Raw genomic sequence first — 57540 nt, forward strand, 5'->3', positions numbered from 1 at the left:
GGTGTTGCACTTCAATTTTAAATCGAGGAAAAGATTAAAAATTAGCCTAATTAATTAACTTTTTATCCTGATAATTCGTCACCCGTCGCTCCTCATCAATTTTGCTGAGGGAAAATTTAATTGTCCGCGCGACCGTTTCGGAAATTCCCAACGCGCGAATGTCATCGACTGAAGCATCGGAAATCTTTTTAAGCGACCCAAATTTTCGCAATAGTTTGTTGCGGGTCTTTGGCCCAACCCCGGCAATCGAGTCCAGCCGTGACCCCAACGAATTTTTCGCATGAACTTTCCGGTGAAATGTGATGGCAAACCGGTGAACTTCATCCTGAATCCGCTGCAGTAAATAAAACCCCTGACTCTTAGGATCCAAATGAAGTGGGGTATCGCTATTCCCAAATAGTAAATCGGCCGTCTGGTGATGATCGTTTTTTACCATGCCGCCAACCGGAATATGAAGATCTAACTCGTTGACCAACACATCTTTTACCGCGTTCATTTGAATTGTACCGCCATCCATTAAGATTAAATCCGGCATTTCAGCGTGTTCTTTCAATAATCGGGTATAGCGGCGCCGAATGACTTCGCGCGTGCTGGCAGCTTCGTCGGCATGATCGACCGTTTTTAACTTATACTTTCGATAAAGGTTCTTGTTAGGCTGCCCATCGACGAAAACGACCATTGCCGAAACAAGATCGGCCCCCTGAATGTGGGAGTGATCAAACGCTTCAATTTTATGACCGGCGGGAATCCCCATGGCATCTGTGAGTTCCTTCATGGCTCCGGTTGTCTTACTCTCATCGAGTTCAAGCAGCCGAAACTTCTCTTCAAGAACCAGTTTGGCATTTTTGCCCGCCATTTCCAGTAGGTCCCGCTTTTGGCCCCGCTGGGGGGTTCGAACCGGCACGTCCTCTACAACCGAACTGATCACATCAGCCGGAAGACTTTTGGGAACGAGAATTTCCTTTGGCAGGATCTGATTTTTTTGCCGGTAAAATTGCGAAATGAAACTCACCATTTCTTCTTCAGCACTATTAATAATTGGGAAAAGCCGCTTTTCGCGCTTCATTAATCGCGATTGGCGAATAAAGAAGATCTGAATTGACAGCCATCCCTTATCCATGTAGTAATTGAAGATATCCCGGGGCGTATTATCAGTTGAAATGATTTTTTGCTTCTCAACCGTGATTTCAATGTACTTGATCAAATCGCGAATTTCGGCGGCCCGTTCATATTCCATCTGCTCGGAAGCCGCCTGCATTCGTTTGGTTAATAATTGCTTCGCGTGGCCAACATTTCCATTTAAAAACGACTTAATGTGCTTAATCTGCCGATCATAGGTTTCCTTCGGGACAACTTTAAAACACGCCCCCAGGCACTGACCCATGTGGTAATACAGACACGGTCGGTTTTGAAAGCCATTGCAGCGCCGCAGCGGATAAACCTTCTGTAAAAAGTTAACCGTTTCCTCTGCTGCGTAGACGTTTGGGTACGGCCCAAAATAATAGGCGCCGTCCTTCAATAATGTATTCACGATTTTAATTTGCGGATCCCGCTCATTAGTGATCTTAATGTACGGATACCCACTGTGACCCTGTTTTAATTTAATATTAAAGTAGGGCCGATGTTTTTGAATCAACGTAATTTCAAGCAAAAAGGCTTCTTTATCGGTCGACGTAATAATCGTTTCAAAGTCAGCAATTTCCGAGACTAGCCGTGCGGTTTTGCCTTCATGACTACTTTTGAAATATGAGCGAACCCGATTCTTTAAATTTTTAGCTTTTCCAACATAAATAATCTTACCGTTGATATCCTTCATCAGATAACAACCAGGAAGTTCCGGCAACAGCGTTAATTTATGTTCCAGATACTCACTTGCCAAAAACGTTCACCCCTTTTACATATTCATCTTAAAAGTATAACTCGAATGCATGTTTGCTTCAATCAATCCGGCCTGGTTTTACCTTCAATCAATAAATTCTCAAGGTTCAGCCAAAGGTCGGTCCTTTCACTAAAACCCGGGACAAAAAAGAGGCTGGGCATTCCGCCACAACCTCTTAAAATGGATCTCTTACTTAGCCTCAATAATCTTGCCAATGAAATCCTTGGCCCGATCATTTTGGGGATTATCAAACATTTCAGCGGGTTTACTCCGCTCAAGAATGTACCCGTCAGCCATGAACCAAACTTCATCCGCCACTGACTTGGCAAAACCCATTTCGTGGGTCACCACAACCATCGTCATCCCCTCATTAGCCAGTTCCTGCATAACCTCAAGAACTTCGCCAACCATTTCGGGATCCAACGCACTGGTCGGTTCATCAAACAGCATCACTTCAGGATTCATTGCTAAGGCTCTGGCAATGGCCACCCGCTGCTGCTGGCCGCCCGAAAGACTACTTGGGTACGCGTCAGCTTTGCCGTCAAGCCCAACCCGCTTCAATAATTTCATGGCGGTCTGTTTGGCATCTTCTTCGCTCATATGCTTGACCCGGATAGGGGCAAGCATGAGATTTCTTAACACGGTCATATTCGGAAAGAGATTAAAGCTTTGAAAAACCATCCCCATCCGCTCACGAAGATCTAATAATTGCTTGCCGTCAACGTGAGTTAAATCCGTTCCTTCAAACTTCACTTCGCCTGAAGTCGGCTTTTCCAAAAGATTTAAACATCTCAAGAACGTACTTTTACCAGCCCCTGAAGGCCCAATCACACAAATAACCTGACCAGACTTAACGGTTCCGTTAATATCCTTCAAAATTTCATTTTCGCCAAATTTTTTACTTAAATGATTCACTTCAAGAATATTTTTATCCTGCATGTTTCATCTTCCCTTCGTAGTAATTCAGAAGTCTTGTGAGTAAGAATGTCATCACGAAGTACAGGACCATGGCGACGAAAATTGGGATAACGCCCCGGTAAGTATCGGCCCGAACAATGTTCAACTGGTAAATCAAATCGGTAACCCCGATAATCGACACAATTGAACTTTCCTTAATTAACGAGATAAATTCGTTACCCAACGCCGGCCAGATGTTCTTGAAGGCCTGTGGCAAAACGACATAACGCATCATGTCGCTCTTCGTCAAGCCCAAGCTTTCGGCGGCCTCAGTCTGGCCCTTTTCGACAGAATTAATGCCGCCCCGGATGATTTCAGCAACATAGGCACCACTGTTAAGCGAAACCGCGATAATCCCTGAAAGAAGCGCCGGAATGTTAATCACAACCCCGATCCCGAAGTAGACAAACATCACTTGGACCATCAAAGGTGTGCCCCGAATAAATTCCGTATAACTGATGGCTAAACCGCGCAGCCATTTTTGCTTGGTAAACCGCATCAATGCCAAGACAACGCCGATGATCACCCCAAATAACGTTGAAATCAGAGAAATCAAGATGGTGTACTCAACACCCTTTGCGAAGTAGCTCCAGTAATGCCACATCGATGTATTAACGGTGTTGACCTTCATATATTTACCAGCAGAAGCTAAGTATTTACTGGTTAAATCCTGCTTCTTAATTTGATCGATACTTTTATTGACCGCGTTGACCAAGCTGGTAGAGCCCTTCTTAAAGGCGATCGCAGCCCCAACATCATTTTTATTTAAATGATAGCCGGATGGAATCATCTTCAGAGTTGGATCATTCTTGACGTAAGCTTCGGCGCTGGGCTTTTCAATTCCTAACGCGTCAATCTTGTTGGTCTTCAATGCCAAAACCAAATCGGTTGATTTGTCCATTCCTTTAACCGTGGAATTCGGAATTCGCTTCTTAGCAAGTCCGTACTGCAAGGTCCCGGTTTGCGCCCCGATTGTCGCTCCTCGGAGGTTCTTGACGCTCTTATACTTATTGACGTCCTTGGAATTAATCAGGAAGCTCTGCCCACCTGAATAGTAGATCTTCGAAAAATCAACACTTTGGCGCCGTTCAGCGGTTGGGTTAATCCCCCCAATGGCCATGTCGGCTTTACCGGTTTGAATAGCGACCAGCAATGAGTCAAAATTCATGCTTTTAATAACCAGCTTAACGTGCAGATCCTTAGCCACCTTTTTGGCGACGTCAATATCCATCCCAACAATCTGGCTCTTGCCATTTTTATTCACTTGGAATTCATATGGCGGATAATCCGGACTCGTTGCCATAATCAACTCGCCCCGCTGCTTAACCCGTTGCAGCGACGTGTCAGCTGCCGCTGCGGAGTTGGTTTGAATAAGACCAACTGTCAGCAAAGTCACAACTAACAATATCGTTTGAATAATTGCTTTTACATTCTTCTTCATTAACTTTCCTTCTCCCACTTTGATAATACCCATTATACTAACGCAATTTGATGATTTATGCAATTAAAAAAGTAATTTAGTCAATTTTATTCATATATTCGTCTTGATTCTGTATATATGCAGTCAAGTAACCCAAAAAAAGTGACTTTAGGCGGCAATTCTGATATGATTGTTGGGTAAAGAAGTAAGGAGATGAACCGAATGTCACTTAAGGTTAACCGTCAGGACGACTTGGACGCCATGTTTGGCAAATTTGCCGAAATGAATCTCGATGATGATAAACGTGATAAGTTTTTAAAACACGACAAAAAAGACAAAAATAAGAAACGCAAGAATGAAAAACGACCTGAAAAACGTCATTAATTAAAAAGTGTTCCCCCGGATTTTCCGGGAGAGCACTTTTTTGTTAGGCATTTTTTAGTTCATTCTTTGCGTTTTTGATTTGTAGTCTAACCTGATCAAATCCGGTACCACCCAAAGAATGACGCCGTTGGACAGCCACTTCTGATTTCAAATCATGGTAAACGTCTTCATCAATCTTGGGAGACGCTTTCTTGAGGTCTTCAAGTGACATATCCTGAAGGTTTTGATGGGTTTCAATCCCCTTGAGGACTAGCTGACCCACAATCCCGTGGGCTTCCCGAAACGGCACGCCCTTAGCTGCCAAGTAATCGGCTAATTCCGTGGCATTTGAAAAGTCATTTTCAGTCGCGTGCTTCATCCGTTCAACATTGGGCTTAGCTGTCTTCAGCATGCCATTGAAGACTTTCAAGGAAGGCAGTAGCGTTTTAACCGTGTCAAAGACGCCCTCCTTGTCCTCCTGGAGATCTTTATTATAGGCCAGGGGTAATGACTTCATTGTGGCAAGCAGCCCCATTAGATGGCCATACACCCGGCCACTTTTGCCGCGGATTAATTCAGCCATATCCGGATTCTTTTTCTGCGGCATAATCGAACTGCCAGTCGTGTAAGCGTCACTAAGTTCAAGATACTTAAACTCGTGGCTCACCCACATACTGATTTCCTCACAAAAACGAGAGAGATGCAGCATCAAAATTGATGAATTACTTAAAAATTCCAGGGCAAAATCCCGGTCGGAAACCGCATCCAACGAGTTGGCATATACCTGACCAAAGCCTAATTGCTTGGCCGTATACTGACGGTCAATTGGAAACGTCGTCCCGGCAAGGGCGGCAGCCCCCAATGGCATGATGTCGGTATGGGTCATATTGAAGGTAAACCGTTCCTTATCCCGCTTTAACATCTGATAATAAGCCATTAAATAATGACCGTAGGAAATCGGTTGCGCATGCTGCAGATGGGTGTATCCCGGCATTACCGTTTCAACATTTTTCTCAGCCATCTCAACTAACGTCTTCTGCAGCGTTGTAATTTCAGCCACAATCTTTGGCAGGCGATTCTTCAGATAAAGATGAAAGTCGGTGGCAACCTGATCATTTCGTGATCGAGCAGTGTGCAATTTGCCGGCAACCGGACCAATCTTTTCTGTCAATAACGCCTCAATATTCATATGAATATCTTCATTTTCAACCGTAAATTTGAGCTTGCCTTCATGCAATTCCTGTTGGAGGGCTTCAAGGCCGGCAACAATCTGATCGACATCCGTCTGATCAAGTATTTTAGTATGCCCCAGCATTTTGACATGGGCCAGGGATCCTTCAATATCTTCATCAGCCAACTGCTGATCGAATGAAATGGATGCCCCGAATTCATCGACCCACTTAGACGCTTGTTGCTGGAACCGACCACCCCATAATTTCTTAGTACTCATTTATTTCTTAGCTCCCGTATGTGAAGAATCATGCTGCTCGACAGCGACTTTGTCCTTGGCAGTTGATTTTGTAACTGCTTTGACAAATTGTGACTGCTTATTCTTAAGCTGCACTTGTGAATAAACTTGAGTTGGTAAGCCCCAAAGCTTGATGAAGCCCTTGGCAGCTTCCTGGTCAAAGGAATCTGAAGCCGTATAGGTTGCCAAATCCTTGTCGTAAAGTGATGAAATCGACTTCCGTCCCAGAACGGTCACGTTGCCTTTGAACAATTGAACCTTGACTACCCCACTGACAACTTCTTGTGACTTGTCAATGAATGCCATTAATGCATCCATTAATGGTGAGAACCAAAGCGCGTTGTAGACCAACTCACTTAACTGCTTTTCAATCGTTGGCTTAAAGTGGGCCAGATCCCGCTCAAACGTTAAGTCTTCAAGTTCTTTATGGGCCTTAAGAAGCACCGTTGCAGCAGGAGCTTCATAGACTTCCCGGGATTTGATACCAACCAACCGATTTTCAATGTGATCGATCCGGCCAATTCCGTGTTCACCAGCAATACTGTTCAACTGTTGAATAATTTCGGAAAACTTCATTGACTGACCATTTAGCTCGGTTGGAATTCCCTTCACAAAGGTTAGCTCAACGATTGACGGCTTGTCAGGGGTTTTTTCGATTGGGTTGGTGATTGCAAACGCGTCTTCAGGAGCTGAGTGCCATGGATCTTCCAAAACACCGGCCTCATTAGCACGTCCCCAAATGTTGGCATCAATGGAATACGGTGAATCCAAGTCGATTGGCACCGGGATGTTGTGATCCTTGGCGTATTCAATTTCTTGTTCACGCGACCAGTGCCAGTCCCGAACCGGACTCAGCACGTCGAGTTGGGGATCCAGGCTGTGAATGGCAACTTCAAACCGCACCTGATCATTTCCCTTGCCAGTACATCCGTGGGCAACTGCCTGAGCATGTTCTTGATGGGCAATGTCAACCAGGGCTTTAGAAATCAGTGGGCGTGACAGGGCTGAAATAAGTGGATAAGCCCCCTCATACATTGCGTTAGCTTTCAGAGCAACCGATGCGTAGTTATCGGCGAAGTCGTCGAGCGCATCAACGTTATATGCCTGAACCGCACCGACATTCAATGCCTTTTGCTTAATGAAGTTGAGGTCCTTACCCTCCCCAACATTAATACAGCATGCGATGACATCGTAGCCCTTGTCCTTTAACCAGGGAATTGCAACTGAAGTATCAAGACCGCCTGAATATGCTAAGATTACTTTTTTATTTTCTGTCATTTTATCATTACCTCTGATTTCTTAATTATCAATGTATTGAGACTAACACGAATATTCAGTTAATGCAACCATATTTATGTTTTATTCATTATTTTGCCAAATATTATGTCGGATATACATTTTTAAAGCGTTCATCGATCCATTCAGGGGTTACAAAAAGCTCAAACCAAATCTGGTTCGTTACCAGAAAATGGTTTGAGCTTGAAAGCGATCAACGTTATACAAGTCAGCCCGATAAATTGAGCTGCGTGGAAATTACTTCTTTGTATCCGGATATCGTTGTTCCAAACGTTTAATATTGTCCGCAGCAACCTCATCGAAGGGAATATCCGCCCATTCAGCAATCTGGGAAAGATACCAAAGAACGTCACCCATTTCTTTGACTAGCTGGTCCTTATCCAAGCGGTTGCTTTGAAAGGTATATTTTCTGACAAGATCGGCTACTTCTCCGGATTCACCGGTGAGGCCCAGGGCGCAGTTGGTCAAAACCTGTTCCTTGCCCATTAATGTCCGGTTAGCTGATTTTTGATAATCGTCAAAATTCATTGATGCATTCTCCCTTCGATCCATTGCCAAACTTCAGCCTTTCCCTGTTTGGTCAGTGAGGAAAACAGGATTAGGCGTTCAGAAGCATCGAGGTTCAGCGTCTTTCGAATAATCGATTCCTGTTTATTCCACTTGCCCTTGGCAATTTTATCCATTTTGGTTGCAACCGTCAGCACTTCAATTCCGTAATACGTTAACCATTCGTGCATTGAAACGTCATCTGCCGTTGGTGCATGACGACCATCAACGAGCGCGACCACGCCCCGAAGCTGCTCACGAGAAGTCAGGTAGGTCTCAATCATCTTGCCCCATTTTTCTCGACTTACTTTTGAAGCTTTGGCATATCCGTATCCGGGAACGTCGACAAAGAATAGCTTATCCTCAATGTTATAAAAATTCAGGGTTTGGGTCTTACCGGGCTGGCTAGAAGTTCGCGCATACCCGTTACGATTAATCAACACGTTCGTCAGTGACGATTTGCCCACATTTGAACGCCCAACAAACGCAATTTCAGGAAATTGCGTGTTGGGATATTGCTTGGGATCGACGGCACTAATTGTGAGATCGACGTTGTGTACGTCCATCAAATCATCCTTTCGGTGGCAGAATTTCCTTATTTAAACAAAAAAAGAAGCCTGACCGTAAACTATCTAAAGTTTACATCAGACTTCTGGAGATTACGATGCCTTTTTTAAGATAAGTTCTGGTTCAGTGTGGTTGGTAACCGTCTCAGGGGTGATAATCACCTTTGATACATCGTTACGACTTGGTAAATCAAACATGATGTCACGCATCACGTCTTCAATAATCGAACGCAACCCCCGCGCACCGGTATTTCGGGCGATCGCCAACTGAGCCATCTTCTGGAGTGCTTCCGGTTGAAATTCAAGCTTTGCACCATCTAATTCAATCAGTTTCTCGTATTGCTTTACGAGGGCATTCTTTGGCTCCGTGAGAATCCGAACTAAATCATGTTCGTCCAGTTTATCAAGAGCGGTCAAAATTGGCAGCCGACCGATAAATTCAGGAATTAATCCAAACTTCAAGAGGTCCTCTGGAATAACCGACTGCATGATGTTTTTCGCGTCAACGTCCTTGGCTTCATCAGAGTTAGTCCCAAAGCCAATCGTCTTATCGCCCAAACGGCTCTTAACGATACCTTCAATGCCATCAAACGCGCCACCAACGATAAATAAAATGTTAGTTGTATCAATTTGAATGAACTCTTGTTGGGGATGCTTCCGGCCACCCTGAGGCGGAACATTGGCAATCGTTCCTTCAAGGATCTTCAAAAGGGCCTGTTGAACACCTTCACCGGAGACATCTCGGGTGATTGACACATTTTCGGACTTTTTAGCAATCTTATCGATTTCATCAATGTAGATAATGCCCTTTTCAGCGCGATCCACGTCGTAGTCAGCGTTCTGAAGTAACTTCAGGAGAATGTTTTCCACATCCTCACCAACATACCCAGCTTCAGTTAAGGTTGTCGCGTCGGCAATCGCAAACGGCACGTTGAGAATCTTTGCGAGCGTTTGGGCCAGGTACGTTTTCCCTGAACCAGTCGGCCCAATGATACAGATATTACTCTTTTGAAGTTCCAAGTCATCATTAGGTTCGCTAATCATTTCGTTGACCCGCTTATAGTGGTTATAAACGGCAACGGCCAACGTTCGCTTTGCGTTGTTTTGACCAATTACAAACTCATTAAGCTTGTCCAGGATTTGTGCAGGGGTCAGAACTGTCAAAAGATCGTCAGGTGTCTTTTCCGGGGCAATCTCTTCGTCAATAATTTCCTTGCATAAATCGATACATTCATTACAAATATATACGCCGGGACCCGCAACGATTTTTTTTACTTGGTCTTGAGTTTTGCCACAGAAAGAACAGGTAATTGGTCCATTTGAATCGTTATCTTCGAACAATATATTCACTCCTCCATAAGAGTTGGAAGTTAATCTTGATTAATTAGGAGATTCAAGAAGCCCATAAGCCAACTGGTTTCCCCCATCTCCAACTATACGTACTTTACCATATAATAATCAAATTGCAATTAGAAGGGTTTACTCTAAAAAAAGACCCGTCATCAGAACGGATCTTTTCCCATAAAAGCTAATTACTTGTCTGAATCAGCCTTTTCGGTTGAATCGGATTTTTCTTCTTTTGTTTCCTTAGCTTTGGCATCCTGCTTCGATGAATCAACGATCAAGTCAATTGCCTTCTTAATCCCGATATCATGTTTAAGCATATCATCAGTTAACGCGCTTCGAACGGCGTCTTCCTTCATGCCATATTGTGAAGCAAGGTCCTTAACTTCAGCCTTAACATCATCCTCAGAAGGATTGATCTTTTCAGCGTCGACGATTGCTTCAAGAACAAGGTTTGTCTTAACCCGTCGTTCGGCACCATCAGAGAACTGTTTCTTCAAGTCTTCTGGCTTTGTGCCGGTCAACTGGAAGTACATCTGCTGATTGATCCCTTGTTGTTGCATGCCAGCCAAATATTGATCCATCTGACGCTGAATATCTTCGTCCAACATTGGTTGCGGAATATCCTTAACTTCAGAATTATCAACTGCCTGGTTAATTGCAGCGTCTTCGATTGCTTCACGAGCCTCATTCTTCTTTTGAGTCTTGAGGTCTTCCTTGATCTTTTCTTTCAATTCATCAAGGGAATCAACGTCTTCGTCAACGTCCTTAGCGAAATCATCGTCTAATTTAGGCAATTCCTTAGTCTTGACTTCGTGAATGGTTGTCTTAAAAATGGCGTCCTTACCTTGGAGATCCTTAGCTTGGTAGTCATCAGGGAAAGTAACCTTAACGTCAACTTCGTCACCGGCTTTATGACCAATTAATTGATCTTCGAAGCCAGGGATAAATGAGTTAGAACCAAGTTCCAATGAATGATTCTTGGCGCTGCCGCCATCAAATGGCTTGCCGTCAACGGAACCGTCAAAGTCAATCACAACGGTGTCGCCCTTTTCAGCGGACTTACCTTCCTTAAGAACTAATTCAGCTTCGTTTTGACGCTTCTTTTCAAGTTCGGCATCAATATCCTTCTGATAAACCCGGGTATTCTGCTTTGGGACACTCAAGCCCTTGTAATTGCCAAGCTTAACTTCTGGTTTAACAGTCACATTAGCCGTGATAACCCAAGGCTTGCCCTTTTCCATTGATTTCACATCGATCTTTGGTTGATCAACTGGTTCAATCTTTGCTTCATCAACGGCTTTGGAGTATTCATCTGGCAATAGAATGTTCAAAGCATCTTCATACAACGCTTCTTCACCGTACATCTGGTTAAAGATTGCACGAGGAACTTTTCCTTTACGGAATCCAGGAACCCGAATACTATTTTTGTTTTTCTTAAATGCACGGTCTAAGCCGCTCTTGATAGAATCAGTACCAATTTCGAAGGTTAATTCACCATCGTTAGTACCCTTCTTTTCCCATTTTGCAGACATCTTATTTCCTCCGAGACGAAAAACTTATTTTTTTACAATTTCATAATTGCATAACATTGTTATTTTAACGTATTCACCGCAAAATGTAAAATGCAAAATAACAATTTTGCCAAATTAGCCCTTAAATAAAAAAGCCGCCGGGATATTCCCTAGCAGCTTTCTTAAGATATTAATCAGCGAAATTAGTCTTTAACGTCACTAACAATACCGGCACCAACAGTATGGCCACCTTCACGGATGGTGAACTTAGTACCCTTTTCAATGGCAACTGGCTTAGTTAAATCAACGTTAAATGTAACGTTATCACCAGGCATAACCATTTCTACGCCCTTTTCCAATTCGATAACACCGGTAACATCGGTAGTATGGAAGTAGAATTGTGGACGATAGTTTGAGAAGAATGGCGTATGACGGCCACCTTCTTCTTTAGTCAAGATATAAACTTGACCTTCGAACTTCTTGTGGGTTTGGATTGAACCAGGTGCTGCAAGCACTTGGCCACGAACAACTTGATCCCGATCGATACCACGAAGAAGAACACCAACGTTATCGCCGGCTTGACCTTCATCAAGTGTCTTACGGAACATTTCCAAACCAGTAACGGTTGACTTCAAAGTGTCATCGCTTAAACCAACGATTTCAACTTCGTCACCAATCTTAACAGTCCCACGATCAATACGACCGGAAGCAACAGTACCACGACCAGTGATCGTAAATACGTCTTCAACAGGCATTAAGAATGGCTTGCTGTCGTCACGTTCTGGAGTTGGAATGTATTCGTCAACGATATCCATTAAGTCAAGGATAACTTGTTCTTGTTCCTTGTCGCCTTCAAGAGCCTTGAGAGCTGATCCGCGGACAACAGGAATATCATCACCAGGATAATCGTATTCTGAAAGTAATTCACGAACTTCCATTTCAACCAAGTCAATCAATTCGTCATCGTCAACTAAGTCAGTCTTGTTTAAGAAGACAACGATGTAATCAACACCAACTTGGTGAGCAAGCAAGATATGCTCACGAGTTTGTGGCATAGGACCATCAGTTGCAGCAACAACCAAGATGGCACCATCCATTTGAGCGGCACCGGTGATCATGTTCTTGATGTAGTCAGCATGTCCTGGGGCATCAATATGCGCATAGTGACGCTTTTCAGTTTCGTACTCAACGTGCGCAGTGTTGATGGTAATACCACGTTCACGTTCTTCGGGAGCTGCATCGATATCAGCATAGTCTTCAGCCTTAGCAAGACCTTTAGAAGCCAATACCTTCGTAATTGCAGCAGTCAAAGTAGTTTTCCCATGATCAATATGGCCAATAGTACCAATGTTTACATGGGGTTTTGTTCTTTCATAATGTTCTTTTGCCATTAATGAAACCTCCTGTTGTTTTCAAGAATTACATCAATTCGCATCAATGCATTTCTAAATGATATTATACTACATCTTCTTGAAAAGACAAAGCAGTCTTATTTCGAAGAATCCTTAAGTATTATATCGGTCCTTAATTTGTTTGTAAACAGATTATTATCGTTTTTGCAAAATAAATTGCTTTATACGAATTTCATGAAGCTTTCTGCCTGGTTGATTTTTTCAATCCAAGTCAGCATCTGCCGCTGGTCGGCGGACTTCGCCGCCACCTCATCCCCAAATAAATGGCTACCAACAATCTTCACCCAAAATTTCGGATCGGTGATCACTTTATCAAAAAAAGGATAGATGTACTGCGCCTCAGTAAGAATTTGCTGTTCAATTAATTGATATTTAACCGGATCCTGACCCGCATATTGCTGGTGAAGGTCGTTTAAGGCTTCAATTAACGGCGAAACCGTTTCTAGGATCGGCAGGTCGCCAATCCGCAACTGATAGCTTTCGTTGTCCAGCCAATTAAGCGTCACTGTCTCGGTACTGCCAATCGCTTTAAGCTCGAGCAAGACCTGAGTCTTTGTCACCTGCCAGCCAAACGGATCTGACAAAACCCCTCTGGCAGCCTGCATATACTCACGCAGGGGGAGTTTCAAAGCAGAAATGAGCGTTTGGGCCTGTTGGTCAGCGGCCAACGACCCAGCATGGGCAAACGCACGCATCCGCTTCTGCAGGTCAACGGATCGATCGAATCGAAACTGATTTTCGGACTCCTCAATCGCCGTTCTAAATTGATCGGGATTATTAAACAGTGGATCATGAATGATTTCTCTAGCGAGCATAAACGCCTCATTTTTAAGGGAAATTCTCACGGCCTCGGGTAAATAACTCGGCGCGTCCGCCAAGCGATCGCAAAACGTAAGAATCATTTGGTAGGCCTCCGGATACCGTTTAAGCCCGCTTAAGCCACTCGCCAACAATAAGTGAATGGTCACGTCATCCGGATAAATGGCCATCAAGTGTTCCATTTTGTTAACGACTTGATGAAAGCGTTGATCTTTCAGATCTTCCTCGGCACTCCAGAGGATGACCTGGTCATTTTTAGTGATCTTTGTCATGAAAACTGCTCACCTCACCTTAACTATAGCAGATTCATTGGATACAAAATCAGAGGTCCTTAGACCTAACCGCGTCTAAATCGCCTCTGATAATGACTAATGATCATTTTAATTAGCAGATTTACTTGCCGTTTCAGTACTCTTTGATTCCTTCGCACTGTTCTTTGAGTGGTGTTTATTTGAACGGCGATGATGCTGATTAACTTCCATGATAACCGGTAAGATTACTGGGCGCCGTTTTGTTTGCTTATATAGATAGTCACTCAAGCTTTCCCGAACATCCTGCTTGAGGTTACTCCAATCAAATTCCTTGTGATCTAAATTATTGGTGACCGTCTTTTCAATAATCCCAGCAGCTTCCTTCATCAGATCCTTATTTGCTTTGACATAAACAAATCCGCGCGATGTTAATTTAGGATGAGACACAATCCGTTTCTTTTTACGGTCAATCGTCACAACGGCAACAAAAATCCCGTCCTCGGAAAGAACTTTGCGGTCCCGGAGAACAATGTTTCCAATGTCCCCAATCCCAATACCGTCAATCATCGTATCAGAAAGCGATGCACTGCCACTGATCCACATATTGTCATCGCCTAACGATACAATGTCACCCTTATTCGGAATGACCACTTGATCATCAGTATAGCCAATTTCTTTAGCTAATTTGGCATGTGATTCCAGCAGCCGGTATTCGCCCTGCACGGGAATTAAATACTTCGGGTGCAATAGGTTCAATAATAGCTGAAGGTCAGCCTGGCTGGCGTCACCGGATGAATTCATCTGATCCGAAATCATCTCAACTTCACCATCGGCCCGGTAAACCATATCCCGAGTTTTCGCAACGGTTGTTTCCATTGCCGTTGACGGCGTGGTCGTGATAAAGACTAGGTCGTTAGGCTCAATATTAATATCGCCCTGCTCCTTATTTGCCATCCGCTGAATAGCCTTAATCGGTTCACCCATCTTACCGGTTTGAATAATGACAACCTTATCCGGGGGCATCTTGTCTAAATCCTTAACAGAATCGATCAGCAAGTCATCTTCGGGCAGCTTCAAGGTGTTCAACCGCATCGCCGTCTTCACAATTCGTTCCAGATCGTGACCAGTCAAGTATACGCGCCGTCCCGTCGCCGCAGCCGCATTAAAGACCTGTTGCATCCGCAAAATATTGGACGCAACGCTGGCAACCACAATTCGACTATCATGGTAGTGGAAAGTTTCGGTGATATATTCACCGATTTTCTTCTCTGAAGCACTCGACGCTGGGTTCTCAGCGTTCCCAGAATCGCTTAACAGTGCCAGAACCCCCTCTTCGCCTAAACGCGTGAGAGCGGCATAGTCGGTTTGATACATCGGCGTAGCGGTTTGATCAAATTTAAAATCACCGGTGTAGACGATGGACCCATCTGACGTATGCAGGGCAATTCCCATTGACCCGGGAATTGAATGAGTCGTCTTGAAGAAAGTGACCTTAACATCGTCAAAATCAATTTCCGAACGGACACTCACCACGTGAAAATCGTCGAAACTCTTAAGCTGTTCAGAATCAGCAACGTTTAATTTTGCCAATTCAATCGTCATTTCAGACCCAAATACGGGCACGTCAAACTCACTTAAAAAGTAAGAGATGGCCCCAATTGCGTCCGCGTGACCGTGGGTTAAAAAGACCCCGACGATGCGGTCCTGGTTTTCCTTTAAGTAACTAAAATCAGGAATCACAACGTCAATTCCCAATAATTCATTTTCAGGGTATCTTAAACCACAGTCCAAGATATAAATCCCACCATTGATGTCGACCGCGTACATGTTTTTGCCATTTTCGCGGACCCCACCAATGGGCATTATCTTAATATCGTTTTTCATGTTTCACCTCAAAAAAATTTGTTTGATCTTTATTAAACGTTCGAATTCAGCTTCTTTTAGTTTACCATATTTTTTAGAATCAGCCGAATTTTTCCATTAAGTTTTTCCTAACAATCGCCGTTATCATGACGATACTGCCTGGATAACGGCCGAAAGTTCATGAAAACGATCGTGAATGTCCATCCCCATAGAAAAAGTCATGAACAAAACTTTCATCTTGTCCATGACTTTTAAAAATAATTTTTCAAAATTGAATGACGAATTAACGACGCAAACCAAGGTCTTTAATGAGATCACGGTAACGAGTAACGTCATTGTTACGTAAGTATGCAAGTAAGTTACGACGATGACCGATCTTTTTCATCAAACCACGTTGTGAATGATAATCTTTACGGTGTGATTTCATATGCTTGTTAATTTCGTTAATATCTGCGGTTAACAGTGCAATTTGAACTTCGGCTGAACCAGTGTCACCATCGTGACGACCGAACTTCTTAATTAATTCATCTTTTTGTGTTTGAATAACTGCCATGTTTGTTTCCACCTTTTCTTTATTTAATCCGACGACTGAGTCAGCGGCAGTGGTACCGGCAAACTAAGTCGAAGGTTTGTAACACACAAAAGATAGTATACCGAATTTATTCCCGAAACACAAGCAATTCTTTTGAAACGGCTACCGGTTTTGCTTGCAATAACCCCATCATTTTTGTATAATGGTGCTTGTTGAAATTTAATAATTTGACCAAGAAATCTTTCGGAGGTGAACCCAATGCCAATTATCAAGTCAGCTATCGAACGAGTAAAAACGAACGAAAAAGCTCAACGCCGTAACGCAGCTCAATTGAGTACTTATAGAACCGCAGTTAAGAAGTTTGAAAAAGCTCAACTTAACGGTTCCGACGACGTAAAGGACCTTTACATCAATGCCATTAGTGCAATTGACCGCGCTAAGTCAAAGGGACTAATCAAAGCTAATAAAGCAGCCCGTGACAAGTCACGTTTGACAACCAAATTAGCTAAATAGTGTTACCCAAAGGGCTCACCGACGTCATCGTTCGCTGGTCCTTTTATTAATACTAATAACAATTTTCCTAATAAACAAAAAGTCTGTTTTCCATTCACTGAGTCATCAGCAAATGGAAAACAGGCTTTTATTTTTTAAGCAACATCCGGCCGCATAAATTTTAATAAGAACAGTTCAAAAAGTAATTCTGGTGACCGGTTAGTGGACTTCATTTCGCGTTCGGTATCGACCAACCCAATATATGCATCCCGTAATTGTTGATAATTAAAATGCCGAACCGTTTGAAGAGCCAGCTTGACGCGATAAGGATGAACCTTCAGGCTGGAAGCTAAATTTCCTTGAGAATAACCGTGCTTTTGCAGAATCATCACCTGGAGCAATAAGCGAAACTGTTGAATGAGGACGGCATTAATCCCGATTGGCTCATTACTCTCTAAGATGAGGTTCTGGTAGATGTCCATTGATTCCTTGGCATTTCTTTTGAGAACACTATTAACCAGATCAAAGACACTCTGCTCAATGGAAGGACTCACAAGCCCATTCACTGATTCCAGCGTAATCGTCTTAGTGGCTTCGTTATAGAGTAAAAGTTTTGGTAAATCATTCATCATTGGCGTTAGTTTGCCGCCAGTCAACTGCATCATCCGCTCCAAGGCTTCGGGATCAATTTGATATCCCTTATCCGTAATCGCCCGCTTAACAGTCGATTTGATTTCGCTCTCACGGAGTTTGCCAATCTCAACGGTTGTGGCAACCTTTTTGAGCATTTTAGTGACTTTCTTTCGCGCGTCCAATTTTTCATAGGGCGCAAAAATGACCATAATCGTTGACTGTTCCGGATGCTGCAAGTAATCCAAAAAATCATCGACGTGGTGCTCAACTTTGGACTTTACCCGTAAACCAGTCAAAAAATATGGCCGATTAACCAGCACTAACCGGCGTTCACCGAAAAACGGCACTGAAATAGCGTCTTCAACGGCCGCGGAAATCGGGGTTTCCTCCATGTCATAGTTGCCGATATTCATTGACCGTTCAGCGTCGGGAATAAGACCGATAAAGGCCTGTTTAATTTGGTCAGAGAGGTATTCCTGATCACCAAGAATTAGATAAACAGAGTCCACCTGCTTATTTCTGACTTGTTTTAGTAGTTGTGAAAAGTTCATTGCATTTTCCCTTCATTTCGATCAAGAACGGGCTCAAAATGCCCACTATTTTGACGATACATATATCTTACCATACCAGAATCTTGGGTATTCCAAACAGCCACATGGGCCTTCTTCAAGGTTACCAGGGTTTCCTGATTCGGATGATTATAACGATTGTTGCGTCCAGCTGAAATTAAGGCAATCTTTGGATGAATCTGAGAAATAAATTGCGGATCTGAAGCCGTTCGGCTGCCATGGTGCCCAACCTTAATCACGTCGGTTTTAAGGCCCGGATGCCGGCCAAGCGTATCCATTTCCCCTTGCCGGTCAAGGTCGCCCGTAAACAACCAACTAAGGCCACCAAAGCGGCCTCCCAGAACTTCTGAATCGTGGTTCTCCCCCTTACCGGGCTCATAGGGATGATAAATGGTTAGGGGCAAGCCGGAAACCACATTTCGATCACTGACGGAAATGACAGAAGTTGTCTTTGCCCGCATTTCAATCCGTTTCATAAAGCTGGGGTTCTTATCCATCCCCAAAGGAATCACCAGCCGCCCCACCTGCATTTCGGTTAAGAATGCCGGCAAATCACCACAGTGATCGGCATCCTGATGACTAACACAGATGGTATCAATCTTCGAGATACCGATGCTTTTGAGATAGTTGATTGACAAGCGGCTTGCTTGGTAGGTTTTGATGCCGCGCTGCCAAGGCTGTTGATCAAACACAACCTTGCCACCGGTATCAATTAAGGTAACCGAGCGATTAAGGGGCGTTCGAATCAAAAAACTATCTCCCTGGCCAATATCAAACATCGTCACCTCACCATTAAGTGGAAAATGAATCCAAATAAACGTCAACCCATACGTTACCAATACAACCCAGGGAACCAGACGCATTCGCCGACCGCCATGATGAACGATCATGATAAATGTCAGAAACAGCAGCGCCCAAACAACCACCAGTGCCGGTTTGCCGAACGTCACCATTCCTGGCAACGCCCCCACAACATTCAATAGGTGATTAAATTCATGCAGACAGGCATCTATCAGCAGGACTAACGGGTGGCTGACAACCCCGACGAGTAGCCCGCCGATGACGAGTGGAAAAATTAGACGCCCAAATAACGGGAGTACCAGCAAATTGACAGCCAGGCTCAATAAATGCCATTGATACAAGTGAAACAGTAAAATTGGCAATGACAGAAGGTTTAATAAGACCGTCTGCCGAAAATACGTCATCCTACTGGTCGCAATGAGCCCCAAAGCCAACCCATAGCTGAGTTGAACCCCCATCAAAAAGAGCGCCTCCGGTAACATGAAGAGGTTCATGATGAGCGTCAAACTCAGCGTGGCCAGTTGCGATAGTGGTATCCCAACCATTCGGCTGCTGATAGCGAGACCGGCCATCAAAACTGCTCGTAACAAGCCCGGTGAGCCGCCAGAAAAAATAAAGTAGCCGCCTAAACAAACCAGTTTGACGGTTCCCTTCAATCGCCCAGAAAACCCAAGCATCGTTAGGGCCCGATCTAAAATTGATAGAAAATAGTAAACATGCATTCCAGAAATACTGAAGATGTGCAGCAGACCCAGTTGTTTGACCCCACTCATTTGATCGAAGAAGTCGCTTTGCCGAGTTCCACTAATTAGCCCCAGCGCATACGTCCGCAACGTCTTTGGCAATGCTTGGCAATAATGGTTAAACCGGGACCGGATTTCGTGAATCCGGTCAGTCAGCGTCAGTTGGGAATATGGCCGCGAAGCAATAATTTCTTTGCCTGAAAAGGCCTCATAGATTTTTTGATGATGATAGTAAGCCCGCATATCAAATTGATTGACGTTGGTAGCCGGCATCATCGCCTTCATTTCACCACTAAGGGTCATTGCAAGCGGGCGGTTAGACCCCATTATCAGTTTCTTTTGGGCCAAACTTTTAAAGCGGGCAAAATAAATAACCTTGCGGCCACTCAGGCCTGATTTTGCAATAAAGTGACAGTTGCCGCCATTTGCGCTGATCATATCAGGGTAGGCCTTAACGGTTTCATGACAGTCTTTTCGCTCATATGGCGTATCCCCATTGTGAGCATTAGCAGCAACAACAATCCCAAATACGACACCGATAATCATCGTCATAACCAAAATTTGAGGGTCTTTAAGCATCACCAATCGGATTGTGAACACCGTTAGAAGGCCAATTCCTAGAAGTGGGTGGCCAAACAATAAGACACTCATAAATGCCAGTAAACCAGCCGGGAAAATTAACCAATTTCCAATAATTAGTCAGATAAATAGGACTTGAATGGAATTCGATCCATATCAGATTGTGTCAGTTTAATTTTATTTAATGCCACATTTTTTAATTTAATTAATTTTTGGGCGTATTCATCGTTATGGTAGTTGCGCAGATAGTTAATCTTACGAATTCCGGCCTGCAGCAGCATTTTAGTACATTGAAGACACGGAAAATCGGTCACATAAATTTCAGCGTTGTCGGTTGACTCACCAAACTTGGCACACTGAAGAATCGCATTCATCTCAGCGTGAATGGTGCGCACGCAATGACCGTCGACTAAATAACAACCGACATCGATACAGTGATCATCGCCAGCAACCGAGCCGTTATAGCCGCCCGCAATGATCCGTTTATCGCGCACAATCACCGCCCCGACTGACAGTCGTTCGCAGGTGCTTCTTGATGCCAGCAAAACCGCCTGCATCATAAAGTATTGATCCCATTTAATTCGATTATCCATTTCATTTCACCTTCCATGAAATAAATCATATCTCAAAATGGCAGTGAGAGCTACACACAAATTGATGATTTTAGGTTATCAAAGGTTTTATCACCAAATCCGGGCACGTCCTTTAATTCCTCAATGCTTTTAAACTGACCATGTGCCTGACGATAAGCAATAATTTGGTCAGCCTTCTTATCCCCAATCCCGTTTAATTCCTGAAGTTTGCTTTTATCAGCGGTATTCAAATTAATTTGAGCCCCTTGACCAGCTGATTGACCAGCGGCCGCATCCGTCGCTGCGCCACTTTCAGTACCAGAATCAGCCGTTGTCGGCGCTTGAGGACTCTGATTTGGTGCCGCCGCAATCGCCCGATTTCCCTTAATTTCACCGCGAAGGGGAATATAAATCACCTGCTGATCAGTCAGCTTTTGGGCGAGATTAATCTGCTTCTTATCCGCAGACCGTGTCAGTCCGCCAGCCAGCTCAATGGCGTCAACGACCCGCATATTGCCATTTATCTGATAAACGCCCGGGTTCTTAACGGCCCCCTTAACGTCAACGTACATTTGCTGCGGGCTGGCACTGCTTTGAGCAGCAGTTGGTTGGGCCGTCGACTCACTAACCGCCTCTTGCGAATCAGTTGATTCAACTTGGGCAGAGGAGCTGGATTCAGCGATCTGTGTCGCCTGATCCGCCCCACTAGAAAAATGGCCAAACGAAAGTGCAACCACCAATCCCACTAAAACCACAATTGAAACCGCGCCATAAATCAAAATCTGGTTGAGATGTTCCTCAATAAACTCACGAATCCTATCCATGCTGTTCCTCCCTTCCAGATAGATATACGAAAAAAAGGATTAGTCTCTCTAATCCTTTCAAAAATTCATGACTATTCTTTTGATAGCGCGCTAACTGCTTGATCAAACGTTGCCACCGGAATCACTTTCATATTCGGGGCATATTTCTTCGCGGTCTGTTTGGCAAGCTGGTAATTTGTTTGATGACCTGGTTCATACTTGAGGATTAATTTGGTTGGTTTCAAATAGGGTGCTAAAAACACCTTGGCCCCATTTCGTTTTGCGGCAATCACTTTCTTGTCGATGCCACCAATTTCACCAACATTCCCGTCGGCGTCAATCGTCCCGGTACCAGCAACTTTTTGACCATGCCGGAGGTTCCGATTTGTCAGCTGGCTGTAAATCTGCAGTGAAAACATTAACCCCCCGGAAGGTCCCCCAACTTGGCCGGGATCCACCTTGATTGGCACCTTGGGTTTAACCTTCACATCGTCAGTTAACGTAATCCCAATCCCCGGACGATGCCCAGCAATTTGAATCAGCCGCTTTGTGACTTGGTGGCTATGACCATTACGCCGGTAAGTAACCGTCAGTTTTTGGCCGACCCGCTGGTGCTTCACATAATTAACAAACCCCGTCGAACTTTTAAAGTGATGACCATCAACCTTCACCACCACATCTCCAACCCGTAACGCATGATAGAACTTGGATTGCCGTTCAATGTTTAAGATGTAAATCCCATTATAGGTTCGTTTAACAGGCTGGTTTGCGTGCTTATAGGCGGTGTAGATTGCTTCATTGATCGAACTTTCCATATAAAAATGCTGAACCTTATCGTACTCAGTCATATTTTGGCCGGCCGTCACGCTATCATCAGATTCCACCGAGTAATGTGGATTGAGCTTCGCATAGAGATATGTAAATGGCCTGGCCTGAGCAATGCTAACCGACGTCAGCATAAACATTCCCTTACGTTTGTCAGGATGGTTCTGAATCTTGACAATCTTACTCAAATTCGACGCGTCTCCAGGACCTTCGATGTAGTTTGGCAACGGCCACAAAAAGCCGACCAACATGACAACCACGAAGACGCCCCACAGGACGTATTTCTTGATGGCTTTATTCTTCATGGCATTCACTCTCTTATTTAATATTTGGCAGCCAATGCCTTGGCAACGGTTTCGGGGACAAACTTGGTCACATCCCCATGAAACTTGGCAATTTCCTTAATCATACTGGAAGATAAATCCCGAAATTGACCCGCCGTCGGTAAAAAAACGGTCTGAATTTTCGGGGCGAGGCCACTGTTTAATCCAGCGATCGCCATTTCAGAATCCAAATCTGCGCTGCCGCGAATTCCGCGAATCAGAACGCTGGCTCCCAGTCGGTGCGCCAAATTAACCGTCAGTTCTTCAGAAACAATCACCTGAACGGCAGATTTGGGCCCCAATGCCTGTTGAATAAAGGTCGCCCGCTGTTCAGGCGTAAAGGCCGCTTTTTTATGGGTATTGATACTGACCGCAACCACGACTTGATCAAAAATCTCGGCCGCCCGCTGAATAATATCCACATGGCCAAACGTCACCGGGTCAAAACTGCCAGCATACAGTGCTTTTACCATTTACTCGTCCTCCATTTGATAACGATAAATTGTTAAGTTTGTTAACCCATAATTTTTCCGGTTAACAACGCGAAAATGAGGTGGGTTGGCCGGCAATTCAGTATGATTGTCCGTTTCGCAAATAACCAGCGCCTGATCAACTAACAATTTGAAGGAGACTAACTTATCAAGGGTTGCCACGATTTTTTGCAGCCGATATGGCGGATCCAGATAAACGACGTTGAACTGATCACCTTTCTCGGCTAATTCAGCCAATACGCGTTCTGCAGATCCCTTAATCACGTCAAATTGATCCTCAGCGTGAATCTTTTCGATATTTTCCTTGATTGCTTTAATCGCTTGAAACTGGCGGTCCACAAGTACGGCATGCGCCATTCCGCGGGAAACCGCCTCAATTCCAACGGCCCCCGAACCAGCAAACAAGTCCAGAAACCAGCCATCTTCAAAGTACGGCCCAACCATACTAAAAAGCGACTCCTTCACCTTATCAGTCGTCGGTCTGGTTTTGTCGCTTTTCACAGGCGTTAGGCGAATCCCACCAAACTTACCAGATACAATTCTCATACTCACCCTCGCTAATCACTAAAGTCTTCGTCAAACGCCTCGTCCAGCGCAGTAGGATCCTTACCGCGAACTTCATCTACCAATTCGTTTAGTCGGGACGGCACCACTTGCTTAACGTAATTTAAGGCGTCTAACTTTTTAATTGTCGTTTCCTCATCATCCATGTCAACGTAAATAATGGCATACCGCATATGCTTAGAAACGTAATATAACCGGCCGAAATTGCGCAAATTGCGGACATATCTGAACGAATGTAAATACACAATCAGGCCGATTGAAGATTGCACTTTAAATGCCAAATTAAGATCTCCTTCATCATTCATTGGCAGCCACCTGATAACCCTGCCGTTCGAGTCGCTGACGGCCGCTAATATTGAGGACCAACCCCAAGCAAAGCGACAGCGTCATCATACTTGAACCGCCGTAGCTGATAAACGGAAAAGTTACACCGGTAATCGGCAACAATCCAACAACCCCGCCCATATTGAATAAAGCTTGAATGGTCAAATAGGTGGCAATGCCATAGCAAATCAAACTTTGATATGGACTGTTCGATCGAATCCCAATTAAAACGGTTCGGAAAATAATCAGAGCCAGAATGGCCATTACCACAACCGTCACCAAGGCCCCGAGTTCTTCGGTCATAATTGCCATGATGAAATCAGTATTGGGTTCTGGTAAGTACCCCGTTTTTTGAATACTATTTCCAAGCCCGGAGCCAAAGAGACCGCCGTTGCTAATTGCATAAAACGAATTCACCAACTGCTGACCGACCCCCTGAGCGTGCTTAAACGGATTCACAAATGCGGTAATTCGAGCTAGTTGGTAGTAATGAAAATGCCCGCTATTAGACATTGGCACCAAAACAAACATCATCACCGCATACGCAAACACCACAAATCCGAGTAGGTAAGTAACCCCGCGCTTCCAGGAAATCCCACTAGCCATCAACATCACAAACACAATCATAAAGTTAATGGCCGCACCGCCGACATCCGGTTGAAATAGAATTAGCAACAACATCGCCAAGCAGATCAACAATGGCTTTTTAAGCGGTTGCCACCACCCCTTTGGCGAAGAAATCATTGTATCCTGATTCCGGTCAATGGCGTCGGCAACCAAGAGCACGAGATAAAATTTCGCAAATTCCGCCGGTTGAATGTTAATGCCACCAATGTGAATCCAACCTGCCGCCCCGTTAACGGTCTGACCAATGGCTAAAAGACTGATCAAAACGCCAATGAACACGTATCCGATCCATCTTAAAAACGTTTGATTTCGTAACTTTTTAATGTTAAACGCGGTGGTTCCAAAAACCAGTACGAGGCTAATCAGCACGAAGATAATCTGCTTGATTAAATAGCTTTTTGGGCTGCCGCCATTTTGCAGACCAATATTAGCACTGGCTGAATAGACCATAATCACGCCAAGAATACATAAAAATAGGTATGGCAAAAAAATAAACAAATCAAGGTGTCGCAAACGCGTCTTAGCCATTGAATCCACTCCACTTTTCCGTTAAAGATGTCGTTAAATCACTGGGTTTCATTATAGCATATAACCACTATTGAGTAGGTCTGCTGTTAAATTATATCCATATTTTAAGAAAGCGTTCGCGTGGCCTTCACGGGTCACAAAAAGGCTTGGATAAGCAGTTTCCTACTCAATCCAAGCCTTTATTTGCAATTTGTTAAAGCGAAGATTATGAATGCTTTCTTCTCTTGGCTTCCTTCTCACGAGCGTTCGAATTCAAAATTTTCTTCCGCAAACGAACAAAGTGAGGGGTTACTTCACAAAGTTCATCTTCGTTTAAGAATTCCAGCGACTCTTCAAGTGACAGATGGGTTGGCGTCTTAATCCGCGCCATATCATCTGATCCGGCAGCCCGGACGTTTGTCAGGTTCTTACCCTTGGTGATATTAACCGTAATGTCATTTTCACGATTGTTTTCACCAACGATCATGCCTTCGTAAACTTCAGTCCCTGGATCAATTAATAATGTCCCACGGCTTTCGATTCCCATCATGGCATAGGTAGTTGCCTTGCCGGCGTTCATTGAAACCAGAGTTCCCTTCTTACGACCAGGATTCCAGCCCTTGATAACTGGCAGGTACTTTTCGAAAGTATGGTTCATAATCCCGTAACCACGGGTTAATGACAAGAACTCAGTTGAATAACCAATTAAGCCCCGTGATGGTGCCAAGAAGGTTAATCTTGTCTGGCCATTATCAGTGGTTTCCATGTTCTGCATTTCGGCTTTTCGTTGTGACAAGGTATCGATAATTGAACCGGTATACTCATCCGGCGTATCGATCTGAACGGATTCGAATGGTTCGCACATCTTGCCGTCAATTTCACGATAAATAACTTCTGGACGGGAAGCTTGTAATTCATAGCCTTCCCGACGAAGGGTTTCGATTAAGATGGACAAATGCAATTCACCACGGCCAGATACGGTCCAAGCCCCTGGCTGGTCAGTATCTTCAACTCGTAAGGACACATCAGTATGAAGTTCCCGCTTCAAACGATCTTCCAACTGGCGAGCCGTGACGAACTTGCCGTCTTGGCCAGCAAATGGTGATGAGTTGGTGGCAAAAGTCATTTGCAGAGTTGGTGCATCAATCCGCAAAATCGGGAGTGGTTCCGGCGTCTTAGGATCAACCACCGTTTCACCAACGTTGATTTCTTCCATCCCGGAAACGGCAATTAAATCACCAGCCTTGGCTTCGTTAATGTCTTCCTTCTTCAAACCAAAGAAGCCCATTAATTTCGTTACCCGGAAATTTTGTTTGGAACCATCGAGCTTCATAACGGTAACGCTGTCGCCAACTTTGATTCGGCCACGGAAAATCCGGCCAATCCCAATTCGACCAACGAAATCGTTATAATCAAGCATGGCAACTTGGAACTGAAGTGGTTCATCTGAATTATCAATTGGGGCAGGGATCCGATCGATGATGGTATCAAAGATCGGCTTCATTGTGTGCTCCTGCTTGCTAATGTCAGAACTGTAACTTGAAGTTCCGTTCATAGCTGATGCGTAAACAACCGGGAAGTCAAGCTGTTCTTCATCGGCACCTAATTCGATAAACAAATCAAGCACTTCATCAACAACTTCTTCCGGACGGGCACCTTCACGGTCAACCTTGTTGATAACAACGATTGGCGTCAAATGCTGTTCCAGCGCTTTCTTAAGCACAAAACGGGTCTGGGGCATTGTACCTTCAAAGGCATCAACAACGAGTAATACCCCGTCAACCATTCGCATAATTCGTTCAACTTCACCACCGAAGTCGGCATGCCCTGGAGTATCCAGAATATTGATCTGCTTGTCGCCATACTTAACGGCCGTATTCTTCGAAAGAATCGTGATCCCACGTTCTCTTTCAATGGCGTTTGAATCAAGGGCCCGATCCTCGATTTGAGTATGGGCACCCAGTGTATCAGATTGCTTGAGCATTTCGTTAACCAAGGTTGTCTTACCGTGGTCAACGTGGGCGATAATTGCGATGTTGCGAATGTCGCTACGAATTTTGAGTTTTGTATCCAAGTTGTTAGCTTCCCTTCATTTAAATCAGTATGAAAATAGTCTGCAGTGCCGCACAACGACAACAATAATTCGCATAAAAAAACTGTGACAACTGTCACTGTCACAGTATGACTTTAATCCTTATTTACGATCGTAAGGATGTCTCGATGTGCGTTTCGTGTTGCTAATAATACCGCTGTTGATGATAACATACCCAATGGCTGTCCGTCAATAGTTGTCATCTTAAGACCGACAGTTTCTGCAAGAATCTTCCCTGCACCAAAATCCCAAGGCTTCAGGTACGAAATGTACCCAACCAGTTCGCCGCGCAAAACGGAAATAATATCAATGCCGGCACTACCATATATTCGCATTCCAAGAGATTTTTCAGCGATATCAACCATATTAAAATCATTGTTCAGCACCATTGGGCCGCTCAGCCCAATCAGTCCGTTTGCCAAGGGCGTGTCTTCAACCGGCGCCAGGGCGACCCCATTGTCAAACACACCAAGCTGTGGGCCCCCGGACAACAGCCGATTGCCAATCACGTCAAGAACGTACCCGAGTTCACCCTGACCATCCTGATAGAGGGCAATCATAATCGCAAAGTGGTTGCGCTGCTTGACGAAGTTCATCGTCCCGTCAATCGGGTCAACAATCCAAACCCGCCCCTTGGTTGATTCAATTTTATCACCAAATCCTTCTTCACCAAGGATTTTTGCTTCCGGCTCAAATTCACGAATTTTGGCAACTAAAAATTTCTCATTTTCCTTATCAATGTTCGTTACTAAATCCCGCCGGGACGTCTTGGTATTGACCGTCAACCGGGTATCAATTTTACGCAGAACATTGTCACGGGATTCCCGCAGCCAGCCCTTTACGACCTTATCAATTTGTTCCAGTTCACTTACTTCCATATCACGCCTCATCAATCTTTAACATTTTATCGGTCTTGCCACGAGCCAATTTAATGACCGCGTACGGATCGTATCCTGATCGATCTTCAAAAGCCCGTTCTAACTGTTTTTGCTCCATTTGCGAAGGAATTACCCGGGTAAAAGCGCGGTACGCTTCAATAAATGCCGCGCGATTAACCCCAGCTGGCCTTTCATAAGCATCCTCAACGCGCTGGTAAAAAGTCATCAAGTCGACGACCTCATCGTCACTCAACCCGCCCATTAATGGGTATTGATAGTCTTCATTCATAGAATCGCTCCGATCACGTTACCTGAAAATCAGTCGCTAAATTTGTTGATGTTAATTTCAATTATAGATGATTTCAAAAGTTTGTGAAATATAAAAATCTAAATGGACCAAAATATCTTCTGAAAGCGTTTCAGACGATCACAATCTATCGAAACACAAAAAAGCGGTTTGCCAAACCAGCAAACCACTTCTTTAGAAATGTTAAAGCGTGAAAATAAGACGCGTTCTTCACGAAACCATTAGATATGGGTTGGGAATCCAAGGCCAACATCGGCAGCTTCTTGAATTGGTTCACTCAAAGTTGGATGTGGATGAATCGTCAACGCGATATCTTCAATGTTCATTCGGCTATTAACTACCAAACTCAGTTCAGCAATCAAATCACTGGCACCTGGGCCGACAACTTCGCCACCAAGTAAAGTCTGATCGTCCTTGGTATAAATCAGACGAACAAACCCTTCCGGATCGTCAAGTGAAACAGCCCGTGCGTTGCCGGCAAATGGGAACTTAGCGGTAGCAACTTCGATTCCCTTATCCTTAGCCTGGGCCTGAGTCAGACCAACAACGGCTAGTTCTGGATCGGAGAAGCAAACGCCAGGAACCCCAATATAATCATTAGCGGTATTCTTGCCAGCAATTGCACCAGCAGCAACCTTGCCTTGGAAGAAGGCTTTGTGAGCCAATGCTGGGCCGGAAGCAATATCACCAATGGCAAAGATGTGTTCAGAAGCCGTTCGTCCCTGCTCGTCAGTTTCAACAATGCCATGATCGTCGAGTTTGACTTTGGTGTATTCCAAGCCAATGTCGTCGGTATTTGGTCGGCGACCAACGGTAACCATGCAGTAATCAGCCTTGATGGTTGATTCCTTGCCGTCAACTTCATAGGTAACGCTGACACTCTTATCATCCTGCGAAGAGGATTTGGCAGTTGCGCTGGTGATGATGTCAACGCCCTTCTTCTTAAGAGATTTGAGAACAACTGATACCATATCCTTGGAGAATCCTGCAAGAATTGAAGGCAATCCTTCAATAATCGTTACGTGGGAACCTAAGTTAGCATATGCGCCAGCCAATTCTGTTCCAACGTAACCGCCGCCGATAACGACAAACTCTTTAGGAATCTCTGGTAGGTTCAGGCCGCCAGTTGAGTCAATGACCCGACCGTCGAACTTAAATCCAGGAATTTCAATTGGGTGCGAGCCACTGGCAATAATCAAGTTTTCAAACTGAATTGTCCGCCCAGTGTCAGCACTCATAAATTGTTGTGGGCCAACGGGCATTACCCGAAGTTGAGTGTCTGAATCCAGAACAGCTTCGCCCTGAATAATCTCAACTTTATGCTTGTTTAAGAGCATTTTGACACCACTGGTCATCCGATCAACAACCTTCTTTTGCTTCCAGTCCTGAGTCTTTGCAAAATCAATGGTTGCTGGTTGGGTTGTAATACCATAGGTTGAAGCATCGTTTGCTTCCTGGAACCGATGTCCGGCAGCAATTAACGCCTTCGAAGGCACACAACCAACGTTTAAACAAACGCCACCTAATTTATCTGATTTTTCAATCAGGGTTACCTTTTGTCCTAATTCGGACGCCCTGATTGCGGCCACGTACCCACCAGGGCCGGCACCAATAATTACCGTTTCTTTCTTTTCAACATCAGCCATTATTCGATCATCCTTCCATCAACAACATTGCTGGATCGTGAAGCAGTTGATTCATATAATTCAGTGCATTTTGTGCCAAGGCGCCATCAATTAATCTGTGATCGTAGCTCAATGACAATTTCAGCATATTGCCGACTTTGATTTCGCCATCTTCAGGATCAACGTATGGTTCCTTTGCAATCTTACCAACACCAAGAATGGCAACTTCAGGCTGGTTGATAACTGGTGTGAACCAGCCACCACCGATTGACCCAACGTTACTGATAGTGATGGAACCACCTCTCATTGTATCCGGGCCAAGCTTGTTGTCGTAAGCCGCTTGGGTATTGTCAGTGATTTCCTTGGCAATTTCGAACATACCCTTCGCATCGGCATTCTTAATGTTTGGTACGTACAGCCCATGATCAGTGTTCGTTGCAATTCCTACATTATAATAGTGTTTGTAAACGATTTCTTGGGTTGTGTCGTCAATCGAAGCGTTAAATTCAGGGAACTTCTTCATGACTGCAACCAAAGCCTTCACAATGTAAGGCAGGAATGTTAAATGAATGTCCTGGTCAGCTGCGGCTTGCTTGTATTTCTTCCGGTTAGCCATCAAAGCACTGACTTCAACGTCATCAAATGATGTAACGTGAGGCGCAATGTCCTTGGATGTCCGCATTGATTTAGCAATAATCTTCCGCATTGGTGACATTGGTTCACGGGTTTCCAGATCAGGCTGATCAGACTTGTAAGGTTTGATTGCTTGGCCGGTTGCCTTTTCGGTCGTTGCAGCGGAAGCGGCTGGAGCAGCAGATGCGGCTGGAGCAGCTGGGGCAGCAGCGCCGTTAAAGCCGTCAATATCAGCCTTGGTTACCTGGCCGTGATTACCGGTAGCAGGAACCGCAGTGATGTCAACACCCTTATCACGAGCATACTGACGAACGGAAGGCATTGCTTTCACAATGGCATTTGGATTCGATGCAGCAGGCGGTGCCGTTACGGCTGCAGCTGGGGCAGCAGCGGGTGCTGGTGCCGGAGCCTCTTCTTTAGCCGGTTGTGGTGCAGCTTCTTCCTTCGCAGGGGCAGCTGGTGCTGATTCACCACCGGTATCGGCTGAACCGTCATCGATGATAACCAAGGTATCACCCTTTTCGGCGGTCTCGCCTTCCTGCTTTTCGATACTCTTAATTGTTCCGGCTACTGGAGATGGCATTTCTTGGACAGACTTATCGTTTTGAATTTCAACTAACGGATCGTCCTCCTTGACTTTATCGCCGACTTTAACAAGCCATGTCGCGATTTCACCTTCAGTGATGCCTTCACCCATTTCTGGTAGTTTAAACTCATATGCCATGGGATCTAACTTCCTTTCTTGATCAGAATTTTAGTAGTTTAAGATTTCGCGAACTTTTTCTTCGATATCATCGGCATTTGGAAGCCAATCATTTTCAGCCATCGCGAATGGGAAGATGCTATCAGGAGCGGCAACGCGGCCGATTGGTGCATCAAGCGACATGATGTCGTTTTCAGCAATTGCAGAGGCAACTTGAGCGCCAACCCCGGCCATCTTTTGTGCTTCCTGAGCAATAACTACTTTATGAGTCTTATCAATTGATTTAAAGATTGTTTCATTGTCAATTGGTGATAATGACCGTAAATCAATGACTTCGACAGAGATATTCTCTTTTTCTAATTTGTCGGCAACTTTGAGTGCTTCGTTAACTTCGGCACTGTAAGCAACGACAGTAATGTCAGATCCTTCGTGCACAACATTGGCTTTGTCTAGCGGAACGGTATAGTGGCCATCCGGAACATCATCCTTCATTGAACGATAGAGTTTCAGGTTTTCCATAAACAATACCGGATCGTTGTTTTCAACGGCTGAGATCACCATTCCCTTGGCATCAACTGGGTTAGCAGGCGTTACAACCCGCAATCCTGGAATGCCAACGAATAAGTTTTCCAGTGAATCACCGTGAAGTTCGGCAGTATGAGTACCGCCACCAAATGGGGTTCTGATTGTGATTGGCATCGAAACATCACCTGACATCCGGAAACGGTTCCGTGACATTTGACCGCCAATTGAATCAACCGCTTCCATTGTGAATCCCATGAATTGAATTTCTGGAATTGGCCGCCAGCCAGTTAAGGCCAACCCAATGGACATACCAAGAATTCCTGATTCAGCTAATGGAGTATCGAATACACGGTCTTCTCCGTATTTGTCTTGAAGCCCTTGGGTGGTCCGGAAAACACCACCGTTTTTACCAACGTCTTCACCAAAAATCAAGGTTTTTGGATCATCTTGCAATACTTGATCAAGTCCATCGGTAATTGCTTTAATATACGTCATTTTAGCCATGATTACTTCGACTCCTTTGCTTGAAATTTCTTGATTTCGTCCGCAACATCCGGGGTGGGTACTTCAAATGTGTGTGTCAAGAAGTCACTTACCTTTTGTTTAGGAGCAGCTTCTGCATCTTTCATTGCTTCCTTAAATTCATCTTTATATTGAGCCACTAATTTGTCTTCTTTATCCTGATCCCAAAGTTTCTTTTCAGTCAGAACTTTACGTAAACGAATGAGTGGGTCACGGTCAAACCAAGGTTTTTCTTCTTCCTTAGTCCGGTAACGACTTGGATCATCACCAGCTGAACTGTGGGCACCAAAACGATATGTCAGCGTTTCAACTAATGCTGGCCCATTGCCCGCAGCAGCGAATTCACGCGCTTCTTTAGCAACAAGATACGTTGCTAAGATGTCCATTCCATCAACTTGCACGCCGGGAACACCTGAAGCAACACCCTTTTGAGCCAAAGTTTCAGCGGCAGTTTGAGTCTTACGGGGAACTGAAATTGCCCAGCCATTATTTTGAACAAAGAATACGGCCGGTGCTTGGAATGAACTTGCGAAGTTAATTCCTTCGTAGAAGTCACCCTGTGATGTCCCGCCATCACCGGTAAATGTGTAAGCAACGGTATCCTTCTCATCGTTCTTCTTAATACCAAGAGCGGCACCAGCTGCTTGAACATATTGTGCGCCGATGATAATTTGTGGAATCCATGCGCGAACCCCACGTCTTACGTAGTCGTATGCTTGGTAGTGACCTTTTGACCAAAGGTAGCCTTCCTTAACGGTAGCACCGTGTTGGATTAATTGTGGCAAGTCACGATATGCCGGGAACAGGTAGTCTTGTTTCTTCATTGCGTGAGCAATTCCCATTTCGGAAGCTTCCTCACCGTAAGTCGGAGCGTAGAAACCTAAACGTCCTTGACGTGAAAAGTTCATCGTTTGTTCATGCAGTGCACGTTCCCAAACCATCTTTTCCATCAAAGTTACTAATTCATCATCGCTGAATCGGTCGAATAATTCCTTATTGACAATCTTACCGGTTTCATCGATAACCTGAACTGGTTTCTTGTATGGTTCGCTCATAGTTGATTTGATTTGTTCAAAATCAACAACATGCTTACTCTTTGCTGCCATAGATAACACTTTCCTTTCCTTTGAAGCTAGACTTGTGATGCACAATATAGATCACTTCTAAACCACACTTAAAAATTAACATGTTTCGGGATGGTTTGCAAGCCCTTACATTGCTTTTACGACCACTTTTTCTTTTGCTTACTTTTTTATTGCAAATATTCGCTGAAACCATTACTGCGCGTAATGCTTGTGAATTTATTCATGATATTTTATTTATTCTATCGTCCTATATCATGACAAAAATGGCCACAATTGACTTGCAATAATTGTTAGTTTATCGAACCGGCGGCCGAATTGAAAATTTAACGCATAGTATTTTTATGGAATATAAGATAAAATGGTTGTTAGCCATTAAATTACTCGGAGGTCTTTACTGTGTTTTTGATGAAAGATATCGTTCGGGACGGCAATCCCGTTCTGCGCCAAGAAGCTAAACAGGTCGCTTTCCCGCTGACTGCCGAAGATCGGCAATTGGCTCACGACTTAATGGAATATTTGGAGGTTAGTCAGAACCCTGAACTTTGCGAAAAGTATAAGTTGCGGGCGGGTGTCGGTCTCGCTGCTCCCCAGGTTGGGGTTTCGAAAATGATGGCCTCCGTTCTCGTTCCTAATGATGATGAAACTAAAAAGGACCAGCCACAATTTAAAGACGTGATTATCAACCCAGTGATTGTCTCAAATTCCGTTCAGCGCGGGGCCCTGACTGAAGGTGAAGGGTGTTTGTCAGTTGATAAAGATATTCCGGGATACGTTCCTCGGGCAGCCCGCATCACGCTCAAATATACGGACGTTGACGGCCAGGAGCACAAGGTGCGGCTTAAGAACTACCCGGCAATTGTCTGCCAGCATGAAATTGACCATCTTCACGGGACCCTCTTTTATGATCACATCAATAAATCCGACCCATTTAAGCGTGAGGATGACGAAGTATTTATCTACTAAATTTAACTCCTGACCATTTTCCACAATTAAAAACAGCCTTAGATACCTTGCTCACAACTTGAAGTGGTATTTAAGGCTGTTTATTGTAACCGGAAAACTGAATTTCATTTTTATGAAAATAAGTTTCATCTTCTAATTAAATCTTAACGAAGCATCAACCCACGGATTACCGGCATTTTGAACATCATTCATTTAATGTGAAAAAAACCTTAAAAAGATCCGTTGGCCGCCACCATGAAAGTGATTGAAAACAAATGAAAAGATTGTGGACAACCGATTATTCTCGACCATCTTTCGCGTTTTATCAGTTGTTTAATGAAGCCGTTTTAAATCATCCAGGTATTCGACGGTCGTCAGATTAACCAGGTACGCCACGTCAAAGTGCAAACGATCATCCAGCTGCCACATATCGGTAATGACAAAGGCGGATTTTCCCTTCTCCTGAGCACGAATGTGATTTTTCTGACTATAATCACTCAATGCGGCGCTTAAAACATCTCGTAAGTCCGGAATGGAAACCCGCACCCGGTCAACGGGAATGTGATATTCAAAGGCCATGACCCCGCGACCCCAGATATGCGCAATCATTTCTGAATGAAGTTCCTCTTCATTAAGCTGGGAAACCTTGCCATCCTTAACCAACGCTTGCAGGGCCGCCATAACGGCCCGGTTCACAACCCGTTGAGCAGCTAAAAGCCGCTTTTTGCTTGGCCGGGTTACAAACAGATAATGCATGAGATTGTAAATCGCAAATGCCGCGATCAACCCAATTAAAATTTGAATGATTAAGACAATGTTCATAGTAATTTCTCCAATCGTGTCATTAGTTTAATTCTACCATGACAACCAAGGCTGGTTTAGTTTCAAGTTTATATACTTATTCTTCTGATTATGGTAAAATAACTGCATTAGTTGTGTTTTCACAACCACTTGCTCGGAAAGAAACCTAATCGTTTCAAAAAAAGTACAGGAATAAAGGAGTTTTTTTATGATTTTTAAGGTTCTATATCAACCCGACCAAAAACAAACGCCACGTCGGGAAACCACCCTCGCTCTGTATGTTGAGGCCGATACAGAGGTCGAAGCCCGCGGATTAGTTCAGGATAATACTGATTACGCAATCGAATTCGTTGAACCGCTTCAGGGTGATCACTTGAAATACGAACAAAGCAGTCCGGATTTCAAATTAACGGAGTTTAACAAACAATGAAAAAACTGAACGTCAAAAATAACGAAGCTGCTATCTATGGCGTCGGTGGCCTTGGCGAAATTGGAAAAAACACTTATGGTGTCCAATTCCAAGACGAAATTATTTTAATTGATGCTGGGATTAAGTTCCCCGAGGATGACCTATTAGGTGTTGACTATGTCATTCCCGATTACAAATACCTCGTTGATAACAAGGACAAAATCAAAGCACTGGTCATCACCCATGGTCATGAAGACCATATTGGCGGTGTTCCATACCTGATGAAAGTTCTGAACGTGCCGATTTATGCGGGACCGTTAGCAATGGCCCTGATCAAGAATAAGTTGGAAGAACACGGCCTTCTCAATTCAGTTGAGCTGCACGTTATTAACGAAAAAAGCATCTTAAAGTTCCGTAAAACCAAGGTGTCGTTTTTCAGAACGACCCACTCGATTCCTGACACGCTGGGGATTGCCGTTCACACGCCGGTGGGCGTCATTGTTGAAACTGGTGATTATAAGTTTGACCTCACACCAGTGACTAACCAGCCGCCGGATCTTCAAGAAATGGCCCGTCTCGGTGAAGAAGGCGTTCTTTGCCTGATGTCGGATAGTACCAACGCGGAAAAACCGGTTTGGACAAAATCAGAAAAATGGGTTGGCAATTCGATCTCCCACATTTTTGACCAGGTTCATGACCGAATTATATTTGCCACTTTCGCGTCAAACATTTCCCGAATCAAAACCGCTTGTGATAATGCCCTTGCTCGCGGCCGAAAGATCGCTGTCTTTGGTCGTAGTATGGACGCTGCGATTGTCAACGGCCGCGAACTTGGTTATTTGGACATTCCAGATGACGCGTTCGTCGACGCCAACCAGCTGCAGTCACTTCCAGCAAATAAAACCATGATTCTGTGTACGGGTTCCCAAGGCGAGCCAATGGCCGCCCTATCGCGAATTGCGAATGGTACCCACCGGCAAATTTCCATTCAACCGGGGGATACGGTTATTTTCTCAAGTAACCCAATTCCGGGGAACACCACAAGTGTCAATGACGTCATCAACAAGCTTGAAGAAGCTGGCGCTAACGTTATTCATGGTAAGGTTAACAACATTCATACTTCTGGTCATGGTGGCCAGGAAGAACAAAAACTAATGCTTCGGTTGATGAAGCCAAAGTTCTTTATGCCAATCCATGGTGAGTACCGGATGTTGAAGATTCATACCGAACTTGCTGAACAATGCGGTGTCCCGCTTGATCATAGCTTTATCATGCAAAATGGTGATGTTTTAGCCCTTTCAAAAGATAATGCCAGAATGGCTGGTCATTTCCAGGCTGGTGATGTTTACATCGACGGCAGCGGAATTGGTGACATCGGCAGCATTGTTCTTCGCGATCGCCAGTTACTTTCCGAAGAGGGAATTGTTGTTGTCGTAGCCACTATCAACCTTCACGGTCAAGAAATCCAATCCGGCCCGGATATTTTATCACGCGGCTTCGTTTATATGCGTGAATCCGGAGAATTATTGGATGAAGGCCGGCGCCGCGTCTTCAAAACCATCCGAAAAGCCATGCATGGAAAGAAAGCAACTGAGTCATCCATCCGGAATGCGGTGATCGATGATTTACAGGAGTTTTTGTATGACAAGACGGAACGTCACCCAATGATTCTGCCAATGCTCATTATGAACAACAATCATTAATTGGTCTTAAACACCACGGGGTTGTTCTCCAACAGCCCTGAAAAGAAGCTTGGGAATCGGATTCTTCAACTATTCGATTTTCAAGCTTCTTTATTTACATATAATCGCCACATAAATCAACGGAATGGAGGGATCTTCTTCGATGGAGTACTTTTTGATTGTCAATCCAACTGCCGGCAGCAATAATGGCCAAAAACTATGGCCGAAAATTCGCAATTTTTTGACCAATCACCACACTGCTTTCCGCGTATTCTTTACAGAATATGATGGCCATGCGGTAGCCTTAACCATGAGGATTCTGGGTCAAATCACAGAAACAAACCATCCTGATGCCGCGATCATCGCGGTCGGCGGCGATGGCACCCTCCACGAAACCCTTCTCGGCTGCATGCGTTTTTACAATGAAAATTCAAATAACCAATCCCGGGTACCAATTGGGCTACTTCCAATTGGATCCGGGAACGACTTTGCCCGCGGCGCGCACATCCCCCTTCGTTGGGAGACCGCTTTGGAAACGATTTTAACCAGTCGCTCTGCCACCAACATTCACATTGGCCGATTTATCAGTCACGACAGCGATTCAGACGGGTATTTTTTGAATAATTTCGGCATTGGATTAGACGCGGCGGTTGTTCATCTTGCTAATCATTCGTTCTTAAAACGAATTAAAGGTCTGAATCGTTTGTCGTATCTGGCATCAGTGATTCAGGCCCTGCGAACGGTCCGGGGATTTCCACTCACCCTAACTCATCAAAATGGCGCCGTAGAAAATTTCCCGAGGGCGTTTCTTGTGACCACCACCAATCATCCTTATTTTGGCGGTGGCATCAACATTGCCCCGAATGCTTCGGTTCTCAGCGATCACCTGGATTTAGTGATCGTTGACAAACCTAACAAAAGGCAGATATTTTTATTCACTTTTATGTTAATCTTAAAGAGGCATTTGGTTCTTAATTTTGTTCATCACTATTCAGAAACCAACTTCTCACTCAAAACAACGAGTATGCGTTATGGCCAAATCGATGGTGAAGAACTGGGCGTTAAATCCTACATGGTCACTTATCAGACGCAGACCTACCCATTTCTAGTCGGCCGATCCTAAAAATCCGTCACGCTTCGCAACCGTGCCGCCACGCCACCGGAGAAATCACAAGATCGAGGTAAATCTCATGTATTCTACAAGCTACTTACTATTCCAGTCCTTAACTGCCGTTGCCCTTGAAGACGCGCTTGGATTGCCAATTCAATTTGAAAAGCGGGAAAATCTGCTTGAAATTCCTGTTGATACAATGAAACCTTCAGCGGCCTTTAACCTGCCCCAGGGGACATGGTCTGATGACACGTCGCTCTCGATTGCATCGCTATTAAGCCTGGCGATGGGATTTAATCTCCACGATCTAATGACCCGTTACTCACAGTGGTATCACTTTGGGGAATACACGCCATTTGGCAAATCCTTCGGGGTTGGGAAAACAACCGCAGAAGCAATTAGCCGTTTCGATAAGGGGATTCCTCCGGAAAAGTGTGGTGGAATTGGTGAAATGGATAACGGAAATGGCGCTTTAATGCGAATGATGCCCCTGGCCTTCTTCATTTTAACTGATCATCAGAACTACCAATTTAACGATGAAGTCGCTCAAACGATTCATGAATATACCGAAACGACGCATCGCCATCCCAGAAGTTTAGTCGCATCCGGTATTTTAACCAACATCATTATCAGGATTATTCAGAATCCTAACAAATATGCCATGCTAAGGGCCGTTAACGAGGCTTTGGACTACTATAAGGGAAAGGATGCCTTCGCGGCTCAGACGCCGTATTTTAAGCAATTAGGGGACGCCTCGTTTTTACGTCAACCCAGTGCGAACATCCAGGCTTCCCCTTACGTTGTGGACACGTTAAACACCAGTTTTTGGTGCTTAATGAATTCGGAACAGTATTTCGTTGCCGTTAAGCGGGCCGTCAACTTCGGCTCGGACGCGGACACAATCGGGTCCATTACATCGATGCTCGCTTCGCTGCTCTACGCCCCAGTGACCTTTCCAGTTAGCTGGCTACGCGATTTAAAGGGCCGTGATCAAATTCGAGTGGCCGTCTCGTCCGCACTCATTTCAAATTACTTTTAAAATCAATAAAACAGCTTCCAATTCTGACGGGTCATTGACCGATATCAGGACTGGAAGCTGTTTTTTGAATGATAAACTGTTGATCACTAATCTTCAGCCACATCCATTGCTTCGAGAATCATATTCAATTGGACACACTTCTCATTGAGTTGATTCATTTCGTTACCAAATTGCGGCTTGATCACAACGGTACCGTCACCGGCATTCTGTTGTGAACGACAAACAGCTGCTTCTTTGGATTTGAGTTGATCTAATTTAGATGCTGCTTCTTGATATTCCTTAAGAATTTCTAACTTATTGCTCATAGCTATAAACTCCTTTGAACTGAAGATAGATTGATTATCAATGACTTTAACACTTTCCAAAGAAAATGTTAAGATCTTAAGATTGCTTTCCGCTAACGTCAGGTAATGTTAGCAGATAAACTTTAGTAAAGCAACACTTTTGAGAAAAACAATTTGCCCACCAGAATCTATCTAATAATGATAATAACTATTTATTATAGCGAGCTTGAATCTCTTCAGTTGTCGGAATTGATGGTAGCGCACCCAATCGTTGAACGGTGATTGATGACGCCTGTTGAGCATAAGTGAGGGCCGCTTCAATGTTGGAAAAATCCTTTTTAATTTGGGCGCTAAATGCCCCAATAAAAGTATCGCCGGCAGCGGTCGTATCCTTAGCCTGCACTTTAAAGGCGGGCACGAAGCCACTTTGCGCTGGGGTGTGGAAGTAAGCTCCCCGATCCCCAACGGTAATAATCAGATTCTGAATCCCCAGCGCGGTGAATTTATCAGCATTTTGATTCATTGAAACGAGATCGGTCACTTCAATGCCGGTTAAAGTCGCGCTTTCAGTTTCGTTAGGAACAATCAGATCGGTGACTTCTAAGAGGTCATTCATAATTTGGGTTGCCGGAGCTGGATTCAAAATGGTCATTACCCCGTGAGCCTTTGCAACCTTGAATGCTTCATAAGTCACTCCCTGAGGCGTTTCAAACTGAGAAATCAAGATGTCGGCCCGGGCAATCAGCGCCTCACTGTCTGAGATAATTGCTGGGCGCATCGACTGATTTGCGCCGCCATAGACCATGATGCTGTTCTGACCGGCTTCATCAAGAAGAATCACCGCCGAACCGGTTCCTTCCTGTTGATCAACGGAAATGTGGTCCGTGTCAATCTGATCGGCCTTTAAGGCGTTCACCATGAACTTGCCGGCATTATCATTGCCAACCTGACCAATAAAACTGGTTTGGGCATGTGACCGGGCAGCCGCAACTGCCTGATTGGCACCCTTACCACCTGCGGAATTGGTCTTACTGATTGCCGGAATCGTTTCGCCAGGCTTGGGCATTTGGGTAATATGAAGTGTCATATCAACGTTTAAACTACCAAGAACCACTACTTTATTTGTCATGTCCGCTTCCTCGTATTTCGTATAATTTAGAATTAGGTAAAACCTTTCACTAAAGAGAATACCAAATTTGAAAGGGTTTTACAAACATTAATTCCGAAAGTTTAAATCGCGAACACTTTCCCGTTCAACCAGATTAATTGGCAATGACACATTTTGGATTGCCCGATCCTTATCCTGAATCCGCGCTAAAATCAACTTGGCAGCAGTTGTCCCCATCTCAAACGAAGGCTGATGAACCGTCGTCAAATTAGGGACAATGTATTCGGTCAAATCGATATCATCATACCCGACAATTGAAACGTCTTTTGGTATCCCAAGGCCCGCTTCGTGAATCCCCCGGTAAAGGCCAATGGCAATTTCGTCATTCAGGGCAAAAATAGCCGTCGGTTTGTCGGCCAGCGCCTGCTCGGTTGCGTGATAGCCACCGAGTTTGGTTAATTCAGTTTCAATAACATGCGCGGCGCTGATTGGGAATCCATGCTGCTTAAAGGTATCCAAAAAGCCGGCCAATCGCTGCTTGAGATTTAGGGTTGGTTGACGGTCGGTCACAACGGCAACCCGTTGGTGACCCTTTTTTATCAAGTAAGCTGCAAGTAACTGGCCACCCTGGTAATTATTGGCATCAATCGTATCGCCCGCAACAACCGGTGCCTGATCCGTCAGAAGGTACGGAATCCCGTTTTGATTCAAAATATTATCAATATAGCTGACATCAGAGATCGCAGAAGCGATTATCATGCCGTCTGCGGCCCGGCGAATTGATTCGAATAGATAGTAACTCTCAAGCTTTTGATTATTGTTAGAACCAAAAATAAGGGGAATGTAGCCATTATCCATGGCAACCGATTCGATCCCCCGTAAGAAATGGCTAAAAAACGGGTTATTAATGTTCGGCACAAGAACGCCAATTGTTCGGCCACTCCGGCGAATCAAGCTCTGAGCATTAAAATCCGGAACGTAGCCCATTTCCTGCTGCAACTCGTGGACCCGCTTAACCGTTTTATCACTAAAGCGATCATCCTTGCCGTTTAAGATTTGGGAAACGGTGGTAACCGACACTTTTGCTCGCTTAGCCAAGTCAGTGATCGTAACTTTCTTTGTCATAGCACTCTCCATTCAAGACGATTAGTAATATATCTCTAATTATAGCATGCGAATATCGTTTAAAAAATCTAAATCCAAGGGATCGTCAATTAGCTTGGCCGCCATTCAAATAGCCACAAAAAAATGAGCCATCCTCACAGACAGCTCATTGCACCAAACACATTTTAATGATTCAAGACGGCTTCAGGAGCCCGATTATTCCTTGACAATCTTGTCAATTTGATCTAATTCGTCGCCGCTGAAATCAGTGTTGGCCAACGCCTTGAGATTATCTTCCAAATGATTAATCTTAGAGGCTCCGGTAACGACACTGGCGACCGTTGGATCATGGAGCAGCCAAGCCAAAGACATTTGAGCCAGACTCTGCCCGCGATTCTTTGCCAGGTCGTTCAACTGGTTTAGCTTCTTAACTAATTCTTCGCGGCCGTGCTTGATCACAAATTCGTTACTCCAATGGATTTTAACGTCATCACTCATCCCGCCTAAGTATTTATCGGTCAACAACCCTTCGGCAAGTGGTCCATACGCGATCAATGCCTTATTTTCACTCTTTAAGGTCTGCAATAGCCCGTCATCCTCAACGACGCGATTTAACATGTTATACGACGCCTGATTGACAACGAACGGCGTGTGTAATTCTTTAAAGTACTGACTGATTTCCTTAGTTTGGGCAGCGTTATAATTCGAAATGCCAATGTAGAGGGCCTTACCGGAACGAACGATGCCGTCCAGCGCGGTAGCGGTCTCTTCAAGGCTGGTCTTAGGATCGAAGCGGTGACTATAGTAGATATCAACGTAATCCAGACCCATCCGCTTTAAGCTGCCATCCAAGGCGTTTACCAACGTTTTTTTGGATGAAAAATTCCCGTAAGGTCCCGGCCACATATTGTAACCGGCTTTTGTCGTAATGACCAATTCGTTGCGATAAGGTTTCAAATTAGCCCGGTAAACATCCCCAAACATGCGCTCAGCGGCGCCTGAACCCGGACCATAATTATAAGCCAGATCAAAGCTAAAAATGCCCGAATCAAACGCTTTTAAGATGACCTTCTCACTATCCCCGTAGTTTGCGTCATCCCCAAAGCTGTGCCATAAACCAAATGACAAAGCCGGAACTTGAAGTCCGGAATTTCCTGCGCGTCTAACAACCGCATGATCATAACGTCCTTCATTTGCCTTGTACATATACATAAATCAGTCCACCTTCAATTAAAAATTTTATCTTCCAAACAGTCTGCCGACTGAATGTTGATTATGGATCAAACGAATGGCTTCCCCAAACAAATTGCCAACTGAGACCACCTCAAGTTTTTCGAATTGATCGGCCTTGGCAATGTTAATCGAATCGGTGACAATCACCTTTGCAATTGGTGAGTCTTGTAATCGCTGCTGGGCATTTCCTGAAAAGACAGCGTGGGTGGCAATTGCATAGACCTCGGTTGCCCCAGCTTTTTTCAGTGTTTCAGCGGCAATGGTTAGCTTAAAGGCCGTATCAATCATATCATCCACAATTATTGCCCGCTTGCCGCGAACGTTTCCAATAACGGATTCAGGAACCGTGGTGGCGTCTTCAGGCGAGCGATTGTCAATAATCGCAATCGGCGCGTCCAGCAGTTCAGCGAACTTTCTTGCCCGGGAAACCCCCGTATGATCCGGCGAGACCACCACGGTGTTATCACCGTCATGTTGGTCGGCAAAGTAATGCGCCAACAGTGAGTTCGCCTTCAAATGATCAACAGGAATATCAAAGAATCCCTGGATTTGATCGGCATGCAGATCGAGGGTCACAACCCGATCAACCCCGTCCATTTCAAGGAATGAAGCGACCAGCTTGGCGGTGATTGGTTCCCGTGAACGGGCCTTGCGATCTGCTCTGGAATAACCATAGTAAGGAATCACGACGTTAATCGACTTTGCACTTGCCCGTCGAAGCGCGTCAACCATGATTAAAAGCTCCATTAAATTTGAGTTGACCGGATCCGAGACCGACTGAATAACGTAAACTTCATCGCCGCGAATACTTTCATTAACACTGATCTTAATTTCATCATCACTAAACTTGTCAACCGTTGCGTCACTAAGCGGAACGCCAACAGCCTTGCTGATTGCTTCAGCAAGGGGGCGATTTGAGTTTAAGGAAAAAAGTTTGAGCTGCGGATGTGATTTCAATTCAGCCATAATACCCTCCAAGGATTCTTGTTTAATTAAATATTAACATAATTTCATACCGTTCCGACAATCTTTCAACGTAAAAATTGTTTGCGATCGCAGCTTGCCACTACAGGAGTACCGGATAACCGGTGTCGTCGGCCCAACAATCAGGAGGCCGATTGATTAAACGAATAGGGGGTAACGTCCCCCATTCCAATCATCGGATCAATCCGTTGTTCCTCGATGATCTGTTGGGTTAAATGATCCGGCAGATCCGGTTGCTGATCGTTAGCTGACACGGGATCTTGCTGATCAGAACCATCACCTGCACTCGCGGTCGGCTCGTCACCAGCGTTTGTCAGGGCTGCCGGCTTCTCACCAATTGCGGCAACCAGGCGTTCAACCAAACTGGTTTTACGGTTAACCGACACGCTGCGAACACACTGCTCAAAGGCCTGCTTCTCACCCAGCATAATTAAAAAATCACTTGCCCGGGTAACGGCGGTGTACAGCAAGTTACGCTGCAGCATTCGCGAATATTGACGAACAATCGGTAAAATGACCATCGGGAATTCACTCCCCTGAGCCTTATGAATCGACGTGCAGTATGCCAGGGTAAACTGGCTCCATTCGTTGCGCTCGTAAGTCACTTCATTCTCATCAAAATCAATCGTAATCTTAGTTGGCGTCTTCTCACCTTTAGGCGCTTCCATGGCCACGATAAGCCCCAAATCACCATTAAAAACGTTCTGTTCAGGATTATTGACCAACTGAAGAACCTTATCATGAATCCGATAGGTATGCTCGCGAATCGTCACCGACTGGCCAGTTTGTTTTGGCTGCCACACATCCTGCAAGACGTCGTTTAAGTGGTTAATCCCGGCCGTTCCCCGGTACATCGGGGCCAGAACCTGAACGTCCATCAACCCAAAGTCTTTGGCCCGGGCCTTTTTGGCAATCTGTTGGATCACGGAAGGCAATTGATTTTCGTTGCAGGCAATAAATGAGCGATCGGATTGGTTCTGATCAAAGTTATCAGACAACTTTCCCTGATGAATATCGTGAGCTAATTGGACAATCGACGAGCCCTTTTCCTGGCGATAAATATTATTCAGGTGCATCGCCGGTAACTGCTTGGATACCAGCAGATCGTGAAAGACCTGTCCCGGTCCAACCGAAGGCAGCTGGTCTTGGTCACCGACGAAAACAACCTGCATGTGGTTCGGAATTGCCCGAATTAATAATCGGAATAGGAAGGTATCGACCATTGACATTTCATCAATGATCAGCAAGCTGCCCTCAATATCCTTTGGTGACGTAAAATCACTGGATTCGGTACCGTTAAGGCCCAACAGCCGGTGAATCGTGCTGGCTGGAAGCCCAGTGGCGTCGGCCATGTGCTTGGCTGCCCGACCGGTTGGCGCCGCCATGACGATTGGAAACGGCTTGTCTTTATACTCATTAACATCCAATGAATATTCGTGAAGGCGGGCGTAAGTGTTCACGATCCCGTTAATGATGGTCGTTTTCCCGGTTCCCGGACCGCCAGTTAGAATAAATGCCGGTGATTGAATCGCGTGAATGATGGCTTCAACTTGGGAGTCATCATAGTTAATATCGAATTTGGCTTCAACCATGGCAATCTGCTTCTTGATTGCCTCGTCCGAAAATCCGGTATCGTCATCCTTATTTTTAATAATCCGGTTCAAATGATCGGCAATCTGGTTTTCTGCGTTATAGACATAACTGAGATAAATCCGATTTTCTTCCCCAACCACCTTATGATCCTTGGCCAACTCAACAAGCGCCTGGCCCAGTTGTTGGCCGGTCACCCGATTTTGGGTATTACTCTCCAATAACTGGGTGGCCGTGTTGATCAATTCACCAGTCGTGGTGTAAGTGTCACCATTTTCGAAGCAAAGTTCCTGAATCGCGTAGAGCAATCCAGCCCGCATTCGCTCAGTGGAATCGGCAGTGATTCCAAGCTTCAGCGCAATCGCATCCGCACGTTTAAAACTGATCCCGCGAATATCCTCAACCAGCTGGTATGGGTTCTCAGCAATAATCTTGAGCGAATCTTCGTGGTACTTTTGATAAATGTCGGAAGCAATCCGACTAGAAAAACCGTATGAATTTAGCCCCACGATGACCCGTTCAAGACTGTCATCCACGCTCAAATTATCTAGAATTGCGTCGCGCTGTTTTTGCGTAATCGGCACAGAATCAAGAACCCGACCATCCTCATTGATCTTTTGAATGGCGTCTTCACCCAGAATGCGAACGACCCGTTCAGCGGTTCGCTTGCCGATTCCCGGAAAACCATCCCCGGAGAGGTATTTAACAACCCCCTCCTTGGTCGTTGCAATCAGGGAAGTATAGTTACTGGCTTGAAATTGCTTACCATAACGCGGGTGATCGATCACTTTGCCAACAAAATGATAGCTATTTTCTTCAACAACGTCGCCAAAATCGCCGGTCACGACAATTTCACTTTCCGGCCAGTTTAGATTCGTATCGGTAATTTCTACCAGCAGCACCTTATAAAAGCTATCATGACTCGAAAAGAAAATTGCCTTAAGCCGGCCATCAACGTATGTCTTCTGATTTGTATTTTCTGGGGGTTCAAATAATCCCATCGATTGGTCCACAACCATTCTCCTTGTCACAATGTTAACCAAGTCAAATCAACGGTTACGAGTGATCTGACTGATCATCAGGTCCCTTCTTCTTGCGGTTGATCTGAACAAATTTTTCGATATCCTGCAATTTTTGCTGACCCTTTTGATAGAATGCCGGGTCAAACTGCTTGGCTTTTTTGAAATAGTCATCAAACGGCTCGCCGTTCACCATCGCCACCAAGCCGCGGTTAAAATTAGCCTTGCCATTCTGGGGCTCGGTTTTTAAGACTTGATCATAAAAATCGGCTGCTTGGGAAAAATTACCAAGGGCAAGTAAATTATCCCCAATCATTTGATTGACGGTTGGATCCTTTCGGTGGGTACTTTGAGCCGAAAGGGCAAACACCATCGCCCGCTTGTTGTCTCCCTTGGCCATGTAACTTTGCGCCAACATAATGTAAGCTTCGGCTTGGAGCTTCTCGTCATCAATCTGTTGAAACGTCTTAATGGCCTTATCGTATTCTTCGGCAGCATAATAGACGTTTCCCAACCCAAATTTTAGGGTGTCTTTAACAACCTTATCGGCCGCATCAAAAATGCCGAGTGCCTTCATCAACAGTTCCTCAGCCTGCTCATAATCCTTACCCTCGACCAGCAGGGTTGCCAGGTCATAATAATGATGGTAATTTTTCGGTTCCGCATCGATTTTTTGAACCAGGCCGTGAATGAGCTGGTTGGCCTTTTTTTCTTCGGCTTCCCGCTTCTTAGTATACTTACGTTGATTTTCCTGATTTTGCTTCTGCAATCGTTTAATTTTTTCTGAACGCTTCTCTGCCATATTTAATCACCTACACCAAATCAGTTTCATCTAATTGTTTGTTTAAATAGCTGGTATCATTCCACTTCACCAGTGAAAATGCCCGGCCGCCATCCTGACTATCCAGAATTGTGGTACTGGTATTTGCTAGCCCACCACGTTTTCGAAGGTCCGCAAGCTTAGCGCCCAATAAATAGTTAATCTCAGCATTTAGGGCTGCCCCATGGCTGACCACCATCACGTTATCTTCGGGGTTGTTGCGAACAATCACGTCAATGGCGGGGGTCATTCGCTTAATGACGTCAAGATAACTTTCCCCACCAATTGCGGTGGGATCGTAACGATCTGGATGATTGCGAAAATTTTCAAATTGGTCGGGGTATTGGTGTTTAACATCATCAAATTTCATGCCTTCCATCTTCCCAAGATGAAATTCCTCAAGTCGTGAAAACAATGAAATCTTTGGGTGGCCCTTTAGTTTACGGTCAATTCTTTCAGCGGTAATCCGCGCCCGTTTGATCGGGCTGGCATAGACGTGACTAAACGTAACCGTCTCAAAATGCTTTGAAAGAAGGGCCATTTCATTGTAGCTTTCAGAAAGCAGCGGCGAATCGCCACCAGCTCCCTGATAACGGCTCTCTAAATTCCACTCGGTTTTGCCATGCCGCACAAAGAATATTCGTGTCAAAAGTTCTTCCTCCCATTGTGTCTATCACTTACACATTATGACAGGAATTAGCCCGAATTTCAAAGGAATTCGAGCTGAAAGAAGCCTTGATTTCACCAACGGAAATCCCGCATTTATCGCAACACAATTTCGCCGATCCCAATTCAAAATGAACTCAAATTCAACTCATGGGGCCGGCTCAAATGTCATAATTTCACTCGCATGTAATATCTTCTTCCATTTCCACTGATTGCGTGGTAACCTAAAGCTAACTCGTTTTCTAATCAACTTCTCATTTAATTGAGAATCCCGATTCTAAAAATTGTATTAGGAGGATATTGTGATGTTACAAACACTACTATTCGCACTTATTCCAATTCTTGTCACGGTTGGCCTCGGCTACTTTGCCGCCTACCGAAACGACTTTACGGATCACGATAGTCAGGTATTCGTTAAATTAGTAATGGATTACGCTTTGCCATTTAGCGTATTCGCTGGGATTTGGTCAACGCCACGAACCATCATCATTGCCGACATCCCCTTGGCTGGTTGGTTGCTTGGCAGCATGCTTGTCTGTTACCTGGTTCTCCTAATCGCCTACCATTTTGGCTTTCGAATTCCGCTTGACCTTGCTGCGCTGCGGGCCATGTCGGTTGCCAATCCGTCGGTTCCCTTCATTGGCTCGGCCATCTTGCCGCTGTTATTCGGTAACCAGGTCAGCGCCATTACGATTGGCCTCAGCACAATTAGCATTAACATTCTCATTTTGCCGGCTGTGTATGCCGCGCTTGCTCAGGAAGGCGAAATTACCTCCCTGCGATCCCGACTCATTGATACCTTTAAGAAGCCGTTGGTCATCAGCGCCCTGGCCGGCTTCATCATTGCGTTGGCCGGATGGCAGATGCCCGCAGAGCTTGAAAATACGTTCATGGTGCTCGGCAAGGTTGCCGGCGGGCTTGGCCTGTTTTCAATCGGGATTGTGCTGTTCACCAGAAGAATTACGATGAACGTCCCGATTGGCCTGAGCGTTTTTGCCAAGACAATTGCCTTTCCATGCATCGTCTGGTTGGTCATGCTGCTATTTCACGCCCCAGCCAACATTATCAATATTGTCGTGTTAACCTTGTCAATTCCGACGGCGACCCTGCCAACATCCCTAGCCATCCAATTCAAAATTAACGAGTCGGAAATTGCGTCCATTCAATTTTGGACAACAATTTGTGCGTTTATCACAATGCCAATTTTCATGTTCTTGGTCAGCTAATAAGACCATTCATGCACTTCTGGTCTGAAATCAATTTACCATTAATGATGATCAACTCAAAAACACGTGCTGCGAGCAACTTGCCCGGGCACGTGTCTTTTTGTCCAAAATCGATTATTGAATGCTAAACGTACTGCAAAATCTTTGAGTTCTTGTAAGCAGCGTCAATGATTGCCGACCCCAAGCACTCGTCGCCATCGTAAAAGACGACTGCCTGACCTGGCGTGATCGCGCGAACCGGAGCATCAAAATCAACCCGGACGGACTTGCCATCAGCACTCAAATGAACGGTGACGCCGGTATCCTTCTGACGATAACGGAATTTAGCCGTGCAGTGAAAGTCCTGACCACGATCAAGATTGTTAACCCAGTGGATATCTGAAGCTTCCAAATAATCAGCGTAGAGTAACTCGTTATGGTATCCCTTACCAACGTACAGGATATTCTTCTTCAAATCCTTGCCGACAACGAACCAGGGCTGATTATCAACCCCGTCGCCACCAATTCCAAGCCCCCGCCGCTGACCGATTGTATAATACATTAAGCCATCGTGGGTGCCCTTAACCTCGCCGTCGACAGTCATCATTTTGCCAGGAGTTGCCGGCAAATAATGACCGAGGAAGTTCTTGAAGTTCTTCTCACCAATGAAACAGATTCCAACCGAATCCTTCTTGTCAGCGGTTGCCAAACCAGCTTTTCTGGCGATTTCCCGAACCTCGGGCTTTACCAGGTTGCCGATTGGAAACATCACCCGATCAATCTGATCAGCTGATAACTGGCTCAAAAAGTAGGTTTGATCTTTGTTGCCATCAACGGCACGCAATAGATGGTTATGACCATCCTCATCACGGGTCAGCTGAGCGTAATGGCCGGTTGCAATGTAATCCGCTCCCAATTCCAAAGCATAATCTAAGAACGCTTTGAATTTGATCTCCTTATTACAAATGACATCCGGATCCGGCGTTCGGCCCTTTTTGTACTCATCCAAGAAATACGTGAAAACCCGATCCCAATATTCCTTTTCAAAGTTAACTGAGTAGTACGGAATGCCGATTTTATTGGCGACTTTGGCAACATCTTTATAGTCTTCAGTTGCCGTACAGACGCCGTTCTCATCGGTATCATCCCAATTTTTCATGAAAACGCCAATCACATCGTAGCCCTGTTGTTTGAGCAGATAGGCGACAACCGAAGAGTCGACGCCGCCACTCATTCCAACAACAACCCGAGTTTGACTGTTGTCTTGCATAAAACCACCATCATTTCAATTAGATTCTGGAGAATCCACGAGTGAAGGTCGTAATTTCCAGTAAACTATATATTAACGCATTCAATCGCTAAATACCACTGATGGCCTGGAAAAACTTAATTAAAGTAAGCGGCAATCAATTTCTGGACCGCCTGGTTGTCGCCCGGTTTTCCAATTGACACCCGCAGCCAACCGGGCTTCAACCCGTTGCGCAGCAGATAGCCATTTTTCAACAGATAAGCGTGTAAGCCATCAGCATCCCCCGCCTTAAAGAAAACGAAGTTGGCGGCTGATTCGTAAAACGGTAGCTTTTGTTTGGTTAAAAAATGCTGCCATTTCACCCGCTCGGCGCTGACCGTTGCAACCACCCGCTTAACAAACTCCTGATCATTGAACGCGGCAGTGGCGGCAATTTCAGCAAAGGTGCTCAAATTGTATGGGAGCCGGGCAGCCTGCAGATAGCCCATTAACGGCTCACCGCAAACAGCGTAACCAACCCGAAAATTCGCCAGCCCATAGGCTTTAGAAAAGGTCCGCAAAACCACCAAGTTGGCAAACTGTTTGGTTAGTTCGATCATGCTTGCCTGTTTATCATCAACGAAGTCAATGTAGGCCTCATCAACAATGACGGTAACCGTTTCGGAAACGTCCGTCATGAATGACTGAACGGCGGCCGCGGGAATGAACGTCCCGGTTGGATTATTGGGATTGCAAATCCAGATCATTTTCGTCTTATTGGTAATTTCCTTCTTAATGGCTGCCAAATTGATTGTCCCGGCCGCGTCTAAATCAACCGGCCGAATTTTGGCCCCTTCAATTTGGGAATGTAACTGGTACTCCGAAAAGGTTAGTGCCGGGTCGATCACTTCATCTCCCGGTTCCAAAATAACCCGACAAAGTAATTCAATCACTTCATCCAACCCGTTGCCAAATAGCAAATTAGTTTCATCAATGTTGAACCGGGTAGCAATATTTCGCCTTAACGTTTCGACATTGCTATCCGGATAAAGGTTCGCGTCAGCAAAGTGCCACTTCTCAAGTGCTTTGGCAACTTCCGGGGATGTCCCAAAAGCGTTTTCGTTTGCCGAAAGCCGGACTAAAGATGCCAAACCATACTGCTTTTTCATATCAGCTAACGTCTGTTCCGGGACGTAGGGATCCAAGTGCGTAACGGTTTCTTTTACCATGAGTGACCTCCAATAAGAATTAAATTGCTTCAATTATATGGTGTTTCCTTCATTAATATAAGTTAGTTAATGGTTACCACTTTTTAATTTCTTGGCGGTCATGAATTTTGCTTTGGCGACCTTCGCGGCTGGCTAATTCTTCGCGAATTTGCTTGGGGGTAATGCCGCGCTCCGCCATTAAAACTTCCACGTGGTAGGCCAGATCAGCAACTTCCAAGATGAAGTCGGGATCTGAATCATTCTTCGCGGCAACCACCACTTCGGTGGCTTCCTCGCCAACTTTCTTCAAAATTTTATCCAGTCCACGGGTAAACAGGTAATCGGTATAGGATCCCTTTTCAGGATTTGCCTTTCGTTGCTCAATCAAATCATATAGTTCGGATAAATTCTGTTCTTCTGCCATTACGCTTTTTCCTCCTCTAATACTGTCCGGTAAAAACAACTCGTGTGCCCGGTGTGACAAGCTGGCCCAGCGGGAATCACCCGCATTAGCAGGGTATCCTCATCGCAATCAATGTCAATCGAGACAATCTGTTGGGTGTTGCCGCTAGTGGCGCCCTTGTGCCACAATTCTTGCCGACTACGGGACCAAAACCAGGTTTGGCGGGTTTTCAGGCTCCGCTGATAACTTTCTTCATTGACGTAGGCCATCATCAAAACGGCGTTGGTATTATTATCCACGACGATCGTTGGAACTAATCGATCGGGATACTTTGTAAAATCAGGTGTTAACGTACGATCACCCCATCTTTTTTCAATTCTTTCTTCACATCGCTAATTGTCAGTTCACCAAAGTGAAAGACTGAGGCGGCCAGGGCCCCGTCAACGTCGGCTTGCTGAAAAACTTCTGGAAAATCAGTGACCTTGCCGACCCCGCCGGACGCAATTACCGGCACCGAAACGGCCGCGGTCAATCGCTTATACAATTCGATATCATAACCACTCTTGGTACCGTCCTTGTCCATGCTGGTAACTAAGAGCTCGCCAGCGCCTTTGGCAACGCCAGTCTTGGCCCATTCAATGGCGTCCAAATTGGTTGGCGTTCGACCACCGTTTACATATACCTGATACGACTGAGTTTGTGGGTTAAATTTGGCATCGATTGCCAGAACGACACATTGACTGCCAAATTTTTCAGCGCCTTCCGAAATTAAATCCGGATTCTGCACCGCCGCAGAGTTAACCGCGGTTTTATCAGCCCCCGCTTTAAGCAGGGCCATCATATCAGCAACGCTATGAATCCCACCGCCAACCGTCAGGGGCATAAACACCTGACTGGCAACCTTCTCAATCGTATTGACAATTGCCTTTCGTTTTTCGTTTGTCGCGGTAATGTCAAGGAAAACCAGTTCGTCGGCGCCCTGCTTTTGATAGGCGGCCGCAATATCGGTGGGATCGCCAACATCCTTTAAATTCACAAAATTAACGCCCTTCTTGACCCGGCCGTGATCCACATCCAAGCACGGAATAATCCGTTTAGCTAACATTTTGGTTCACCTCCGCGAGGGTTTCAATCGGTAGATCGCCGGTTGCCATGGCACGGCCAACAATGGCAGCTTTAATCCCGGCCTCTGCCAGCCGTGACAAATCCGCAACGTTGCGAATGCCACCAGAAGCAATCACCGTTGTCTGGGGAAAACTCGTCTGCAGGTCGCTTAGCTGGTCGACGTTGGGGCCGGTCATCGTCCCGTCACGAGAAATATCGGTGGCGATAAAGGTGTTCACGCCAAATGCGACCATGGATGCCATTAGGTCCGCCATTTTAACGGCGCTCTGTTCCAGCCAGCCGGCAACGGCGACCATGCCGTCCTTGCCGTCAATGCCGACAACAATTTGGTCAGCGCCGAACTGCTTGATGGCTTCCTGAACCAGGTCGGGATCGTTTAACGCGGCCGATCCCAGAATCACCCGGGAAACGCCGGAAGTTAAGTAGGAATTGATTTGGGAGAGGGAGCGAATCCCGCCGCCGACTTCAACTGACAGGCTGGTTTGCTGACAGATATCCTGAATCACTGCCCGGTTAACTGGCCGACCGGATTTAGCCCCGTCCAAATCAACCAAATGCAGATTGGTCAACCCGGCCTTTTCAATGGCTAACGCCTGCTTAACGGGTGATTCACTGATAATCGTGGTTTTATTGAAATCGCCCTGGTACAGACGAACACTTTCCTGACTTTTAAGATCAATTGCGGGAATAATCTGCATTCGATACCATCTCCTTAAATTTTGTAAGCCCGGCAAGACCGACGTCACCGCTCTTTTCGGGATGAAACTGCATGCCGATCACGTTTTCTTGCCGGACGATACTCGGGATTTCAACGCCGTAATCAACACTGGCTAAAATCCGTTCGGGAGCGGTTTTCACGTAAAATGAGTGCACGAAGTAACTATATTGTTTGTCAAATACCTCAGCAATCGGATCGGCCTGCTTGAGGTTGTTTTGATCCCAGCCCATGTGAGGAACCTTCACGCCCAGATCACTTGGAATGGCAACCACCTCGCCGGAAATAAGCGACAGGCCCTTTGTATCACCAAACTCTAAACTCCGATCAAATAGCAGCTGCATCCCCAAGCAAATCCCCAGCATTGGCGTTCCCTGCTTGGCAACCTCACGCAGCACGTCGACTAAATTACGGTCTTCCAAGGCATCCATTGCTTTTTTAAAAGCCCCAACGCCGGGAAGAATCACCCCGTCGGCGGCCAGGATTTCGTCTCGATCCGCGCTCAGGCGATTTTCAACGCCCAAGAAGTCCAATGCCTTCTTCAAATTTCTGGTATTACCGGTATCATAATCAATGACAATAATCATCAGATAACCCCCTTAGTTGATGGAATCCCCTTAATCTCAGGATTGAGCGTGACCGCAGCTCGTAAGGCCCGGCCCAGCGCCTTAAACAGCGTTTCAATTTTGTGGTGGGTGTTACGCCCATAAAGCACGGCGGCGTGCAAGTTCATTTCTGCATTAAAGGCAAAGGCCTGAAAGAAGTCTTCCGTGACTTCAGTGTCGTAGCCGCCAAGGTGATCATTGGCAAATTCAGCGTCAAACACTAAGTATGACCTGCCGGATAAGTCAATCACAACTCGGCTTAAGGTTTCGTCCAGCGGGATTAAAGCTGATCCAAACCGTTCAATCCCCGCCTTATTGCCAAGCGCCTGCTTTAATGCAAGCCCTAAAGCAATGCCAACATCCTCGGTTGTGTGATGCGGATCGACTTCCAAATCCCCCTTGGCTTTGACAATCAACCCAAACCGGCCATGCTTGGCAAACGCCGTCAGCATGTGGTTAAAGAATCCAATTCCAGTATCGACATCAATTGTTGAATAATCATCGAGGTTCAGTGTCAGTTCAATTTGCGTTTCTTCCGTATTTCGTTTAATCGTTGCTGTTCGCATCATGATCGCTCCTTAACTAATTTTTTCTCAACGGCTGCTTGATCGGCCGTTTGTAAATGATCGATTAACGTCTTAATTTGGGGCTGGTATTGCCGCAGGGCTAACCGGTTGACGACCAGCTTCGTGTTAACCGGCTGTAATTTGGCATAAACCCGCAGGTTGTTTTCCCGTAATGTGTTGCCGGTCTCAACAATGTCGACGATCGCGTCAGCCAAACCAATCAGTGGCGATAATTCAACCGATCCCTCAATTTTAATAATCTCCACATCCTCACCAATGCCTTCAAAATAACGTTTGGTGATGTTTGGATACTTGGTAGCGATGATCTTTCGCCGCTGTTGCTGGGGGTTAAAATCAGCGGTCGACGCCAGAACAAACCGACACTGACCGACACTCAGATTCAGCATGGCGTACTGAGAATTTCCCTGTTCATCCAAAATGTCGCTGCCAACAATGCCCACCTGAACGGAGCCATTGTTCAGATACGTCAACACATCCGGGCCCTTCACCAAAATAAATTCATACCGGGGATCATCATTAAAGATGAGCTTGCGCCCCTTATTCCGAAGGCCTGAGCAATCAATTCCGCTGGCTTCCAGTAGCGGAAGAACCTGCTGTTCTGTCCGCCCCTTGGTTAGGGCAATTTTAATGGGTTCCATGAGCTTACCTGCTTTCTGTTAAATCGATCAAGTCACTATCGTTACTGTCTGCGAGCTGCTTAGCGGCTTGCTTTGTCTCTGCCAAACACAACGTTGCGTTCGGTACCTCTGCGAGCTTCTGTTCGGCAAGCTGCCACTGCTGGTCATCGAAGTAGATCAACGTTTGCTTCGGTTCAGGCGGCAGTGGGGTGCGTTCAACCAACGCGTCAACGTCAAACGCCAGGCCGACAGCGGACGCCTTAACTTTCTGAAAATTCGTCAGGAGGTTATCGTAGCGCCCGCCGCTGAACAAATAATCGGCCGACTTACCGGTAAATCCCCGAAATGCCATGCCGGTATAGTAACTTTGCGGCGACCGGACACTCAGATCCAAAGTCACCTGATCATCTGGAAACTGTTGATTAATAAATTGTTTGGTGGCAATCAAATCATCAATGATTTTTTTGAGTTCCGACGTCTTTGGCAGCGTCTGAACCACCGAAATCACCTTGTCGAAATCACCAAACAGCCACGGCCATTCAGCTAGGAACGGCGCAAATTCCGTTTCTTTTAGGGGTGACCAGAGGCTCTCGTAACGGCTTAAATCCTTGGCGAACAACGCTTGTTTAAGACTGTTACCGGTTGGCTCCGGTAAGTTCAACTGTCGAACCACCGTATCGACGAATTTCGCCTGACTGATTTCAACCGTCACGTCATTTAAATTCATTGCCCGACAACCGGCTAACGCCACTGCCAAACACTCCCAGTCAGCCTTGATGCCCTTGTACCCAATAATCTCAATTCCGGCTTGGGTCGTCTGGTTATAGCTGCCAGACAAGCGTTTCTTCACCCGAAATACGTCGCCGCTGTAATACCATTTAACCGGCAGATCGACGCCGGTGGTGCTCATGACACGGGCAACCGGGAGTGTCAGGTCGGGACGCAGGACTAGGGTTTCACCCTGCTCGTCCAAAAACTGGTACGGCCGATAGTTGTCGGTACTCAAAGGTTCAAATACGTCGGAGTATTCAACAACCGGGGTGGTCAATTTACGAAAGCCACGTTCCTTAAAGATTTTCAGCAGCTTCATTTGAATCTGTTCCTTGACTTCAGCCTGGGTGCCAAATTCATCGCGGGTGCCGTTAGGTAAATTTTTGTTTTTCATTTTGCCACTTCCTTGGATTATTATGATAAATTTTGCTCATTGATAAAGCGTTGATCATTTGCGTTAAGATCAGGATTTTCTGAAATAAAAAACGTCCTCGAAAACTGAATTTCAGTCTTCGAGGACGAATTTTAATCGCGGTTCCACCCCAATTTGCCACTACCTCACGATAGTGTGCCTTACGTTGCCAGCAGCTAGTCATCGACACTTGGCCAATAACAGCTGTGGTAACCCTGATAACGCTAAACTTGCGAATCGATCTACTTGGTTCAATCGGTTAGTTCATAGATGTGTGTTCACCGATCCAAACGACTCCTTCTCAGCCGCGGAGCTCTCTTTACATTTAAAACCGGCTACTTCTTCTAATCAAAACTTTATTTTATTAATAATCTTTAATTTATAAGAAATCCCTCAATTGTCAAATCAAGTGCAACACT

At 45.2% G+C, this 57540-nt stretch carries 56 protein-coding genes and 1 other annotated feature; of the genes, 8 read left to right on the forward strand and 48 right to left on the reverse strand.

The features are described 5' to 3' along the window. Positions 1-46: 46 nt before the first annotated feature. The 3 genes from uvrC to FD47_RS04630 all read right to left on the reverse strand — a co-directional run bounded on the left by uvrC (position 47) and on the right by FD47_RS04630 (position 4277). Complete coding sequence (gene uvrC / locus FD47_RS04620; RefSeq protein ID WP_054733500.1) at positions 47-1879, reverse strand: excinuclease ABC subunit UvrC; 1833 nt, start codon at positions 1877-1879, stop codon at positions 47-49. Between the two features lie 189 nt (positions 1880-2068). Beyond that, the gene (locus FD47_RS04625) at positions 2069-2818 is read right to left on the reverse strand and encodes an amino acid ABC transporter ATP-binding protein (RefSeq protein WP_008211124.1); all 750 of its coding nucleotides are present in this window, start codon (positions 2816-2818) and stop codon (positions 2069-2071) included. After that, positions 2808-4277, reverse strand: coding sequence for an ABC transporter substrate-binding protein/permease (locus tag FD47_RS04630; protein WP_054733497.1), 1470 nt, complete (start codon positions 4275-4277; stop codon positions 2808-2810). The genes FD47_RS04625 and FD47_RS04630 overlap by 11 nt, the downstream gene beginning before the upstream one ends. Positions 4278-4478: 201 nt before the next feature. On the opposite strand from FD47_RS04630, the gene FD47_RS15635 reads away from it, so the two are divergent. Continuing rightward, on the forward strand, positions 4479-4640 hold the full coding sequence (locus FD47_RS15635; RefSeq protein WP_169790559.1) for an SPJ_0845 family protein: 162 nt from the start codon (positions 4479-4481) through the stop codon (positions 4638-4640). A 43-nt stretch (positions 4641-4683) separates the two neighbouring features. On the opposite strand, the gene argH is transcribed toward FD47_RS15635, so the two are convergent. The 10 genes from argH to rpsO all read right to left on the reverse strand — a co-directional run bounded on the left by argH (position 4684) and on the right by rpsO (position 16251). After that, positions 4684-6069 (reverse strand): argininosuccinate lyase, encoded by a 1386-nt coding sequence (gene argH, locus FD47_RS04635; RefSeq protein WP_054733495.1) that lies wholly within the window; start codon positions 6067-6069, stop codon positions 4684-4686. Continuing rightward, complete coding sequence (locus tag FD47_RS04640) at positions 6070-7365, reverse strand: argininosuccinate synthase (protein WP_054733492.1); 1296 nt, start codon at positions 7363-7365, stop codon at positions 6070-6072. A gap of 255 nt (positions 7366-7620) precedes the next feature. Continuing rightward, entirely contained in the window at positions 7621-7911 is a 291-nt protein-coding gene (locus FD47_RS04645) for a nucleoside triphosphate pyrophosphohydrolase family protein (RefSeq protein ID WP_054733488.1), read from the reverse strand. Next, on the reverse strand, positions 7908-8495 hold the full coding sequence (gene yihA, locus FD47_RS04650) for a ribosome biogenesis GTP-binding protein YihA/YsxC (RefSeq protein WP_054733486.1): 588 nt from the start codon (positions 8493-8495) through the stop codon (positions 7908-7910). Before yihA ends, FD47_RS04645 begins: the two co-directional genes overlap by 4 nt. A 93-nt stretch (positions 8496-8588) precedes the next feature. After that, positions 8589-9836, reverse strand: a complete 1248-nt coding sequence (gene clpX / locus FD47_RS04655; RefSeq protein ID WP_171035059.1) for an ATP-dependent Clp protease ATP-binding subunit ClpX — start codon at positions 9834-9836, stop codon at positions 8589-8591. A 191-nt stretch (positions 9837-10027) separates the two neighbouring features. Next, entirely contained in the window at positions 10028-11374 is a 1347-nt protein-coding gene (gene tig, locus FD47_RS04660; RefSeq protein WP_008211139.1) for a trigger factor, read from the reverse strand. A gap of 182 nt (positions 11375-11556) precedes the next feature. Next, the gene (tuf, locus tag FD47_RS04665; protein WP_008211140.1) at positions 11557-12744 is read right to left on the reverse strand and encodes an elongation factor Tu; all 1188 of its coding nucleotides are present in this window, start codon (positions 12742-12744) and stop codon (positions 11557-11559) included. A gap of 182 nt (positions 12745-12926) precedes the next feature. Then, on the reverse strand, positions 12927-13856 hold the full coding sequence (locus FD47_RS04670; protein WP_056980112.1) for a hypothetical protein: 930 nt from the start codon (positions 13854-13856) through the stop codon (positions 12927-12929). 108 nt (positions 13857-13964) lie between these two features. Next, positions 13965-15719 (reverse strand): ribonuclease J, encoded by a 1755-nt coding sequence (locus FD47_RS04675; protein WP_054733483.1) that lies wholly within the window; start codon positions 15717-15719, stop codon positions 13965-13967. A 262-nt stretch (positions 15720-15981) separates the two neighbouring features. Next, positions 15982-16251: a 30S ribosomal protein S15 gene (gene rpsO / locus FD47_RS04680; RefSeq protein ID WP_054733480.1), complete on the reverse strand. Its 270-nt coding sequence runs from the start codon at positions 16249-16251 to the stop codon at positions 15982-15984. 237 nt (positions 16252-16488) lie between these two features. Between rpsO and rpsT the strand changes: the two genes are divergently transcribed. Beyond that, a complete protein-coding gene (gene rpsT / locus FD47_RS04685; RefSeq protein WP_008211152.1) occupies positions 16489-16743 on the forward strand; it encodes a 30S ribosomal protein S20 in 255 nt (84 codons plus the stop codon). A 134-nt stretch (positions 16744-16877) separates the two neighbouring features. Here the strand turns inward: rpsT and holA are convergent, their stop codons facing one another. The 16 genes from holA to pdhA all read right to left on the reverse strand — a co-directional run bounded on the left by holA (position 16878) and on the right by pdhA (position 33474). Continuing rightward, a complete protein-coding gene (gene holA, locus FD47_RS04690) occupies positions 16878-17906 on the reverse strand; it encodes a DNA polymerase III subunit delta (protein WP_054733474.1) in 1029 nt (342 codons plus the stop codon). Beyond that, positions 17903-20119 (reverse strand): DNA internalization-related competence protein ComEC/Rec2, encoded by a 2217-nt coding sequence (locus tag FD47_RS04695; protein WP_056980114.1) that lies wholly within the window; start codon positions 20117-20119, stop codon positions 17903-17905. Before FD47_RS04695 ends, holA begins: the two co-directional genes overlap by 4 nt. A gap of 44 nt (positions 20120-20163) precedes the next feature. Continuing rightward, on the reverse strand, positions 20164-20640 hold the full coding sequence (locus FD47_RS04700; RefSeq protein ID WP_008211155.1) for a ComE operon protein 2: 477 nt from the start codon (positions 20638-20640) through the stop codon (positions 20164-20166). A gap of 50 nt (positions 20641-20690) precedes the next feature. Further along, positions 20691-21443 (reverse strand): helix-hairpin-helix domain-containing protein, encoded by a 753-nt coding sequence (locus FD47_RS04705; RefSeq protein WP_056980116.1) that lies wholly within the window; start codon positions 21441-21443, stop codon positions 20691-20693. A 71-nt stretch (positions 21444-21514) separates the two neighbouring features. Beyond that, positions 21515-22552, reverse strand: a complete 1038-nt coding sequence (locus FD47_RS04710; protein ID WP_056980118.1) for a SepM family pheromone-processing serine protease — start codon at positions 22550-22552, stop codon at positions 21515-21517. Between the two features lie 17 nt (positions 22553-22569). Beyond that, positions 22570-23043, reverse strand: a complete 474-nt coding sequence (gene coaD, locus FD47_RS04715; protein WP_008210724.1) for a pantetheine-phosphate adenylyltransferase — start codon at positions 23041-23043, stop codon at positions 22570-22572. Then, complete coding sequence (gene rsmD / locus FD47_RS04720) at positions 23044-23607, reverse strand: 16S rRNA (guanine(966)-N(2))-methyltransferase RsmD (protein WP_056980120.1); 564 nt, start codon at positions 23605-23607, stop codon at positions 23044-23046. Between the two features lie 11 nt (positions 23608-23618). Next, positions 23619-23930, reverse strand: coding sequence for a DUF2129 domain-containing protein (locus FD47_RS04725; protein ID WP_008210726.1), 312 nt, complete (start codon positions 23928-23930; stop codon positions 23619-23621). After that, positions 23923-25104, reverse strand: coding sequence for an FtsW/RodA/SpoVE family cell cycle protein (locus FD47_RS04730; protein ID WP_008210727.1), 1182 nt, complete (start codon positions 25102-25104; stop codon positions 23923-23925). Before FD47_RS04730 ends, FD47_RS04725 begins: the two co-directional genes overlap by 8 nt. Before the next feature lie 205 nt (positions 25105-25309). Beyond that, positions 25310-27157: a translational GTPase TypA gene (gene typA / locus FD47_RS04735; RefSeq protein WP_054733471.1), complete on the reverse strand. Its 1848-nt coding sequence runs from the start codon at positions 27155-27157 to the stop codon at positions 25310-25312. A gap of 113 nt (positions 27158-27270) precedes the next feature. Next, complete coding sequence (locus FD47_RS04740) at positions 27271-28053, reverse strand: inositol monophosphatase family protein (protein ID WP_040537498.1); 783 nt, start codon at positions 28051-28053, stop codon at positions 27271-27273. A 1-nt stretch (position 28054) separates the two neighbouring features. Further along, positions 28055-28342 (reverse strand): UPF0223 family protein, encoded by a 288-nt coding sequence (locus FD47_RS04745; RefSeq protein ID WP_054733468.1) that lies wholly within the window; start codon positions 28340-28342, stop codon positions 28055-28057. Between the two features lie 239 nt (positions 28343-28581). Next, positions 28582-30006, reverse strand: coding sequence for a dihydrolipoyl dehydrogenase (gene lpdA, locus FD47_RS04750; RefSeq protein WP_054733465.1), 1425 nt, complete (start codon positions 30004-30006; stop codon positions 28582-28584). Positions 30007-30013: 7 nt separating this feature from the next. Continuing rightward, entirely contained in the window at positions 30014-31342 is a 1329-nt protein-coding gene (locus FD47_RS04755; RefSeq protein WP_008210734.1) for a 2-oxo acid dehydrogenase subunit E2, read from the reverse strand. 30 nt (positions 31343-31372) lie between these two features. Continuing rightward, on the reverse strand, positions 31373-32350 hold the full coding sequence (locus FD47_RS04760; RefSeq protein ID WP_008210735.1) for an alpha-ketoacid dehydrogenase subunit beta: 978 nt from the start codon (positions 32348-32350) through the stop codon (positions 31373-31375). 2 nt (positions 32351-32352) lie between these two features. Continuing rightward, positions 32353-33474 (reverse strand): pyruvate dehydrogenase (acetyl-transferring) E1 component subunit alpha, encoded by a 1122-nt coding sequence (gene pdhA, locus FD47_RS04765; protein WP_054733462.1) that lies wholly within the window; start codon positions 33472-33474, stop codon positions 32353-32355. 375 nt (positions 33475-33849) lie between these two features. Here pdhA and def point away from each other — a divergent pair, with 375 nt between their 5' ends. Further along, positions 33850-34416, forward strand: a complete 567-nt coding sequence (gene def, locus FD47_RS04770; RefSeq protein WP_040537499.1) for a peptide deformylase — start codon at positions 33850-33852, stop codon at positions 34414-34416. A gap of 312 nt (positions 34417-34728) precedes the next feature. Here the strand turns inward: def and FD47_RS04775 are convergent, their stop codons facing one another. Further along, entirely contained in the window at positions 34729-35217 is a 489-nt protein-coding gene (locus FD47_RS04775; RefSeq protein WP_054733458.1) for a DUF1471 domain-containing protein, read from the reverse strand. Positions 35218-35404: 187 nt separating this feature from the next. On the opposite strand from FD47_RS04775, the gene FD47_RS04780 reads away from it, so the two are divergent. The 4 genes from FD47_RS04780 to FD47_RS04795 all read left to right on the forward strand — a co-directional run bounded on the left by FD47_RS04780 (position 35405) and on the right by FD47_RS04795 (position 39437). Further along, positions 35405-35626, forward strand: coding sequence for a DNA-directed RNA polymerase subunit epsilon (locus FD47_RS04780; protein ID WP_008210739.1), 222 nt, complete (start codon positions 35405-35407; stop codon positions 35624-35626). Beyond that, positions 35623-37308 carry a ribonuclease J1 gene (gene rnjA, locus FD47_RS04785; RefSeq protein WP_056980122.1) on the forward strand — a complete coding sequence of 562 codons (1686 nt, stop codon included), beginning with the start codon at positions 35623-35625 and terminating at the stop codon, positions 37306-37308. The genes FD47_RS04780 and rnjA overlap by 4 nt, the downstream gene beginning before the upstream one ends. 142 nt (positions 37309-37450) lie before the next feature. Further along, complete coding sequence (locus FD47_RS04790) at positions 37451-38410, forward strand: diacylglycerol/lipid kinase family protein (RefSeq protein WP_054733455.1); 960 nt, start codon at positions 37451-37453, stop codon at positions 38408-38410. A gap of 67 nt (positions 38411-38477) precedes the next feature. Further along, the gene (locus tag FD47_RS04795) at positions 38478-39437 is read left to right on the forward strand and encodes an ADP-ribosylglycohydrolase family protein (protein WP_054733453.1); all 960 of its coding nucleotides are present in this window, start codon (positions 38478-38480) and stop codon (positions 39435-39437) included. An 86-nt stretch (positions 39438-39523) separates the two neighbouring features. Here the strand turns inward: FD47_RS04795 and FD47_RS04800 are convergent, their stop codons facing one another. The 8 genes from FD47_RS04800 to FD47_RS04835 all read right to left on the reverse strand — a co-directional run bounded on the left by FD47_RS04800 (position 39524) and on the right by FD47_RS04835 (position 48228). Then, a complete protein-coding gene (locus FD47_RS04800) occupies positions 39524-39742 on the reverse strand; it encodes a hypothetical protein (RefSeq protein ID WP_040537500.1) in 219 nt (72 codons plus the stop codon). A gap of 187 nt (positions 39743-39929) precedes the next feature. Then, entirely contained in the window at positions 39930-40850 is a 921-nt protein-coding gene (rbsK, locus tag FD47_RS04805) for a ribokinase (RefSeq protein WP_054733449.1), read from the reverse strand. 87 nt (positions 40851-40937) lie between these two features. Then, positions 40938-41954: a ribose utilization transcriptional repressor RbsR gene (gene rbsR / locus FD47_RS04810; RefSeq protein ID WP_054733446.1), complete on the reverse strand. Its 1017-nt coding sequence runs from the start codon at positions 41952-41954 to the stop codon at positions 40938-40940. A gap of 195 nt (positions 41955-42149) precedes the next feature. Then, positions 42150-43139, reverse strand: a complete 990-nt coding sequence (locus FD47_RS04815; RefSeq protein ID WP_054733503.1) for an aldo/keto reductase — start codon at positions 43137-43139, stop codon at positions 42150-42152. Positions 43140-43172: 33 nt separating this feature from the next. After that, positions 43173-44132: a ribose-phosphate diphosphokinase gene (locus tag FD47_RS04820; RefSeq protein WP_008210752.1), complete on the reverse strand. Its 960-nt coding sequence runs from the start codon at positions 44130-44132 to the stop codon at positions 43173-43175. 140 nt (positions 44133-44272) lie between these two features. Further along, the gene (gene recD2, locus FD47_RS04825; RefSeq protein WP_056980124.1) at positions 44273-46759 is read right to left on the reverse strand and encodes an SF1B family DNA helicase RecD2; all 2487 of its coding nucleotides are present in this window, start codon (positions 46757-46759) and stop codon (positions 44273-44275) included. Between the two features lie 37 nt (positions 46760-46796). Continuing rightward, the gene (locus FD47_RS04830; RefSeq protein ID WP_054733443.1) at positions 46797-47561 is read right to left on the reverse strand and encodes a tetratricopeptide repeat protein; all 765 of its coding nucleotides are present in this window, start codon (positions 47559-47561) and stop codon (positions 46797-46799) included. Between the two features lie 10 nt (positions 47562-47571). Further along, a complete protein-coding gene (locus FD47_RS04835; protein WP_040537502.1) occupies positions 47572-48228 on the reverse strand; it encodes a histidine phosphatase family protein in 657 nt (218 codons plus the stop codon). Positions 48229-48550: 322 nt separating this feature from the next. On the opposite strand from FD47_RS04835, the gene FD47_RS04840 reads away from it, so the two are divergent. Next, positions 48551-49471: an AEC family transporter gene (locus FD47_RS04840; protein ID WP_054733440.1), complete on the forward strand. Its 921-nt coding sequence runs from the start codon at positions 48551-48553 to the stop codon at positions 49469-49471. A gap of 124 nt (positions 49472-49595) precedes the next feature. Here FD47_RS04840 and mnmA read toward each other — a convergent pair whose 3' ends face one another. The 10 genes from mnmA to FD47_RS04890 form a co-directional block, all read right to left on the reverse strand. Further along, entirely contained in the window at positions 49596-50720 is a 1125-nt protein-coding gene (gene mnmA, locus FD47_RS04845) for a tRNA 2-thiouridine(34) synthase MnmA (protein WP_008210757.1), read from the reverse strand. Between the two features lie 116 nt (positions 50721-50836). After that, positions 50837-51907, reverse strand: coding sequence for a histidinol-phosphate transaminase (gene hisC, locus FD47_RS04850; RefSeq protein ID WP_056980126.1), 1071 nt, complete (start codon positions 51905-51907; stop codon positions 50837-50839). A gap of 73 nt (positions 51908-51980) precedes the next feature. Beyond that, positions 51981-52310, reverse strand: coding sequence for a phosphoribosyl-ATP diphosphatase (gene hisE / locus FD47_RS04855; RefSeq protein ID WP_008210759.1), 330 nt, complete (start codon positions 52308-52310; stop codon positions 51981-51983). Further along, positions 52310-52666, reverse strand: a complete 357-nt coding sequence (gene hisI / locus FD47_RS04860) for a phosphoribosyl-AMP cyclohydrolase (protein ID WP_082402592.1) — start codon at positions 52664-52666, stop codon at positions 52310-52312. The genes hisE and hisI overlap by 1 nt, the downstream gene beginning before the upstream one ends. After that, on the reverse strand, positions 52636-53394 hold the full coding sequence (gene hisF, locus FD47_RS04865) for an imidazole glycerol phosphate synthase subunit HisF (protein ID WP_054733437.1): 759 nt from the start codon (positions 53392-53394) through the stop codon (positions 52636-52638). Before hisF ends, hisI begins: the two co-directional genes overlap by 31 nt. Continuing rightward, positions 53384-54112 carry a 1-(5-phosphoribosyl)-5-[(5-phosphoribosylamino)methylideneamino]imidazole-4-carboxamide isomerase gene (gene hisA / locus FD47_RS04870; RefSeq protein WP_054733434.1) on the reverse strand — a complete coding sequence of 243 codons (729 nt, stop codon included), beginning with the start codon at positions 54110-54112 and terminating at the stop codon, positions 53384-53386. The genes hisF and hisA overlap by 11 nt, the downstream gene beginning before the upstream one ends. Further along, positions 54090-54716 (reverse strand): imidazole glycerol phosphate synthase subunit HisH, encoded by a 627-nt coding sequence (gene hisH, locus FD47_RS04875; RefSeq protein WP_054733432.1) that lies wholly within the window; start codon positions 54714-54716, stop codon positions 54090-54092. Before hisH ends, hisA begins: the two co-directional genes overlap by 23 nt. After that, complete coding sequence (hisB, locus tag FD47_RS04880) at positions 54716-55300, reverse strand: imidazoleglycerol-phosphate dehydratase HisB (RefSeq protein WP_054733429.1); 585 nt, start codon at positions 55298-55300, stop codon at positions 54716-54718. The genes hisH and hisB overlap by 1 nt, the downstream gene beginning before the upstream one ends. Further along, entirely contained in the window at positions 55300-55959 is a 660-nt protein-coding gene (gene hisG, locus FD47_RS04885) for an ATP phosphoribosyltransferase (protein ID WP_008210769.1), read from the reverse strand. The genes hisB and hisG overlap by 1 nt, the downstream gene beginning before the upstream one ends. A 4-nt stretch (positions 55960-55963) precedes the next feature. Next, on the reverse strand, positions 55964-57103 hold the full coding sequence (locus FD47_RS04890; RefSeq protein WP_054733425.1) for an ATP phosphoribosyltransferase regulatory subunit: 1140 nt from the start codon (positions 57101-57103) through the stop codon (positions 55964-55966). A gap of 117 nt (positions 57104-57220) precedes the next feature. Continuing rightward, positions 57221-57482: a binding site (T-box leader), on the reverse strand. Positions 57483-57540: the final 58 nt, after the last annotated feature.

Origin of the sequence: Lentilactobacillus parafarraginis DSM 18390 = JCM 14109 (genome assembly GCF_001435895.1) — a bacterium.
Classification (GTDB): Bacteria; Bacillota; Bacilli; order Lactobacillales; family Lactobacillaceae; genus Lentilactobacillus; species Lentilactobacillus parafarraginis.

Excerpts from the sequence above, each read along its gene's own strand:
- FD47_RS04625 (WP_008211124.1), bottom strand. The coding sequence starts at position 2,818 with ATGCAGGATAAAAATATTCTTGAAGTGAATCATTTAAGTAAAAAATTT.
- FD47_RS04630 (WP_054733497.1), bottom strand. The coding sequence starts at position 4,277 with ATGAAGAAGAATGTAAAAGCAATTATTCAAACGATATTGTTAGTTGTG.
- FD47_RS15635 (WP_169790559.1), top strand. The coding sequence starts at position 4,479 with ATGTCACTTAAGGTTAACCGTCAGGACGACTTGGACGCCATGTTTGGC.
- argH (WP_054733495.1), bottom strand. The coding sequence starts at position 6,069 with ATGAGTACTAAGAAATTATGGGGTGGTCGGTTCCAGCAACAAGCGTCT.
- FD47_RS04640 (WP_054733492.1), bottom strand. The coding sequence starts at position 7,365 with ATGACAGAAAATAAAAAAGTAATCTTAGCATATTCAGGCGGTCTTGAT.
- FD47_RS04645 (WP_054733488.1), bottom strand. The coding sequence starts at position 7,911 with ATGAATTTTGACGATTATCAAAAATCAGCTAACCGGACATTAATGGGC.
- yihA (WP_054733486.1), bottom strand. The coding sequence starts at position 8,495 with ATGGACGTACACAACGTCGATCTCACAATTAGTGCCGTCGATCCCAAG.
- tig (WP_008211139.1), bottom strand. The coding sequence starts at position 11,374 with ATGTCTGCAAAATGGGAAAAGAAGGGTACTAACGATGGTGAATTAACC.
- tuf (WP_008211140.1), bottom strand. The coding sequence starts at position 12,744 with ATGGCAAAAGAACATTATGAAAGAACAAAACCCCATGTAAACATTGGT.
- FD47_RS04670 (WP_056980112.1), bottom strand. The coding sequence starts at position 13,856 with ATGACAAAGATCACTAAAAATGACCAGGTCATCCTCTGGAGTGCCGAG.
- FD47_RS04675 (WP_054733483.1), bottom strand. The coding sequence starts at position 15,719 with ATGAAAAACGATATTAAGATAATGCCCATTGGTGGGGTCCGCGAAAAT.
- rpsO (WP_054733480.1), bottom strand. The coding sequence starts at position 16,251 with ATGGCAGTTATTCAAACACAAAAAGATGAATTAATTAAGAAGTTCGGT.
- rpsT (WP_008211152.1), top strand. The coding sequence starts at position 16,489 with ATGCCAATTATCAAGTCAGCTATCGAACGAGTAAAAACGAACGAAAAA.
- holA (WP_054733474.1), bottom strand. The coding sequence starts at position 17,906 with ATGAACTTTTCACAACTACTAAAACAAGTCAGAAATAAGCAGGTGGAC.
- FD47_RS04695 (WP_056980114.1), bottom strand. The coding sequence starts at position 20,119 with ATGAGTGTCTTATTGTTTGGCCACCCACTTCTAGGAATTGGCCTTCTA.
- FD47_RS04700 (WP_008211155.1), bottom strand. The coding sequence starts at position 20,640 with ATGGATAATCGAATTAAATGGGATCAATACTTTATGATGCAGGCGGTT.
- FD47_RS04705 (WP_056980116.1), bottom strand. The coding sequence starts at position 21,443 with ATGGATAGGATTCGTGAGTTTATTGAGGAACATCTCAACCAGATTTTG.
- FD47_RS04710 (WP_056980118.1), bottom strand. The coding sequence starts at position 22,552 with ATGAAGAATAAAGCCATCAAGAAATACGTCCTGTGGGGCGTCTTCGTG.
- coaD (WP_008210724.1), bottom strand. The coding sequence starts at position 23,043 with ATGGTAAAAGCACTGTATGCTGGCAGTTTTGACCCGGTGACGTTTGGC.
- rsmD (WP_056980120.1), bottom strand. The coding sequence starts at position 23,607 with ATGAGAATTGTATCTGGTAAGTTTGGTGGGATTCGCCTAACGCCTGTG.
- FD47_RS04725 (WP_008210726.1), bottom strand. The coding sequence starts at position 23,930 with ATGAATGATGAAGGAGATCTTAATTTGGCATTTAAAGTGCAATCTTCA.
- FD47_RS04730 (WP_008210727.1), bottom strand. The coding sequence starts at position 25,104 with ATGGCTAAGACGCGTTTGCGACACCTTGATTTGTTTATTTTTTTGCCA.
- FD47_RS04740 (WP_040537498.1), bottom strand. The coding sequence starts at position 28,053 with ATGGAAGTAAGTGAACTGGAACAAATTGATAAGGTCGTAAAGGGCTGG.
- FD47_RS04745 (WP_054733468.1), bottom strand. The coding sequence starts at position 28,342 with ATGAATGAAGACTATCAATACCCATTAATGGGCGGGTTGAGTGACGAT.
- lpdA (WP_054733465.1), bottom strand. The coding sequence starts at position 30,006 with ATGGCTGATGTTGAAAAGAAAGAAACGGTAATTATTGGTGCCGGCCCT.
- FD47_RS04755 (WP_008210734.1), bottom strand. The coding sequence starts at position 31,342 with ATGGCATATGAGTTTAAACTACCAGAAATGGGTGAAGGCATCACTGAA.
- FD47_RS04760 (WP_008210735.1), bottom strand. The coding sequence starts at position 32,350 with ATGGCTAAAATGACGTATATTAAAGCAATTACCGATGGACTTGATCAA.
- pdhA (WP_054733462.1), bottom strand. The coding sequence starts at position 33,474 with ATGGCAGCAAAGAGTAAGCATGTTGTTGATTTTGAACAAATCAAATCA.
- FD47_RS04775 (WP_054733458.1), bottom strand. The coding sequence starts at position 35,217 with ATGAACATTGTCTTAATCATTCAAATTTTAATTGGGTTGATCGCGGCA.
- FD47_RS04780 (WP_008210739.1), top strand. The coding sequence starts at position 35,405 with ATGATTTTTAAGGTTCTATATCAACCCGACCAAAAACAAACGCCACGT.
- rnjA (WP_056980122.1), top strand. The coding sequence starts at position 35,623 with ATGAAAAAACTGAACGTCAAAAATAACGAAGCTGCTATCTATGGCGTC.
- FD47_RS04790 (WP_054733455.1), top strand. The coding sequence starts at position 37,451 with ATGGAGTACTTTTTGATTGTCAATCCAACTGCCGGCAGCAATAATGGC.
- FD47_RS04795 (WP_054733453.1), top strand. The coding sequence starts at position 38,478 with ATGTATTCTACAAGCTACTTACTATTCCAGTCCTTAACTGCCGTTGCC.
- FD47_RS04800 (WP_040537500.1), bottom strand. The coding sequence starts at position 39,742 with ATGAGCAATAAGTTAGAAATTCTTAAGGAATATCAAGAAGCAGCATCT.
- rbsK (WP_054733449.1), bottom strand. The coding sequence starts at position 40,850 with ATGACAAATAAAGTAGTGGTTCTTGGTAGTTTAAACGTTGATATGACA.
- rbsR (WP_054733446.1), bottom strand. The coding sequence starts at position 41,954 with ATGACAAAGAAAGTTACGATCACTGACTTGGCTAAGCGAGCAAAAGTG.
- FD47_RS04815 (WP_054733503.1), bottom strand. The coding sequence starts at position 43,139 with ATGTACAAGGCAAATGAAGGACGTTATGATCATGCGGTTGTTAGACGC.
- FD47_RS04820 (WP_008210752.1), bottom strand. The coding sequence starts at position 44,132 with ATGGCTGAATTGAAATCACATCCGCAGCTCAAACTTTTTTCCTTAAAC.
- recD2 (WP_056980124.1), bottom strand. The coding sequence starts at position 46,759 with ATGGTTGTGGACCAATCGATGGGATTATTTGAACCCCCAGAAAATACA.
- FD47_RS04830 (WP_054733443.1), bottom strand. The coding sequence starts at position 47,561 with ATGGCAGAGAAGCGTTCAGAAAAAATTAAACGATTGCAGAAGCAAAAT.
- FD47_RS04840 (WP_054733440.1), top strand. The coding sequence starts at position 48,551 with ATGTTACAAACACTACTATTCGCACTTATTCCAATTCTTGTCACGGTT.
- mnmA (WP_008210757.1), bottom strand. The coding sequence starts at position 50,720 with ATGCAAGACAACAGTCAAACTCGGGTTGTTGTTGGAATGAGTGGCGGC.
- hisC (WP_056980126.1), bottom strand. The coding sequence starts at position 51,907 with ATGGTAAAAGAAACCGTTACGCACTTGGATCCCTACGTCCCGGAACAG.
- hisE (WP_008210759.1), bottom strand. The coding sequence starts at position 52,310 with ATGGCAGAAGAACAGAATTTATCCGAACTATATGATTTGATTGAGCAA.
- hisF (WP_054733437.1), bottom strand. The coding sequence starts at position 53,394 with ATGTTAGCTAAACGGATTATTCCGTGCTTGGATGTGGATCACGGCCGG.
- hisA (WP_054733434.1), bottom strand. The coding sequence starts at position 54,112 with ATGCAGATTATTCCCGCAATTGATCTTAAAAGTCAGGAAAGTGTTCGT.
- hisH (WP_054733432.1), bottom strand. The coding sequence starts at position 54,716 with ATGATTATTGTCATTGATTATGATACCGGTAATACCAGAAATTTGAAG.
- hisB (WP_054733429.1), bottom strand. The coding sequence starts at position 55,300 with ATGCGAACAGCAACGATTAAACGAAATACGGAAGAAACGCAAATTGAA.
- hisG (WP_008210769.1), bottom strand. The coding sequence starts at position 55,959 with ATGGAACCCATTAAAATTGCCCTAACCAAGGGGCGGACAGAACAGCAG.
- FD47_RS04890 (WP_054733425.1), bottom strand. The coding sequence starts at position 57,103 with ATGAAAAACAAAAATTTACCTAACGGCACCCGCGATGAATTTGGCACC.